At 72.0% G+C, this 57,602-nt stretch carries 45 protein-coding genes, 1 tRNA gene and 1 pseudogene; 9 read left to right on the forward strand and 38 right to left on the reverse strand.

What is annotated here, in order from left to right; translation table 11 throughout:
- Positions 1-265: 265 nt before the first annotated feature.
- The 30 genes and pseudogenes from ABD106_RS07065 to rpoB all read right to left on the reverse strand — a co-directional run bounded on the left by ABD106_RS07065 (position 266) and on the right by rpoB (position 44,047).
- Positions 266-691, reverse strand: a complete 426-nt coding sequence (locus ABD106_RS07065) for a DUF1801 domain-containing protein (RefSeq protein ID WP_343918813.1) — start codon at positions 689-691, stop codon at positions 266-268.
- Between the two features lie 42 nt (positions 692-733).
- The gene (locus tag ABD106_RS07070) at positions 734-1,501 is read right to left on the reverse strand and encodes a hypothetical protein (RefSeq protein WP_343918815.1); all 768 of its coding nucleotides are present in this window, start codon (positions 1,499-1,501) and stop codon (positions 734-736) included.
- A gap of 71 nt (positions 1,502-1,572) precedes the next feature.
- Positions 1,573-2,766 carry an elongation factor Tu gene (gene tuf, locus ABD106_RS07075; protein ID WP_343918817.1) on the reverse strand — a complete coding sequence of 398 codons (1,194 nt, stop codon included), beginning with the start codon at positions 2,764-2,766 and terminating at the stop codon, positions 1,573-1,575.
- Between the two features lie 149 nt (positions 2,767-2,915).
- Positions 2,916-5,030, reverse strand: a complete 2,115-nt coding sequence (gene fusA / locus ABD106_RS07080) for an elongation factor G (protein WP_343918819.1) — start codon at positions 5,028-5,030, stop codon at positions 2,916-2,918.
- A 91-nt stretch (positions 5,031-5,121) separates the two neighbouring features.
- Positions 5,122-5,592 carry a 30S ribosomal protein S7 gene (rpsG, locus tag ABD106_RS07085; protein ID WP_072315044.1) on the reverse strand — a complete coding sequence of 157 codons (471 nt, stop codon included), beginning with the start codon at positions 5,590-5,592 and terminating at the stop codon, positions 5,122-5,124.
- Positions 5,592-5,966: a 30S ribosomal protein S12 gene (rpsL, locus tag ABD106_RS07090; protein ID WP_021010916.1), complete on the reverse strand. Its 375-nt coding sequence runs from the start codon at positions 5,964-5,966 to the stop codon at positions 5,592-5,594. Before rpsL ends, rpsG begins: the two co-directional genes overlap by 1 nt.
- A gap of 234 nt (positions 5,967-6,200) precedes the next feature.
- Entirely contained in the window at positions 6,201-6,896 is a 696-nt protein-coding gene (locus tag ABD106_RS07095; protein ID WP_343918824.1) for a hypothetical protein, read from the reverse strand.
- Complete coding sequence (locus ABD106_RS07100) at positions 6,893-7,255, reverse strand: hypothetical protein (protein WP_343918826.1); 363 nt, start codon at positions 7,253-7,255, stop codon at positions 6,893-6,895. The genes ABD106_RS07095 and ABD106_RS07100 overlap by 4 nt, the downstream gene beginning before the upstream one ends.
- Positions 7,256-7,265: 10 nt before the next feature.
- Positions 7,266-8,975, reverse strand: a complete 1,710-nt coding sequence (locus tag ABD106_RS07105) for a hypothetical protein (RefSeq protein ID WP_343918828.1) — start codon at positions 8,973-8,975, stop codon at positions 7,266-7,268.
- The gene (locus ABD106_RS07110; protein ID WP_343918830.1) at positions 8,972-9,247 is read right to left on the reverse strand and encodes a hypothetical protein; all 276 of its coding nucleotides are present in this window, start codon (positions 9,245-9,247) and stop codon (positions 8,972-8,974) included. The genes ABD106_RS07105 and ABD106_RS07110 overlap by 4 nt, the downstream gene beginning before the upstream one ends.
- A gap of 102 nt (positions 9,248-9,349) precedes the next feature.
- Positions 9,350-9,985, reverse strand: coding sequence for a hypothetical protein (locus ABD106_RS07115; RefSeq protein WP_343918831.1), 636 nt, complete (start codon positions 9,983-9,985; stop codon positions 9,350-9,352).
- A complete protein-coding gene (locus ABD106_RS07120) occupies positions 9,982-10,608 on the reverse strand; it encodes a hypothetical protein (protein ID WP_343918832.1) in 627 nt (208 codons plus the stop codon). Before ABD106_RS07120 ends, ABD106_RS07115 begins: the two co-directional genes overlap by 4 nt.
- A 17-nt stretch (positions 10,609-10,625) precedes the next feature.
- The gene (locus ABD106_RS07125) at positions 10,626-11,861 is read right to left on the reverse strand and encodes a hypothetical protein (protein WP_343918834.1); all 1,236 of its coding nucleotides are present in this window, start codon (positions 11,859-11,861) and stop codon (positions 10,626-10,628) included.
- 35 nt (positions 11,862-11,896) lie between these two features.
- Positions 11,897-12,199 (reverse strand): hypothetical protein, encoded by a 303-nt coding sequence (locus ABD106_RS07130; protein WP_343918836.1) that lies wholly within the window; start codon positions 12,197-12,199, stop codon positions 11,897-11,899.
- A 146-nt stretch (positions 12,200-12,345) separates the two neighbouring features.
- On the reverse strand, positions 12,346-12,633 hold the full coding sequence (locus ABD106_RS07135) for a WXG100 family type VII secretion target (protein WP_343918838.1): 288 nt from the start codon (positions 12,631-12,633) through the stop codon (positions 12,346-12,348).
- 179 nt (positions 12,634-12,812) lie between these two features.
- Positions 12,813-13,100 carry a WXG100 family type VII secretion target gene (locus ABD106_RS07140; RefSeq protein WP_343918838.1) on the reverse strand — a complete coding sequence of 96 codons (288 nt, stop codon included), beginning with the start codon at positions 13,098-13,100 and terminating at the stop codon, positions 12,813-12,815.
- Positions 13,101-13,211: 111 nt separating this feature from the next.
- A complete protein-coding gene (locus ABD106_RS07145; protein WP_343918840.1) occupies positions 13,212-17,819 on the reverse strand; it encodes a type VII secretion EssC family protein in 4,608 nt (1,535 codons plus the stop codon).
- 12 nt (positions 17,820-17,831) lie between these two features.
- Positions 17,832-18,557 carry an FHA domain-containing protein gene (locus ABD106_RS07150; protein ID WP_425545731.1) on the reverse strand — a complete coding sequence of 242 codons (726 nt, stop codon included), beginning with the start codon at positions 18,555-18,557 and terminating at the stop codon, positions 17,832-17,834.
- A complete protein-coding gene (locus ABD106_RS07155) occupies positions 18,550-20,052 on the reverse strand; it encodes a serine/threonine-protein kinase (protein WP_343918842.1) in 1,503 nt (500 codons plus the stop codon). The genes ABD106_RS07150 and ABD106_RS07155 overlap by 8 nt, the downstream gene beginning before the upstream one ends.
- The gene (locus ABD106_RS07160; protein ID WP_343918844.1) at positions 20,049-21,494 is read right to left on the reverse strand and encodes an FHA domain-containing protein; all 1,446 of its coding nucleotides are present in this window, start codon (positions 21,492-21,494) and stop codon (positions 20,049-20,051) included. The genes ABD106_RS07155 and ABD106_RS07160 overlap by 4 nt, the downstream gene beginning before the upstream one ends.
- Entirely contained in the window at positions 21,491-22,318 is an 828-nt protein-coding gene (locus ABD106_RS07165) for a PP2C family protein-serine/threonine phosphatase (RefSeq protein ID WP_343918846.1), read from the reverse strand. The genes ABD106_RS07160 and ABD106_RS07165 overlap by 4 nt, the downstream gene beginning before the upstream one ends.
- Positions 22,315-22,743 carry an FHA domain-containing protein gene (locus ABD106_RS07170; protein ID WP_343918848.1) on the reverse strand — a complete coding sequence of 143 codons (429 nt, stop codon included), beginning with the start codon at positions 22,741-22,743 and terminating at the stop codon, positions 22,315-22,317. Before ABD106_RS07170 ends, ABD106_RS07165 begins: the two co-directional genes overlap by 4 nt.
- Positions 22,744-23,380: 637 nt before the next feature.
- A pseudogene (locus tag ABD106_RS14555) lies at positions 23,381-23,860 on the reverse strand (RDD family protein); the annotation flags it as partial.
- Positions 23,857-26,178: a transglutaminase TgpA family protein gene (locus tag ABD106_RS07180; RefSeq protein ID WP_343918852.1), complete on the reverse strand. Its 2,322-nt coding sequence runs from the start codon at positions 26,176-26,178 to the stop codon at positions 23,857-23,859. The pseudogene ABD106_RS14555 and the gene ABD106_RS07180, both read right to left, overlap by 4 nt.
- Before the next feature lie 11 nt (positions 26,179-26,189).
- Positions 26,190-27,584, reverse strand: coding sequence for a DUF58 domain-containing protein (locus tag ABD106_RS07185; RefSeq protein ID WP_343918854.1), 1,395 nt, complete (start codon positions 27,582-27,584; stop codon positions 26,190-26,192).
- Positions 27,581-28,561, reverse strand: coding sequence for an AAA family ATPase (locus ABD106_RS07190; RefSeq protein WP_343918856.1), 981 nt, complete (start codon positions 28,559-28,561; stop codon positions 27,581-27,583). Before ABD106_RS07190 ends, ABD106_RS07185 begins: the two co-directional genes overlap by 4 nt.
- Positions 28,562-28,577: 16 nt before the next feature.
- Entirely contained in the window at positions 28,578-34,724 is a 6,147-nt protein-coding gene (locus ABD106_RS07195) for an Ig-like domain-containing protein (protein WP_343918858.1), read from the reverse strand.
- A gap of 165 nt (positions 34,725-34,889) precedes the next feature.
- Positions 34,890-36,443 (reverse strand): hypothetical protein, encoded by a 1,554-nt coding sequence (locus ABD106_RS07200; protein WP_343918860.1) that lies wholly within the window; start codon positions 36,441-36,443, stop codon positions 34,890-34,892.
- A gap of 203 nt (positions 36,444-36,646) precedes the next feature.
- Positions 36,647-40,534 (reverse strand): DNA-directed RNA polymerase subunit beta', encoded by a 3,888-nt coding sequence (gene rpoC, locus ABD106_RS07205; RefSeq protein WP_343918862.1) that lies wholly within the window; start codon positions 40,532-40,534, stop codon positions 36,647-36,649.
- A gap of 42 nt (positions 40,535-40,576) precedes the next feature.
- Complete coding sequence (gene rpoB, locus ABD106_RS07210; protein WP_343918864.1) at positions 40,577-44,047, reverse strand: DNA-directed RNA polymerase subunit beta; 3,471 nt, start codon at positions 44,045-44,047, stop codon at positions 40,577-40,579.
- A gap of 266 nt (positions 44,048-44,313) precedes the next feature.
- On the opposite strand from rpoB, the gene ABD106_RS07215 reads away from it, so the two are divergent.
- The 4 genes from ABD106_RS07215 (at position 44,314) to ABD106_RS07230 (ending at position 47,227) form a co-directional block, all read left to right on the forward strand.
- On the forward strand, positions 44,314-45,150 hold the full coding sequence (locus tag ABD106_RS07215) for a spermidine synthase (RefSeq protein ID WP_425545732.1): 837 nt from the start codon (positions 44,314-44,316) through the stop codon (positions 45,148-45,150).
- Between the two features lie 56 nt (positions 45,151-45,206).
- Positions 45,207-45,779: a hypothetical protein gene (locus ABD106_RS07220; protein WP_343918868.1), complete on the forward strand. Its 573-nt coding sequence runs from the start codon at positions 45,207-45,209 to the stop codon at positions 45,777-45,779.
- 114 nt (positions 45,780-45,893) lie between these two features.
- The gene (locus ABD106_RS07225; protein ID WP_343918870.1) at positions 45,894-46,352 is read left to right on the forward strand and encodes a SprT-like domain-containing protein; all 459 of its coding nucleotides are present in this window, start codon (positions 45,894-45,896) and stop codon (positions 46,350-46,352) included.
- Complete coding sequence (locus ABD106_RS07230) at positions 46,349-47,227, forward strand: spermidine synthase (protein WP_343918871.1); 879 nt, start codon at positions 46,349-46,351, stop codon at positions 47,225-47,227. Before ABD106_RS07225 ends, ABD106_RS07230 begins: the two co-directional genes overlap by 4 nt.
- Here ABD106_RS07230 and ABD106_RS07235 read toward each other — a convergent pair.
- On the reverse strand, positions 47,173-48,666 hold the full coding sequence (locus tag ABD106_RS07235; protein WP_343918873.1) for an MFS transporter: 1,494 nt from the start codon (positions 48,664-48,666) through the stop codon (positions 47,173-47,175). The genes ABD106_RS07230 and ABD106_RS07235 overlap by 55 nt on opposite strands.
- 197 nt (positions 48,667-48,863) lie before the next feature.
- On the opposite strand from ABD106_RS07235, the gene ABD106_RS07240 reads away from it, so the two are divergent.
- Positions 48,864-49,784: an endonuclease domain-containing protein gene (locus tag ABD106_RS07240; RefSeq protein WP_343918875.1), complete on the forward strand. Its 921-nt coding sequence runs from the start codon at positions 48,864-48,866 to the stop codon at positions 49,782-49,784.
- Between the two features lie 204 nt (positions 49,785-49,988).
- On the opposite strand, the gene mgrA is transcribed toward ABD106_RS07240, so the two are convergent.
- The 4 genes from mgrA to ABD106_RS07260 form a co-directional block, all read right to left on the reverse strand.
- On the reverse strand, positions 49,989-51,032 hold the full coding sequence (gene mgrA, locus ABD106_RS07245; RefSeq protein WP_343918877.1) for an L-glyceraldehyde 3-phosphate reductase: 1,044 nt from the start codon (positions 51,030-51,032) through the stop codon (positions 49,989-49,991).
- The gene (locus ABD106_RS07250; protein WP_343918879.1) at positions 51,029-51,496 is read right to left on the reverse strand and encodes a hypothetical protein; all 468 of its coding nucleotides are present in this window, start codon (positions 51,494-51,496) and stop codon (positions 51,029-51,031) included. Before ABD106_RS07250 ends, mgrA begins: the two co-directional genes overlap by 4 nt.
- A gap of 74 nt (positions 51,497-51,570) precedes the next feature.
- On the reverse strand, positions 51,571-52,110 hold the full coding sequence (locus ABD106_RS07255) for an NUDIX hydrolase family protein (protein WP_343918881.1): 540 nt from the start codon (positions 52,108-52,110) through the stop codon (positions 51,571-51,573).
- A gap of 35 nt (positions 52,111-52,145) precedes the next feature.
- Positions 52,146-53,384, reverse strand: a complete 1,239-nt coding sequence (locus ABD106_RS07260; RefSeq protein WP_343918883.1) for a hypothetical protein — start codon at positions 53,382-53,384, stop codon at positions 52,146-52,148.
- Positions 53,385-53,463: 79 nt separating this feature from the next.
- Between ABD106_RS07260 and ABD106_RS07265 the strand changes: the two genes are divergently transcribed.
- Genes ABD106_RS07265 through ABD106_RS07275 form a run of 3 tightly spaced genes read left to right on the forward strand, consistent with a single transcriptional unit; the run spans position 53,464 to position 55,295 of the window.
- Positions 53,464-54,078 carry an alpha/beta hydrolase gene (locus tag ABD106_RS07265; protein WP_343918885.1) on the forward strand — a complete coding sequence of 205 codons (615 nt, stop codon included), beginning with the start codon at positions 53,464-53,466 and terminating at the stop codon, positions 54,076-54,078.
- A gap of 41 nt (positions 54,079-54,119) precedes the next feature.
- Positions 54,120-54,821 carry a LysR family transcriptional regulator substrate-binding protein gene (locus ABD106_RS07270; RefSeq protein WP_343918887.1) on the forward strand — a complete coding sequence of 234 codons (702 nt, stop codon included), beginning with the start codon at positions 54,120-54,122 and terminating at the stop codon, positions 54,819-54,821.
- 39 nt (positions 54,822-54,860) lie between these two features.
- On the forward strand, positions 54,861-55,295 hold the full coding sequence (locus ABD106_RS07275; protein WP_343918889.1) for a GNAT family N-acetyltransferase: 435 nt from the start codon (positions 54,861-54,863) through the stop codon (positions 55,293-55,295).
- Between the two features lie 41 nt (positions 55,296-55,336).
- On the opposite strand, the gene ABD106_RS07280 is transcribed toward ABD106_RS07275, so the two are convergent.
- The 3 genes from ABD106_RS07280 to ABD106_RS07290 form a co-directional block, all read right to left on the reverse strand.
- Positions 55,337-55,427 (reverse strand) — tRNA-Ser (locus ABD106_RS07280).
- An 11-nt stretch (positions 55,428-55,438) separates the two neighbouring features.
- The gene (locus ABD106_RS07285) at positions 55,439-55,978 is read right to left on the reverse strand and encodes a GNAT family N-acetyltransferase (RefSeq protein ID WP_343918891.1); all 540 of its coding nucleotides are present in this window, start codon (positions 55,976-55,978) and stop codon (positions 55,439-55,441) included.
- Complete coding sequence (locus ABD106_RS07290; RefSeq protein WP_343918893.1) at positions 55,975-56,343, reverse strand: VOC family protein; 369 nt, start codon at positions 56,341-56,343, stop codon at positions 55,975-55,977. The genes ABD106_RS07285 and ABD106_RS07290 overlap by 4 nt, the downstream gene beginning before the upstream one ends.
- 152 nt (positions 56,344-56,495) lie before the next feature.
- Here ABD106_RS07290 and radA point away from each other — a divergent pair.
- Positions 56,496-57,602: DNA repair protein RadA (gene radA / locus ABD106_RS07295; RefSeq protein WP_343918895.1), on the forward strand; the 1,107-nt coding region annotated here is incomplete at its 3' end.

Here is a 57,602-nt window from a genome sequence, read left to right on the forward strand (position 1 = left end):
GGCCCGAGCCGCTCGCCCCAGGCCCGCTCGGCGGCGTCGAGGCGCGCGTCGCGAGCCTCGGCGGTGATGTCGGTGACGGATGCGGTGGTCGTGCTCATGGGATCTCCTCGGGTTGGGAGCCCCCACGCTCCCAGCGCCGACGGGCGACCGCACCATGCGTGCGTCACGCTGCGTCGCACGGCGTCGCGGACCGTCACACGCTTGCGCGACCGTGCGCGCTGCGGCATGGGCGGCCTGTGCCCGCCCGGGCGCTCGTCGCTCCCCGTCAGCGCGCGGGATCGTCCTCGCGGCTCCACGCGATGCGGATCAGCCGTCGCAGCACGTCCTCGTCGACCTGCTCGAGCCGCTTGACGTAGACGCAGCCGGCACCCTCGGTGTAGCCGCCCAGCTCCGGCAGGAGCGCGGCGCCCTCCGGCTGGTCCTTGAGGCCGTACAGCGTCAGCGCGCGCTTCCTGGGCGAGAAGGCGACCTTCGGCCAGTCGCCCTCCGCCGTCGACGTGCGCGACGCGGAGACGTAGTGGAAGGAGCCGAAGCCGACCATCGACGGCCCCCACATCACCGGCTCCACGCCGGTCTCCTCGCGCATGATGGTCGCGAGCCGGTGCCCCTCCTCCACGCGTCGCGCCGGCTGCGCCGCATCGAGGAAGTCGGGCACGCTCGCGTCGGTCGGCTTGGTCTTCGGCTCTGCCATGGCTCCATCCTCCGCGCCATGACGACGCGCGTCCAGCCGCGGTCAGCCGCGCATGGCGCTCAGCCGGGCAGCGACCGCTGCGGCGAGCCCGGCGGGCCACCACGAGCGCGTCCCCGCGACGCGCTCCGCGAGCTGGGCGAGCTCGAGGGCGGCAGCGGCATCGCTGCGGGCGAGGATCCGGTCGAGCGCCGCGGCGAGCGAGGGGTCGCTCCGCTCGACGCGGCGCCACGGGTCCTGCGGATCGCCGAGCGGGCGCCCGGGCTCCGCGACCATCGACGCCAGTGCGAGCAGCGCCCCCGCGGCATCGACGAGGTGGCGCCGCGCGACCAGCCGCTCGCCGCGCGCCGCGCGCCCGCCGCCGACGAGCAGCGAGCGGTGCAGGCCCGTGGCGATCGTGCGCGGGTCGCGGTGCGGCGGCTCGAGCGTCGGTCGGATCCGCGCATCCAGGTCGCCGACGCGGTCGACCGCGATGCGATGGGCCCCGCTGCGGCTCGCCGAGAGCTCCTCGAGCGTGAAGACGGCGTACTCGAGCAGGTGGCCGTCGCCGTAGACGACCCACGCGCCGTGCGCGGTGTCGCGCTCGTGCAGCACCACCGTGGCCGAGCGCGCGGGCAGCCACGCGCTGCTCGCTCGCAGCGCTGCGGCGACCCGCGGCTCGACGATGACGAAGAAGTCGTGGTCGCTCCAGTCGTCGGGCGGATGCGTCGTCGCCGCCGTGCTGCCGAGCAGCAAGAGCCCGAGCACGCCGTCGGCCGCTGCCGCCCATCCGGCAAGCCTGTCGGAGAAGCCCTCGAACTCGTCGCGCAGCACGCTGCGACGATAGCGCGCACGACGAAGGGGGCCCGGCCGAAGCCGGACCCCCTCGTGCAGCAGTCAGATGACTACTTGATGATCTTCGTGACCGTGCCGGCGCCGACCGTGCGGCCACCCTCGCGGATGGCGAAGCCGAGGCCCTCCTCCATGGCGATCGGCTGGATCAGCTCGACCGTCATGTCGGTGGTGTCGCCGGGCATGACCATCTCGGTGCCCTCGGGCAGCGAGATGACGCCGGTGACGTCGGTGGTGCGGAAGTAGAACTGCGGGCGGTAGTTCGTGAAGAACGGGTTGTGACGGCCGCCCTCGTCCTTGGCGAGGATGTACGCCGTGCCCTCGAAGTTCGTGTGCGGCGTGACCGAGCCCGGCTTCACGACGACCTGGCCGCGCTCGACGTCCTCGCGCTTGGTGCCGCGGAGGAGCAGACCGCAGTTCTCGCCGGCCCATGCCTCGTCGAGCTGCTTGTGGAACATCTCGATGCCCGTGACCGTGGTCTTCTGCGTCGCGCGGATGCCGACGATCTCGACCTCGGAGTTGATCGCGAGCGTGCCGCGCTCGGCGCGACCCGTCACGACCGTGCCACGGCCGGTGATGGTGAAGACGTCCTCGATCGGCATGAGGAAGGGCTTGTCGCGGTCGCGGACCGGGTCCGGGATGTTGTCGTCAGCGGCCTGCATGAGCTCGACGATCGCGTCGACCCACTTCTCCTCGCCCTCGAGCGCCTTGAGCGCCGAGACGCGCACGACGGGAGCGTTGTCGCCGTCGAAGTCCTGGCTCGAGAGCAGCTCGCGGACCTCGAGCTCGACGAGCTCCAGGATCTCCTCGTCGTCCACCATGTCCGACTTGTTGAGCGCGACCATCAGGTACGGCACGCCGACCTGCTTGGCGAGCAGCACGTGCTCGCGCGTCTGCGCCATCGGGCCGTCGGTGGCGGCGACCACGAGGATCGCGCCGTCCATCTGCGCTGCACCCGTGATCATGTTCTTGATGTAGTCAGCGTGACCAGGAGCGTCGACGTGCGCGTAGTGGCGCTTCGGCGTCTCGTACTCGATGTGCGAGATGTTGATCGTGATGCCGCGCTGGCGCTCCTCGGGAGCGGAGTCGATCGACGCGAAGTCGCGCTGCACGTTGGTGGCCGACGGGTACTTGTCTGCCAGGACCTTCGAGATCGCAGCCGACAGCGTCGTCTTGCCGTGGTCGACGTGACCGATCGTTCCGATGTTGACGTGCGGCTTGGTCCGCTCGAACTTGGCCTTAGCCACTGTGTCCTCCTAGGACTGTTCTCATGATTGCACCGCCGCGTCGCGGCAGAGCGTTCGGGTGGTAGTGATCAATGGTACTTCCGTCGCGGGTCTCAGCGAAAACCGCGGGTGGGCGGTGCCCCGGGGCGGCCTCACAGCCGCCCCGAAGGTCACTCGCCCTTGCTCTTCTGGACGATCTCGTCCGAGACTGCGCGCGGCACCTCGGCGTAGGTCGAGAACTCCATGGAGTAGACGGCACGGCCCGAGGTCTTCGACCGCAGGTCGCCGACGTAGCCGAACATCTCGGACAGCGGCACGAGGGCCTTGATGACCTTCACGCCCTGCGCGTCGTCCATCGACTGGATCTGTCCGCGACGCGAGTTCAGGTCGCCGATGACGTCGCCCATGTACTCCTCGGGCGAGCGCACCTCGACGGCCATGATCGGCTCGAGCAGCACGGGCTGCGCCTTGCGGGCAGCCTCCTTGTAGGCCATGGAGCCGGCGATCTTGAACGCCATCTCCGACGAGTCGACGTCGTGCGCGGCGCCGTCGAGCAGCGTCGCCTTGATGCCGACCGTCGGGAAGCCTGCCAGCACGCCGACCTGCATGGCGTCCTGCATGCCCGCGTCGACCGAGGGGATGTACTCGCGAGGGATGCGACCGCCGGAGACCGCGTTCACGAACTCGTAGCTCTCCTCGCCCGACAGGTCGAGCGGCTCGAGCTTGATCTGGATCTTCGCGAACTGGCCGGAGCCACCCGTCTGCTTCTTGTGCGTGTAGTCGAACTTCGCGACGGTGCCCTTGATGGTCTCGCGGTACGCGACCTGGGGCTTGCCGACGTTCGCCTCGACCTTGAACTCGCGCTTCATGCGGTCCACGAGGATGTCGAGGTGGAGCTCGCCCATGCCCTTGATGACCGTCTGACCCGTCTCCGGGTTGTTCTCGGTCCGGAAGGTGGGGTCCTCCTCCGCGAGCTTCTGGATCGCGAGGGAGAGCTTCTCCTGGTCGGCCTTCGTCTTCGGCTCGATGGCCACCTCGATGACCGGTGCCGGGAACGTCATCGACTCGAGGACGACCTGGTTGGCCGGGTCGCTCAGCGTGTCGCCGGTCGTCGTGTCCTTGAGGCCGATCACCGCGTAGATGTGGCCCGCGGTCATCGACTCGACCGGGATCTCCTTGTTGGCGTGCATCTGGAAGATCTTGCCGATGCGCTCCTTCTTGCCCTTGGTCGAGTTCGCGACCGCGGCACCGGAGGGCACGTGGCCCGAGTAGACGCGCACGTACGTGAGGCGACCGAAGAACGGGTGCACGGCGACCTTGAACGCGAGCGCCGCGAACGGCTCCTCGCGGTCGGCGTGGCGCTCGATGATGACCTCCTCGTCGCGGACGTCGTGGCCGGGGATGGCCGGGACGTCGAGCGGCGTGGGCAGGTAGTCCACGACGGCGTCGAGCATCGGCTGCACGCCGCGGTTCTTGAACGCCGAGCCGCACAGGACGGGGTAGATCTCCGAGGCGACGGTCATCTTGCGGATGGCGGCCTTGATCTCGGCGACCGAGAGCTCCTCGCCCTCGAAGTACTTCTCCATGAGCGCGTCGTCCGTCTCGGCGACGGTCTCGAGCAGCGCCTTGCGGTACTCCTCGGCCTTCTCCTTGAGGTCGGCCGGGATCTCCTCGATCGCGTACTCGGCACCCATCTTGACGTCACCCTTGGAGTCGCCTCGCCAGGTCTTCGCCTTCATCTCGACCAGGTCGACGATGCCCTCGAACGCGCTCTCGGAGCCGATCGGCAGCTGGATGACCAGCGGCCGGGCGCCGAGGCGGTTGATGATCGTGTCGACCGTGAAGTAGAAGTCGGCACCCATCTTGTCCATCTTGTTGACGAAGCAGATGCGGGGCACGTCGTACTTGTCGGCCTGGCGCCAGACGGTCTCGGACTGGGGCTCGACGCCCTCCTTGCCGTCGAACACCGCGACCGCGCCGTCGAGCACGCGGAGGCTGCGCTCGACCTCGACCGTGAAGTCGACGTGGCCGGGCGTGTCGATGATGTTGATCTGGTTGTTGTCCCAGAAGCAGGTCACCGCAGCGGACGTGATCGTGATGCCGCGCTCCTGCTCCTGCTCCATCCAGTCGGTCGTCGAGGCGCCGTCGTGGGTCTCGCCGATCTTGTGGTTGACGCCCGTGTAGAACAGGATGCGCTCGGTCGTCGTGGTCTTGCCGGCATCGATGTGGGCCATGATGCCGATGTTGCGGACCTTGTTCAGGTCGGTGAGCACGTCCTGTGCCACAGGGTTCCTCCGATGAGTGGATGGAGCGGGGGTAGTTGCGGTTGTCGCACCGGTGCGCTCCCGGCCGTGGGCCGGGAGCGCACCAGGGCCATCACCAGCGGTAGTGCGCGAAGGCCTTGTTCGACTCGGCCATCTTGTGCGTGTCCTCGCGGCGCTTCACAGCGGCGCCGAGGCCGTTGGATGCGTCGAGAATCTCGTTCATGAGGCGCTCGGTCATGGTCTTCTCGCGACGAGCCTTGGCGTACGAGACGAGCCAGCGGAGCGCGAGCGTGTTCGCGCGGTGCGGCTTGACCTCGACGGGGACCTGGTAGGTCGAGCCGCCGACGCGGCGCGACTTCACCTCGAGGGTCGGACGGATGTTGTCGAGACCCTTCTTGAGCACGACGACCGCGTCCTGACCGGACTTGGTGCCGACGCCGGCGAGGGCGCCGTAGACGATGCGCTCGGCGAGACCCTTCTTGCCGTCGAGGAGGATCTTGTTGACGAGCTGCGAGACGATCGGTGCGCCGTAGACGGGGTCAGCAACGACCGGGCGCTTGGGGGCGGGACCCTTGCGAGGCATTACTTCTTCTCCATCTTCGCGCCGTAGCGGCTGCGAGCCTGCTTGCGGTTCTTCACGGCCTGGGTGTCGAGCGCGCCGCGCACGATCTTGTAGCGCACACCGGGGAGGTCCTTCACACGACCGCCGCGGACGAGCACCATCGAGTGCTCCTGGAGGTTGTGGCCCTCACCGGGGATGTAGGCGGTGACCTCGGTGCCGTTCGAGAGCTTCACGCGGGCGACCTTGCGGAGCGCCGAGTTCGGCTTCTTCGGGGTGGTGGTGTAGACGCGGGTGCAGACGCCGCGCTGCTGGGGGTTCGCCTTGAGCGCGGGCGCCTTGGTCTTCGAGACCTTCGGCGACCGACCCTTGCGGACCAGCTGCTGGATAGTGGGCACGTTGCTTCTTCCTGCTGCACGGTGACAGCGATTCGATGTGGTTCGCCGGCTTCGCCGGCTCCATCGGTGCATCCACCGCGCGCTCTCGCGCACTCCTCGCGGGTGGTGGATATGCCGTGGGGGATCGCGGACTCGAGTCCGCGGCCCAAGTGCTGCCCGCCCGAGCCCCGCGCATGACGCAGGGCGCGCGTGTGCGCACACCCGATCAAGGATAGGGCCACCGCGGCTGCACGGTCAAGCGTCGGCCCGCAGCTCCTCGGCGAGTCCGCCCGTGGGCTCGAATCGGGCGGCGAGCGCGATCGCGTCGCCGAGCGCGAGCAGCAGCGCGGCGGGGGCGAGCAGCGGGAGGTCGAGGTGCAGCAGCGCCGCCCGCCGCTCCCCCGGCACGGTCAGCCAGTAGTCGATCGTGAGCGAGGGCACGGTGTTGGCCGCAGACACGGTGCCGGCCGCAGGCGCGGTGCCGCTCGCAGGCGCGTTCCCCGTCGACGCATCCGCCTGCACGTCGCGCACGGCGGGTCGGCGCAGGATCCGCGAGCGACCGGCCGCGAACACGCGATCGTCGTCGCCCGGCGTCGCCGTGCCGCCCGCCGGCTCGTGCGCGGCGCGCAGCACGAGCGGCACGAGCGCGGCGAGCACGACGTCGGCGTCGGCGCTCTCGGCCGGCACCGGCAGGCCGGGGTAGACGGATGCCACGGCCGGCATGGGCACGTCGGGCTCGAGGGCGAGCCCCAGGTGCAGCTGCTCGGCCCCGCCCGCCCCGGCGCGCTCGAGCGCCGCCTCGAGCCGGCGGCGCAGCGCGATGCGCGTGCCGGCCCGGTCGTCTCGGCCGCCGACGAGCTCGGTAGCGAGCTCGCGGATGCGCTCCCCCGCGGCCGGATCGCCGAGCGGCATCCGGAACCAGCGCCCGGGCAGCGCGAGCACGAGCCTCACGCGCCTCCCGCCTGCCGCGTCTGCGCGCCGAGCAGCACCTCGTCGCCGGCTGCCGCGGCGCCGTCGAGCGCTGCCGCGGCGATCACCGCGCGCGCCTCGATCGGACGGCGCACGCCGTCGGCGCCGTCGACGACGATCGCGAGGCTCGTGCGGATCGCGGGGCCGTGCCCGGCGCGCAGGGCGTCGAGCGCCGCGCGCGCGACCGCGCCGACCGCATCCGCCCCGTCGCCGTCGGCGACGGTCACGTGCACGCGTGCGGACCGACGCCCTGGGAACCCGTCGACGACGACCGCCGCCTCGACCGCGAGCACGCCCGGCAGCGCCGCGACGGCCGCCTCGACAGCGGCGTCCCTCCCCACCGACGCCATCTCACCGGCCTCGCACGAAGATCGAGGCGTGCGCGCGCTCGACGCCCGTGAAGTAGCGGTCGAGGTCGTGGAGGGCCATCCACGTCGCGGCGGTCGAGCCCGCGAGATCGCCCTGCTGCTGCATCGTCAGCTGGTACGCGAGCCCGTCGTGCGACACCGCCCCCGTGCCGTCGGGGGCGACGGAGCGCACGACCGTGCGGTTCGGGTCGGTGTCGAAACGACGCTTCGCCGGGTCCTCGGTGAGGGGCACGGGGTCGGCGCCGAGCTGGAGGGCTGAGCCGTCGAACGCGCCACCGCCGCCGTGCTCGAAGGCGAGCACCGGGATGTGGGTCGGCACGGGCGCGTCGTCGATGCTCGCGCCGGCGACGATGACCGCGTCGATGTCGAAGTCGGCGGCGAAGCCTGGATCGGCGGCGAGGTTCGCGGCCGTGATGCCGCCGAGGCTCCAGCCCGACAGCAGCACGCTCGCGCCCTCCGGGACGCCGGCCCGGTCCATCGCCTCGCGCACCGCGAGCTCGAGGCCCGTCGGCTCGGTGCCGAGCTTCGCGGCGGCATCGCCGTGGATGTCGTTGAGCGACGGCGACCCGGGCATCCACGACTGCGTGCTGGGGATGCTGACGCGGTAGACCGTGCCGCTGCCGGTCGTCACGGCGGTGACGGTGATCATCGTCGACGCCGACGGGTCGAGCTCGCCCGGCCCGCCCGCGTGCGCGTCGGCGGCGCGGTTGGCCGCCTGCAGCCGCGCCAGCCGGTCGCCCGCGCTGCCGGCGGCGCTCGAGGTCGGCGGCAGCTCGCCGTGCCAGACGAGCACCGGCGTGCCGCGGTCGCCCTCGACGAGCCAGTCGACCATGCCGGGGAGGGTCGCGACGGCCCACGCGAGCACGCCGGCCACGAGCGCCGCCTCGAGCGAGCCGGTGCGCACGAGGGTGCGCACGAACGCGGCCGCCCCGCCGTTCGCGACCCAGGTCGCGAGCACGAGCAGCGCGAGCCCGCCGAGCAGCAGGCCGACGAGCCCCGTCGTCGCGAGCACGATCGCGAGCGCCGCGGCGACGAGCACGGCGATCGACAGCAGCACCCAGGCCGCGAGCGACTGCAGCAGCTCGAGGAGCGCGTCGGCGACCGCGTCGAAGCAATCGCTGATCGCGCCGCGCACGTCGTCCCAGAAGGAGTCGTCGAGCGCGGAGCCGACGAGCTCGTGGACGATGCGCGCCTCCGCTCGCTCGGCCGCATCCTCCTTGCGGTCGCGGGCGGCGCGCCATGCCGCCTCGGCATCGTCGCGCGCCGCGAGATGCGCCACCTCGACGGCGTGCTGCGCGGCGATGCGCGCGGCCCGCGCGTCCGCATCCCCGTCGTCGAGCGCGAGCGCCGCGAGCCGAGCCCGCTCGGTCGCCGCCGCATCCGCACCCGCGTCGGCCGCGTCCCACCGCTCGATCGCCTCGTCGGCGAGCGCTTGCGCGGCGCGCAGCTCCTCGGCGTAGTCGACGAGCGCGAGCCCGGTCATCTCGTAGCGCGACGACGCGAGCGCAATCTTCTCCGACACCTCCCCCGCCGTGTCGCGCACGCGCTCGAACGCCCTCGCGACCGTCTCGTCCTCGTCGCGGATCACCGCGAGGTGCTCGATCGCCTGCTCGATCGCGGCGGCCGTCCGCACGTACGCCTCCCCGTGGCCCTCGACGGCGGCCCAGTGCCCCGACAGCCCCTCGAGGCTCAACCGTCGGCCGCCAGTCGCGCGTCGGTCGCGCGGAACGCGGCGGCGATGTCCTCGACCGATCGGGCGAGCTGCTCCGCGGACTCGCGGATGCGCTCGCGGTTGTCGTCCCAGCTGTCGGCGAACGTGCGGATGCGTGCCGCGAGCCCGTCGTGGCCCACCGCTGCCGCAGCCGCCTCGCTCGTGGCGTCGGTGCCCGCGAGCTGCAGCGCGACGAGGTCGAGGCGGCTCACGGCGCCGTCGAGCACCGCGTAGGTGATCCTGATGTCGCTCATCGCGCCTCCCGGCGGCCGCCATCGGCCACTCGCGACGCTACGGCCGTCGGCACCGACGCAGAATGGGCAGGACTGCCCATCGCGGCGGCTCGACGCAGCGCGTCAGTCGGTCGAGGCGTGCCAGGAGAGCGTCGAGACGCACGCGTCGAACAGCGCCCGCAGCAGGCGCAGCTCCTCCGCGTCGTCGTCGCCCTCCGCCGGCCAGAAGAGCGTGAGCGTCAGCTGCAGGGCTCGACGTCGCGCCGTGCCGGGGATGGGCGTGAGGTAGACGACGCTGCCCGCGACGACGCGGCTCGTGCCCTCCGTGAGCGTCTGCCGCTGCTCGAAGCGCACGAAGCGCTTGTCGCCGTGCAGCGGCGTCGCGCCGCGCTCGCGGATGGCCGAGACGACGACCTCGTCCATCGACAGCCCGACGGGCGGCGTGAGCACGGATGCCGTGAGCGACGCGGGCAGGAACGCCGCGTCGGGAGCGTCCTCGGCGGGTGCGAAGTAGCCGACCGCGCCCGCCCGCGCCAGGTTGGCGAAGGCCTCGAGCAGCGACGCGCGGATCTGCCCGAACAGCTCGGGGCGGTGCTGCTCCATGAGGCGCTTGCGCGTGCCGGCGATGAGCCGGTCGCGCTCCTCGTCGGTGACGGGCCGCCGCTCCCAGCCGGGCGGCAGGTGCAGCGAGAACTCGGGGTCCGCGGGTGCGCCGAGCGCCTCCCGCAGGCTCACGCGCTCGATCGTGCCCTCGGTCATGCCGTCTCCTCCGTCGACCAGGTGGTGGCGGAGCCGACGCGAGCGCCGGCGGGCTCGAGCGACCGCAGCCGCGCGCCGTCGGGACCGGTCACCTCGATGGCGTCGGCGAGACCGAGCACCATGGGCGCGACCACCGCGAGCATGTCGACCATCGTCGGCTCGAGCCGGACGAGCAGGGCCGCGTCGAGCCCCGAGCACACGAGGTCGATGCCCACGAGCTGGCCCTCGCCGTCGGGCGCGGGCACCGCGAACGCGCGCTGCACGCCGGGTCCGACCCCCGAGAGCTCGATGGGCGCGAGCTCTCCCGCGATGCCGTCCCACTCGCCCTCCGCGATGGGCGCGATCAGGGCGACGTGCACGAGCGCCGCGAACGGCAGCCGCATCGGCCACAGCTGGAAGCACAGGACGTCCTCGGGCTCGCGGCGCTCGAGCGCGTGCTCGAGCGCCGCGCTGACGAGCACCTCGTGCTCGGGCGCCCAGCGGTCGCCCCAGTCGGCGCGCAGCTCGTCGCGGGCCGCGTCGACCCAGCGCGAGCGAGCGGCAGGGTCGGGCTCGTCAGGGACGGGCAGCCAACCGGCAGCCGTCGAGCTCGCCGTGACGTGCCATCCCGAAGCGTCGACCATGCGATCGAACCTATCGGTCAGAACCCGAGGAACGGCAGCACGGGGAACTTCTCGCTCAGCCCCTCGGTGCCGGCGAACTGGGTGCCGTAGTTCGCGAGCTTGAGCGCGTTGCCGAACAGGCCGTGCGTGAAGTCGAACGCGCCGGGGATCCAGGTGATCGCCTCGAAGCCCTCGCCGAACGACTTCGACAGCTCGGCGAAGTCGCCGGGGGTCTTGCCCGTCAGCAGCCGCGTCATGACCGTGCCGAAGCCCTCGGGGTTGTTGAGCTGCCAGAGCGCGCCCGCACCGGATCGGAGTCCGGAGAGGCCGCCGCCGCCGAAGCGCGAGGCCATGCTGATGGTGCGAAGCTGCTGCGCCGCGGCGGAGTACGTCGAGGGCTTGAACGCACCGCCGGCGACGTCGGCGACGAAGGGCATGACGCCCGCCTTGCCCTGCGCGAGCTTGCCGATGCTGCCGAAGGGGATGACGCCGACGATCGCGAGCGCGAGGTCGAGCTTCCCCGCGTCGTTGCGCACGTACTGGTAGATCGTGAGCACGAGCGTCAGCACCGCGACGACCGCCGCGATCGCGGCGACGATCGGGCCACCGATGATGAGCGCCGCGACCGCGAGGATCATGCCCGCCACCTGCAGCACCTTCACGAGCCCGGCGACGAAGCCGTCGAGGTTGTCCCAGAAGGAGTCCTTGATCTTGCCCGCGAGCGTCTCGTCGATGTTGCCCGCAGCGGTGTCGAACGCCGACTCCCAGTGGTCGTAGTCGTTGTCGAAGCGCTTGGCCTCGGCCTCCCACGCGTCGAACGCATCCTTCTTGGCCTTGTCCTCCGCGGCCTGCTGCTCGGCCTCGGGGCTGTCGGCGTCGGGCTGGAACCAGCCGCCCGTGCCGCGCGGCTCGACCGAGCCCGGGAGCGCGATGTACGTCTCCCACAGCGACTGGCACGTGTCGACGTGGCCCTGGATCTGCGGCTGCTCGCGCTCGAGCGCGACGCCGTAGGCGTGCACGATGGGGCCCGTGGGCTTGTAGAGCTCGCCCGCCTCCTTGAGCCGGCCGTGCACGTCGCCGACGCCCTCGCGCAGCTTGTCGACCGCCTTGCCCTTGAGCCCGTCGGAGCCGTCGGAGACGGCCTGCAGCTGCGAGGCGCTGTCGAGCATCATCTGCCCGAGCTCCTCGATCTCGGTGCCGCGCTCCTTGATCGTCGTGGGGTCGCCGAACACGTACGCGATCGGCCGGCCAGCGGGGGAAGGGGGCATGAACATCGACATTCGAGGTCTCCTGATCGGGGCGGCAGGGCTCAGCCCTGCGCCGGCTCCATGCTGGCGGCGGTCTCGACGTCCCAGTCGGTGAAGCCCTGGATCACGCCCTCGACGTGCTCCTGCACCTTCTTGATGCCGTCGCGGAGCTCGTCGCGCTTGTCGTCCCAGCGGTCCTCGAAGTCCTCGACCGCCTCGCGCAGGTCGTTGCGGCCGTAGGGGTCGCCGATCGCGCTCTCGAGCACGTCCGCGCGCTTCTCCGCGCTGTCGAACTCCTCGACGATCTTCTTGAGCGCGTCGTTGAGGGTGGTGAGGTCAGCGAACTTGACCAGGACGTCGTTCATGGCTCTCCTCCTCGGAAGGGTGCTGGGTCAAACCTACGGACATGGGTGGGGCGCCGCGATGGGGAGAGGTCCCCACTGCCGCGTGCCCCGGAGCCGAAGGAAGGGGCCGACGTCGCGGTCGGCCCCTTCCGTCGTGGTGGGTCAGCTCAGCTGCCGGCCATCTGCTCGTCGAGCGACTGGATCGCCTGCATCATGCCGCGCAGCGCCTCGCCCATGTCGGAGATGCCCTCGATGGCCTGCTCCAGGCCCGTCGTCAGCTCCTCGTAGCCCTCGCCGAACTTGCCCGACGCGTGCTGCGTCTTGAAGTCCTCACCCAGCAGGGTGTCGACCTGGCTCTTGAGGTCCTTCAGGACCCCCGAGATGTCCTCGCGGCCAGTGTCGAGCTTGCCCGCCACCGACTCCATCTCAGAATATGATGCGCCGAAATCGCTCATTGGCGTCTCCTCATCGAATCGATCTGTGCAGCCCGACCGGACCGCGTGCTCCACAACCTACGGACCGCACGCTGGGAGCGCGATGGGCAGAGGTGCCCATCGATGCGCCCGGCCATGCGCCGGTCATGACGCACGAAGAGCCCGGCATCGCTGCCGGGCCCCCGTCGTGCTGCGTCAGCTCAGCTGCCGGCCATCTGCTCGTCGAGCGACTGGATCGCCTGCATCATGCCGCGCAGCGCCTCGCCCATGTCGGAGATGCCCTCGATGGCCTGCTCCAGGCCCGTCGTCAGCTCCTCGTAGCCCTCGCCGAACTTGCCCGACGCGTGCTGCGTCTTGAAGTCCTCACCCAGCAGGGTGTCGACCTGGCTCTTGAGGTCCTTCAGGACCCCCGAGATGTCCTCGCGGCCAGTGTCGAGCTTGCCCGCCACCGACTCCATCTCAGAATATGATGCGCCGAAATCGCTCATCGGTCTGTTCCCCTCATCGTTGCCGAATCATGGCCCAGCCGGACCATCCGCCGACCACGCTATGCGCGGGCACCGGCGCGCTCAATGGGGAGGACTCCCCATGCGCGCCCGTCACTCCGAGGCCGAGGCGGGTTCCGCGGCTCCCACCGGGACCTCCTCCTGGACGGCCGTCGATGCCTGCTCGAGCACCGGCGCCGGCGGTCGCGCGGCGCTGTCGGGCACGAGCGGCACCTGCACCGTGACCGCGCGGCCCTGCTGCACGAAGATGCCGCGCCCCTCCGGGAAGTCCGAGCGCTTGACCTTGGGGAACGGCACCTTGAAGACCGAGTCGCCGTCGTACGCGTCGGGCTTGAGGATGATGCCCTTGCGCCCCGCCTTGAAGTCGCCGATGAAGCCGTAGCCGCCCGTGACCTGCGTCACGTCGGCGTCGCCGACGAGCAGGTGGTCGCTGCGGTTGATCGCCTGGAAGAGCTCCTTGAGCGCGCGCTCCGCGTCGGAGTCGGCGAACTGCGGCACGTTCTCGACCACGATCATGATGCGGCCGGGGACGCTCTCGTCGGCGACGATCTCGGCGAGCTCCTTCGCGAGCTCCTTCGCCGCATCCGGTCGCGTCACGCTGCGCACCCACGGGCGCCAGTCCTGCAGCACCGAGCGACGGCCCGCGAAGTGGAAGAGCTTCACCGTCGGGTCGAAGCGCTCCATCGCGATCACGAGCGCCTTCATGGCGTTCGTCTTGCCCGCGCCCGGGGGGCCCGCGACGATGAACGTGCCGATGGGGTCGAAGTCGCGCGGCGCGAGCGTGTCCTCGGCGACGCCGATGACCGGGAAGTCGTCGACGCTGTCGGGCAGCTGCTCGAGCGAGAGGCGGGTCGGCAGCGCGCCGATCTCCTCGATGTCCTTCGCGCCGTGCTCGCGCAGCGACTCGGCGAGCTGTGCCATGAGCTTCGACTGCTCGACGACGTTCGACGTGCCGCCGAGCACCGCGACCTGCGTCTCGAGGCCGTCCACGATCGCGCGGCCCGGCGCCGACCGGTCGTCGAGCACGTCCTTGGGTGCGCCGACGAGCATGTAGCCCGACTCGTCCGACAGGCGCAGCACGACGCGGCGCGAGACGTTCGAGCTCACCGCGCTCGGCACGGCGCCGGAGCGGTCGGCGGTCGCGATGGCGTGGATGCCGAGCGGCCGGCCCTCGCCCAGGATGCGCATGAACACCTGGTAGAAGGGCGAGCGCGCGCTCGTGACCTCCCAGTCGGCCTTGAACTGCGGGAAGTTGTCGAGCAGCAGGAAGATGCGGCTCGCCTCGGGGTCGACGATGTCGCGGTACTCGCTGAGGTTCGCCGCGTTCGCCGCCGCGAACGCCTTGCCGCGACGGTCGAGCTCTCGGCCGAGCGATCGCAGCAGCCGCTGCACGCGCTCCGCGTCGTCGCCCGCGATGATCGAGCCGACGTGCGGCAGCACCTCGAGCGACTTGAGCGCACCCGAGGCGAAGTCGAGCCCGTAGACCTCGGCGGTGCCGAGCTCCGGCCGCATGCCGGCAGCCGTGCCGATGGTCTTCAGGAGCGTCGACTTGCCCGATCCGGAGGTGCCGTAGACGAGCATCGAGCCGTCGCGGTCGGGGTGGAAGTACACGGCGTCCTGGCGCTGGCGCTCCGGGATGTCGGCCTTCCCGAGCACGATCCTCGCGTCGCCCTCGATCGGCAGGTCGCGCAGGTCGACAGTCGGCTCGAGGTCGTCGAGCCACGGTCGGCGCGGCGCCGGGATGCGAGCCTGCTGCGTCGCGGCGATGAGGGTGCGGACGATGCGCTTCTGGTCGTTCGGCCCGAGGTCCTCGTCGTGCGAGTCGGACTCGGGCGCGACGTCGGGCTCCCAGCGCTGCACCGAGCCGAAGCGCAGCTCCGCCACCTTGACGTCGGCGACCTGCACCTCGTCGGGCCGCGTCCATCCGCCCGCGTAGGCGGACTGGAAGGGCACGAGCCGCCCGGGGCCGGTCTTCGCGATGCCGCGACCGGGGAGCGAGGGAGGGAAGGATGCCGCGACGGGGTCGTCGACGACGTCCTTCGAGTCGGACTCGTCGGCCATGCGCAGCGCGACGCGCAGGTTGGTGTTCGCGCGCAGGTTGTCCTTGATGACGCCCGCGGGGCGCTGCGTCGCGAGGATGAGGTGGATGCCGAGCGAGCGGCCGCGCTGGGCGATGTCGACGACGCCGTCGACGAACTCGGGCACCTCGCCCGCGAGCGCCGCGAACTCGTCGACGACGAGCACGAGCGCGGGCGGCGTCTCGGGGTCCTGCCGCTTCTCGAGCTCGAGCAGGTCCTTCGCCTTCTTGCGGTTGAAGAGGTGCTCGCGGTGGTGCAGCTCGGCGCGCAGGCTCGTGAGGGCGCGGCGCACGAGGTGGGGGCTCAGGTCGGTGACGAGGCCGACGCAGTGCGGCAGCTCGACGCAGTCGGCGAAGGCCGAGCCGCCCTTGTAGTCGACGAAGAGGAACGTGACGCGGTCGGGGCTGTGCGCCGCCGCCATGCCCAGCACCCATGCCTGCAGGAACTCCGACTTGCCGGAGCCGGTCGTGCCGCCGACGAGCGCGTGCGGGCCCTGGGTGCGCAGGTCGAGCGTCATCGCGTCGGTCGCGCCCTGGCCCATGATGGCGCGCAGGCTGCCCGCCTTCTTGAGCCGCGGCTTCGCGCCGCCCGAGCGGTCGAGGATCGTGTTGCTCTGCCGCCAGCGGTCGATGACCGCGTTCGGGTCCTCGGCGAGCTCGGGGCCGACGAGCGACAGGAACGAGACCTGCTCGGGGATGTCGGAGGAGTCGTTGATCACGATGCTCGCGTCGACGACGGGGGCGAGCCGCTTCGCGAACATCTGCATGTACTCGCCCGAGACGCCCTCGACCCGCGCGCCCTCGTACTCGACGCCCGACCGCACCGTGCCGACGCGCGCGGCCTCGAGCCCGCCCGTGACGTCGACGAAGCTGCGGCACACCGCCGGGAGCGACTCGACGGTCGGGGCGACGAAGACGCCGTGCACGCCGACCTCGGCGCCGCGCTCCAGGATCTGCGTGAGCCGGGGCCGGTCGACCGGCGCGTCGTTCGTGACGACGAGCACGACCGACGTCTGGATCGCGCGCACGGTGTCCTTCGCCGCGCGCTCGACGTCGGAGCCGTACCGCATGGGATCCCAGTCCTCGTCGAACGGCGTCTTGCGGTCGGGCGAGGCCTGCTTCGACCGGCCCAGCACGAGCTCCTCGAGCGCGTTGAGCAGCGCCGTGCCGGCGGTCGCCGAGTCGGCGAGCGGCATCTCCTTGAACGGGCTCGTCTCGCTCGTCGTGTGCGGCAGCCACTTCATCCACTCGAGCTCGCTCGTCCACTCCGCGTCGCAGATCGCGACCGTGACGACCTCGTTGGGGGCGTGCAGGCCGTAGAGCTGCACGGCGAGGCCGCGCAGCGCATCCGCCGTCAGCGACTTGGGACCGGCGATGCCGATCGAGCCGACAGCCGGGAACGACTCGACGATCGGCACGTCGTCGACGAAGCGGTAGCGCTCGCGCAGCCGCTCGACGCGCTCGACGTACTCGGGCAGGCCGTCCTGGCCCTCCTCGTCCTTGATGCTGTTGCGCGACTCCGCGCGGCACGTGCCGAGCCGCACGGACAGGAAGTTCCAGTGCTCGGGCCTGCGGGTCCAGAGCATCGGGCCGAGCCGCATCGCGTGCTCGAAGACCTCGGCGACGGGCGGCACCTCCATGCCGCGGACCTGCTCCTCCTTGGGCTTCTCGCGGTAGAGGAGCTCCTCGAGCTCCTCGTACCGCGCCTCGAACATCTGCACCTCGAACTTGCGCTTCTGGCCGTTCTGCGTCTTCATGTTGATGAAGTTGCCGAGCAGCATGAGCGGCGTCATGAGGGCGATGATGATCGAGCGCGGGTTGTTCGTCATCGCGAACATCGCGCCGGCGAGCAGGATCGGCGTGACGAGCATCGGCCACGGGAAGAGCCGCTGGACGATCTCCTTCGGCATCCGCGGGCCCTTGAAGGCTGTGCCCGGGTAGCGCGCCTCGACGCGCGGGCTCCGGTTGAACATGAGCGCGCCGCCGCGCTCGAGCACGGGATCGGGGCCGGATGCGTCGAACGCGCCCGCGAGCGAGACGGCGAGCTCGGTGTCGCCGATCGTGAAGCGAGCGCCGGGGACGACGCGGAGGCGCGACACCGGTCCGCCGTCGACGAGCACGCCGTTCGCGGAGCCCCGGTCGACGACCTCGATGTGGGCGCCGACCTCGATGCGCGCGTGCCGCTTCGACACGAGCGGGTCGGCGAGCACGATGTCGTTCGACGCGTCGCGGCCGATGGTCGCGTGCCCGCGTCCGAGCTGGAACTCCTGGCCCGCGAGCGGGCCGCCGACGGCGCGCAGCACGGCCACGACCTCGAGCGCGGAGCCGGCCGGACCGCCGCGGCGCGCGCCGCCCGCGCCGAGGTTGACGACCTGCGTGTGGAAGCCGGAGCCGATCGGCGCCTCGCCGATGAGCGCGTCGGGCTGCAGCTGCACGAGCGACTGCTCGGTCGGCGGGGCGACGGCGAGCGTGAGCGTGTCGGCCTCGCCGAAGGGGATGGAGCGCGCCGGGTCGGCGAGCGCGATCTGCCGGGCGACGTCCTCGACGGTCGCGGTCGAGTCGGCGGTGATGACGACGTCGGTCGGATCGGCCACCGACCGGTGCAGGGTGAGCTTGACCTTCATCTGGGTGTCCGATCAGTCCTGGTCGTCCGCGCTGCGGAGCGCGGGGTCGTCGAGCAGCGAGAGGTCGCTGCGGGTGACGAGCTGGGAGGAGACGGCGTACTCGACGAGCCGCGCGCGGCGGTTGCTCGCGAGCTTGCCGACGCCGCCGCGCAGCCCCTGCACGCCCATCCGGTCGAGCTTGTCGCACACGTTGTCGAGCTTGCGGTTGAAGCGGCTCATGGTCCACCCGAGCCGCTCGGCGGCCGCGCCGCTCGAGGGCAGCTCGCTCACGCCCACGCCGTCGCGCCGCAGCATGGGCTCGGCGAGCGCCACGATGAGCAGCTTCTGCAGCTCCGTGAGCCCGACGGGCATCACGGTCGTCTCGCCGGAGGAGCGCCGGCGGTGCTCCGTCGACATCGCGAACGCGGCGTCGTCGGAGTGCACGCCGATCTCGTAGGTCGTGGGCCCCGCGGTGAAGACGATCGAGCACTCCGAGAAGACGATCGGCAGGCGTGCGCCGGGCGAGAGCCACGACTGCACCGCGCCGCCGCCGCTCGAGATCGTCGCGGAGAGCCGCGAGCCGACGTTCGACAGCCACCACAGGCCGTCGACGTGGCGCAGCTCGAGGAACGCGCGGTGCAGGTACTGGTTGTCGTCGACCGTCAGGTCGCCCTCGCGGCCGATGACGAACGGCCGCGAGGGGTCGAGCGTCATCCACTCCCCCGCGAACTCGAGCTGCAGCTGGGGCGCCTCAGCCATCGACGCATCCTCTCGTGTCGTTGGACGATCGGCCGTCGGCCCGGACGAGGCTCACGAGGATGCACGACTCGCCGTCGGGGTCGCGCTCGAGCGTCACCGAGGGCGACGGGACCGTCGACGTGATCGGGTCGGCGCCGCTGCGCTCGTAGCGGTACTGGAAGGCGTCGCCCTCCTGCGGCTGCGGGTTGGTCCACGAGAAGACGACCGTGTCGCCCTCGACCTCGCCCGTGAGGGCGATCGGGGCGGGCGGGCGCTGGGAGGTCTGCGGGCCCGCGACCGTCTGCGTGGGGCTCGCGGGCGGCTGCGTCTGCCCGCCCGCCGCGAGCGCCATCCACACGATGCCGCCGCCGACGAGCACGACGAGCGCGCTGCCGATGACGGTCGCGAGCGTGCGCCGCCGCGATGCCGGCGATGGCGGGGCCGGCTCGGGCGCGGGGGCGGCCATCGGCGCGCCGACCGCGGCACCGGGCATGGGCCTGCGGACGGTCGCATCGCCGAGGTCGACGCCGCGGCCGGCCACCGCCATGCTCGGCACGGGCTCGCTGGCGTGCGGGTCGATCGAGACGACGCCGCGGATGCGCGTCGCGCCGCCGTCCTCCTCGTCGACCGCGTCGGGCTCGAGGGAGTCGTCGAGCACGTCGAGCGGCGTCACGGGCAGCGCCATCTCGGCCTCGACCTGCTGCAGCGCTCGGCCGAAGGCGACCGCCGTCGCGTAGCGGCGCGAGGGGTCGGGGTCCATCGCCGACGCGAGCACCGCCTCGAGCTTCGGGGGCACGTCGTGGCGGGCGAGCGGTGAGATCTCGCCGCGCTGGGAGCGGTCGATGAGGTCGACGCTCGTGTTGCTGCCGCCAGGCAGCTCGAAGGGCGTGCGGCCCGCGAGCAGCGTCCACAGCGTCGCCGCGAGCGAGAAGACGTCGGATGCGGGGCTCGACCTCGGCGGGTCCTGGAACGCCTCGGGCGGCGACCACGGGATCGACATGCCGCTCGCGTCGTCCGACGCGCCGGCGCTCGTGGCGATGCCGAAGTCGGTGAGGGCCGGCCGGTTGTAGGCGGTCACGAGGATGTTCGCGGGCTTGATGTCGCGGTGCAGGATGCCCGCGCGGTGGGCGGTCTCGACCGCGCCGGCGATCTGCACGCCGAGCGAGAGCACCTCGGGCACCGCGAACCGGTCGCGCCGGTACCGCACGCCGAGGTTGGGCTTCGAGCAGTACTCCATCGCGAGGAACGGCCGGCCGTCGGGTGCGACGGCGGCGCCGTAGATCGTGACGATCGACGGATGCGTCGACAGCTGGGCCATCACGTTGGCCTCGTGCCGGAAGTTCTCGATCAGCTCGCGGTTGACGGCGTCGGGCAGCAGCACCTTGATCGCGACCTTCCGCGACGGCAGCAGCTGCTGATAGAGGAAGACGTCGGCGAAGCCGCCCGAGCCGAGCAGCGACACGTAGTCGTAGCCGGGGAGCGCCGGGGGTGCCGAGGGCGCGCGCTTCGGGCTCACAGCGCCGGCTCGCCGGTCGCGGGCTCGATCGTCGCGGGCTCGATCGTCACCACGACGCCGTCACCCATGTCGAGCCGGTCGCCCAGCTGCAGGATCGTCGACGCCTCGGGGCGGAGGCGCTGCGGCGCCGCGCCCTCGCGCAGCAGCAGCGTGCCGTTCGTCGAGCTGAGGTCGATCCCGACGAGGTTCCAGTCCTCGACGCGCAGCTCGAGGTGGCTCCGCGAGATGTCCTCCCCCGGGCTCTCCACCGTCACGAGCCGCGGCACGCGACCGTCCTCGGCTCGACGGGATCGCGGTCGACGGCCGAGCACGACGCCGCGGCCGAGCGGGATCCGCTCGCCGGTCGGGAGCACCGCGACGGCGACCTCCGGCCGGCGGCGCTGCGCCGCCGAGCCGTCGTCGACGGGCTCGCCGCACTGCATGCACTCGCGCGTGCCGGGCGCGTTGACGTGCCCGCTGGGGCAGAGCGTCGAGAGCACGAGCGGCCCCGTGGCCGGGGCGCTCGGCGAGCCGTCGTGCGCGGGCGCGCCCTGCGGATCGGCGCCCGGCTGCGCGCCGGCGCGAGCGCGCTCCTCCTGCAGCCTGCGTGCCTGCTCGGCGGTGATGGTCATGCCGTCGTGATCGCCCGCGTCGTCGCCGGCCGGCGCTGCCGGCGGAGCGGCCTCCGCCGCCGGCTCGGCGGCACGCAAGTCGACGGCCGGGCGAATGAATCCGGGCACGGAGTCGATGAGGCCGCCGATGGGATTCGGCGCCGGTCGTGGCTCAGCGGGCTGGAGCGGCGCCGCGACAGCGGCCGGCTGCGGCGGCTCTGCAGGCTGCGCCGGCTGCACCGGCTCCGCGGGCTGCGGCGGCTGCACAGGCTGCGCCGGCTCCGGCGCGATCGCCTCGACGCCGTCCTGCTCGACCGCGACGTGCTCCTCGCTCGCGCGCGGCGGCATCGTCTCGCCGAACGCGCCGGTGCGCGACTCGGGCGGGGCGGTGACGGGAGGCTCCTCGACGGCGGCTGCGGTCGCATCCGCTGACGCGTCCGGCGAGCGCGGCGCGACCCGCACGGCCGCGACGCGCACGACACCGCTGCCGAGCGGCAGCACGTCGGCGCTGAGCGCCGCGAGCGCGCCCGCGGCGAGGGTCGCGGTCGCGGCGGCCTCGTCGAGCTGCCACTCGGCGCCGTACCGGTCGGCGAGCGGCGCGTCGTCGGCGGTCGCGGGCACGCCGTGGCGGCGCAGCAGCATGCGTCCCTCGTCGAGGTCGACGGCGCCGAGCAGCGCGGCCGGCTCGAGCTCGAGCACGGTGCGGAGGGCGTCGACGGAGTCGACCACGGCTGCCGCGTCATGGAGCGCCCGCGCGCGCACGGCGGGCAGGTCCCGCTCGCAGACCAGCACGACTCGTCCGGCGGCGATGCACCAGGCCTCGCCCGGCGCGTACTCGATGCGTGCGCTCATGCTCGCGCTCCCCTCGGGATGGTGTCGTCGAGCTGATGCGCCTGCGTGTCGAACAGCTCCTCGTCGGCGAGCGCGACCGCGTCGACGTCGACCACGACGATCGAGACGTTGTCGGGCGCCCCGGCGTCGAGCGCCCTGCGCAGCAGCAGGGCCGCTGCCGCGGACGGTGCCGCAACGTCGCGGAGGATCTCCGCGATCTCGCCGTCGTCGACCTCGCCCGTGAGGCCGTCGGAGCAGACGAGCAGCCGCTGCCCGCGCTCGGCCGGCCGCAGCCACGCGTCGGCGGGCTGTCGCTCGCCCGCGCCGAGCGCTCGCGTGATGACGTTGCGGTGCGGATGCCTGCGGGCATCGGCGCGCAGGATGGCGCCGGTCTCGACGAGCTCCTGCACGATCGAGTGGTCGACGGTGATCTGCTCGAGGCGGCCGTGCTCGAACAGGTAGGTGCGGGAGTCGCCGATGTTGAGCACGAGCCAGTGAGCGACGCCCGCGACGTCGACGAGCACCGACCCCGAGAGCGTGGTGCCGCCGATCTCCTCGTCTGCCGCTCGCGCCCGCACCTGCTCGAACGCGCGCTCGACGGCCGCCTCGACGCACTCGACGTCGGCGAGCGCGCGGCCCTTCAGGCTGCGGAAGGCCTCCACCGCGAGGGTGCTCGCGACGTCGCCCGCGGCGTGGCCGCCCATCCCGTCGGCGACGACGAAGACGGGGAAGGACGCGAAGACCGAGTCCTCGTTCACGGTGCGGCGCATGCCCGCGTGCGTCGCGCCCGCCCAGCGCAGCGAGATCGACGGGTGGCTGAAGCGGAACTCTCCGATGGCGCTCATGCGGTGGCCTCGATCGTGAAGGTGCGGTCGCCGAAGCGGACGACGTCGCCGGGCTCGAGCGCGAACGGCCGCCCCGGCTCGAGCTGCTGCTCGACGCCTGCACGCACGACGGCCGAGCCGTTCGTGGATGCGCGGTCGACGACGGCGAGCGGCGCGACGGTCACGAGCACGTGCGTCTTCGACACCGTGCGCGTGTCGTCGGTGAGCGGCAGCAGGTGCTCGACGACCTCCCCGGCGCTCGGCGACGGGTTGCGCCCGATGAGCGCCGCCCCGGTGAGCGCGAAGCGGTCGCCGGTGTCGAACGCGAGCGTCGCGCCGGCGGGCCGGCGGCCGGGCCGCGCGCGCGTGACGTCGAGGTCGTCGTCGTCGACCTCGACGCGCCGCACGGTGCGGTCGTCGATGCCGTCGATGTCGGGCTCGACCACGGTCTCGTCGCGGATCGCGCTCGTGCTCGCGGGCGCGACGGGCGCCGGGGCGGGTGCGGCCGGCGACGGTCCCGGGGGCGCGCTCGCGATCGGCTGCGGCGCTGCGGGCTGCGGCGCGGAGTGCTGGGGGGCCGCGGGTTGCGGCGCTGACGGCTGCGGCGCTGCGGGCGCCGCCCAGGGCTGACGCTCGTCGTCGGGGCGGGGGGGGGCGCTCAGNNNCGGCGCGGGCGGCGCCGCTCAGCTCGCCCGGTCGGTAGCCCCCCGGTCGGTAGCCCCCGAGGCGCGCGCCGCCCGCGGGCATGCCGGGCACCGTGTGCGACGGCGCGTCCTGGACCGGCTGCGCGACGAGACCCACCTGCTCGGTGTGGAGCTGCTGGGGACGCGCGGCGCCGACGACGCCCGAGCTGATGCGGGCGCCGGGCCGGTACGCCTGCGCCAGGCTGCCGGCAGGGGTCGCGAGCGACGGGAGCTCCGACTTCGCGGCCTCGGGCTCCGCCGAGACCGTCTTCCGCGCGATGCGCATCTTCTTGTCGTGGTAGGGGTCGAGGCCGTCCCTGACGTCGACGAACCACGTGCCGCCGACCTTGTCGAGCCACCCGCGTCCCCGCTTCTCACGATCGAGCAGCGGCGAGACGAAGAACAGCACGGGACCGATGACGGGCACGAGGAAGATCGCCCAGAGCACGAGCGCTCGCACGAGCGCCCTGCCGATGCCCGGCCGCGCGAGCGTGGCGACGTTGATGCTGCGGATGCCCGTGAGCGCCTTGCCGAGGGTCACGCCCTTGCGGCCGTGGAGGACGATCTGCACGACGGTGAACGCGGTCGTCAGCACCGCGGAGGCCGCGGTCGCGACGATCATCCAGACCAGGTTCGGGTGGCTCGCGAGGCCGTACGGCTGCAGCGAGCCGGTCGCGACCTTGATGAGCGTCGGCAGCGCGACGAGCCAGTAGGGCAGCTGCAGCAGGCTGTAGAACGCGAACTCGATGATCGAGGCGAGCGCGCGACGGCCGAGCGGCGCGGGCCGCAGCCCGAGCGCCGCCGCGTACGCCGGGTCGGGTCGACCGTCGTCGTCGAGTCCCTCGACGACCTTCCGGCTCTCGTCGATCTCCCAGATCATCGGCGTCTCCGCTCTCTCCTCCGTCGGGCGAACGACCGCAGCGACAGCCTGCCGAGCAGCCTCGAGCGCGCCGATGCCTCCGAGCGCATCCCCTTGACGCTGCGCTCGACGTCGAGCCAGAACGCGTCGACGTCACGCGGATCCGGCTCACCGGGACCGAAGACGCCCTCGTCGACGAAGTCGCCGATCTCGGTCGCTCTCGATCGAGGGTAGCGATCCTCCACGACCGCGGCGACCTCGCGGCGGGTGACGCCGGCGGGCACGGGCAGGCCCAGGTCGACCGCCTCGTCGATCACCTCGTGCCAACCTCCGGCGAGGCGCTGGCTCTCGCGCTCGGCGCGGTAGCGGCGCTTGCGGCGGGCGGCCTTGAGCGCACCGACGACGAGGAACGGCAGCAGCAGCAGGAGCAGCACGAGCAGCGCCCCGCCCCCGATCCACAGCCACAGCATCCACGACGCGTCCTCGAGCTCCTCCTCGTCCTCCTCGCCCTCCTCGGCGACGGTGTCGGGCGACATCTCCGCCGGCTCCTCGGGCGGCTGCGGGGGCTGCAGCACCTGCGGCTTCGGCTCGGGCTGCGGCTCGGGCTCGGGCTGGATCTCGTCGTTGTCCTCCGGCGGCGTCGGGTCGAAGCGCACCCAGCCGAGTCCCTCGAACGGCACCTCGACCCACGCGTGCATGTCGCCGCCGGTCAGCTCGACCGACTGGTCGCCGCCCGGGAAGCCGTCGTCGGGGTAGAGGCCCATGACGACGCGCGACGGCACGTTGATGCGCGAGAGGGCGAGCGCGAACGCGACCGCGTACTGCTCGTCGTCGCCGACGAGCACCTCCTGCTCGAACATCGACTGCACGCGCGAGGCGCCGTGGCCCGCGAGCGACGGGATGGTGTCGTCCTCGAGCCCGTGGCTGAAGCTGCCCGCCTGCATCATCCGCTGCATCGCCTGGATGTTCTCGAGCTGGTTGCGGCCGTTGACGCCGTGCTGCACGACCCACGCCTGCAACAGGTCGGGGACGATCGCCGGATCCGGCACCTGCAGGTCGGTGACCGTCGCCCGCTCGAGCTCGTCGTTCGACGGCTGCGTCGGCACGATCGCCTCGAGCTCGTACGCGTCGCCCGCGCCGAGCCCGTCGAGCGCGATGGCCGTGCCCGTCTGCCCGTTGTAGTGCAGCGAGCCCTGCAGGTCGTCGGCTCGCGGCCCCTCGAACCGCAGCGACTGCAGGAAGCCGACGTCGGGCACCCAGATGCCCGAGTAGTCCTGCACCTCGACGCGCACGGTCGCCGGGGTGCCGGACTGCTGCACGAGCACCTCGTCGCCGATGCGCGCGAACGAGCCCGATCCGCTCGACTGCTGGGCTCCCGCGACTGCGTAGACCGTGCCGTCGTAGTAGTCGAAGGTCGCGAGGCGGAGGCGGCCGTCCTCCGGCATGCCGGCGACGGTGAGGAGCGTCTCGTCCTCGAAGTTCTTGAGCCAGTTGCGGTAGCCGGCGAGCGGGCTCGGATACTCGGCGAGCTCGACGGGCGGCTCGACGACGTCGCGCAGCACGGCTCGGTCGTGCGGCTGGATGGGGATGCTGACGAGGCCGGCCACGAGCAGCGCGCCCGCGATCATCGCGACGGCGCCGCGCGTGCGGTCGCGCCGTGCGCGCCCGCGCCGGCGGGAGTCGTTCGTGACCTCGACCTCGTCGTTGAGTCCCGTGCGCCAGCCGGCGCGGCGCCACGCGCACCACGCCACGATGACGCCGGCGACGACGACGCCGAGCGCCGCCGGCCAGAAGGCGATCTTCGTGCCGAACGTGATGCCGACGACGAGCGCGACGACGCCCGGGAGCATCGCGAACGGCGCTCCCCGACGCAGGCGCAGCGCGAGCACCGTCGCGATCGACGAGCACAGCAGCATCGTGAGGAACGGCACGACGAGCAGGCTCGGGAACCCCTCGGCCGGCGGCTCCGCGGTGAGCAGGCCCTTCCACGAGTAGACGACGCCGAGCAGCAGCTCGCGCCACGCGTCGAGCGTCGGGATGACGCCCGCGATCGTCGAGCGCGGCACCGCGAGCGCGGGCCCGAACACCACGAGCACGAGCACGATCCCGGCAGCGGTCATGAGCCAGCCGCGGAGCGGTCGCAGCGAGGTCGCGACGCCCACGCCGATGCCGAGCACGGTCGCGCCGAGACCGGCGACGAGGTAGGCGGTGCCGCCGAAGACGGGCCCGAACGACAGCGTCGCCGCGAGCATGACGAGGAGGATCGCGCCGCAGTCGATCGCGGCCTGCGTGGTCGTGCGCGGCAGCAGCCGGTCGGAGCGCGCTGCGGGGTCATGCACCGGGAGGTCGCTCACTGCAGCGCCACCCCTCGCATGATGCGCGGCAGGTCGCTCACCGAGCCGAGCGTCGCGAGCGCGACGTCGCCGATCGGCTGCAGCCTCGGCTTCGCGCCCTTCACGACGGTGAAGACGATGACGCGGGCCTGCGTCGGCAGCAGCGTCCGCGCGCGCCGCACGAGCGCGGGGTCGATGGTCGCGCCGGCGTGCAGCATGATCACGGAGGCGCCGGCGTGCTGCCGCGCGATCGTCGCCGCGAGGTCGAGGAAGCGGTCGTGCCGCGGCGACCAGTCGACGCCGGAGAGCGCGTCGAGCAGGCGCTTGCCGGTCGTCGCGGGCAGCGTGCCGCGGGAGGTCTGCACGACGAGGTCCATCTCGTCGCGCACCGCCTGGATGCCGAGCGAGCCCAGGATCGAGATGGCGGTCTCGAACTCGAGCGGGTCGGCGTAGTCGTCGATCGACGTCGACAGGCCGAGCGCGAGCACGCTGCGGCGCGTCTGCTCGAACTGCCGCACCATGAGCTGCCCGGTGCGCGCGGACGACTTCCAGTGGATGTAGCGGCGGTCGTCGCCCGCGACGTAGTCGCGCAGCGCGTGGAACGCGATGTCGCTGTTCGTCAGGTCGCGGGTCGTGATGCCCTCGAGGTCGCGGATGAGCCCGGGCGCCGTCTCGTCGAGCTGCACCGTCTTCGGATGCACGAAGAGCTCGACCGGGTCGGTCCACTTCACCTGACGGCGCAGCAGCCCCACGGGGTCGCCGCGCACCGACCGCACGGGACCGACCTGCAGGATCGTGCGACGGCTGGTCGGGATGGCGAAGACGTCCTCGTGCACGTCGCCCGGCTGCATCCTGGGCAGGTGGAACGAGGCGAGCGCGCGGCCGACGGGCACCTCGATCGTGGCGGGCAGCAGCGGCTTCTGCGACGCGGAGTGGATCTCGATGCGGCCGAGCGCCCGCTCCCCCACGACGACGCGCGTGTAGGCGAGGTCGAGCTCGATGCGGTACCGGTTTCGGCCGATGATGAACGCGATCGCGGCGAGCAGCAGCAGCGCACCCGCGATGCCGATGACGATGAGCTCCTTCCACCCGAGCATGAGCCCCGCGACAAGCGACGCGACCGTGCCGACGAGCACGGCCCAGCCGAAGCCGGTGATGGGCTCGATCGCGGGCCAGACGACGCGGCGCAGCCAGGCGGAGGCGCGAGCGGCGCCCTCGGCGACCACCGACTCCTCGCCGACGATCCGATCGCGCACGCGCTGCATCGGCGTGCGCTCGCGCTCGACGGCTCGCCGGAGCCGCGTCGTGTCGGAGGCCGAGCCGGTCGCGGTGCGGGTCGACGAGCCGGTGGACGTGCCGGTGTCAGGATCAGGTGCGGGAGTGGAGGTCGCCCGCGCGGGCGCCTGCGTCATGCAGCGTGCTGCCGGTCCTGCGGCGCCGAGACGTCGGCGATCGCGCGGTCGATGATGCGGTCGCCCGTGACGCCCGAGAACTCGGCCTCGGGATCGATGACGATCCGGTGCGCCCACACCGCCTGCGCGAGCTCCTTGACGTCGTCGGGCAGCACGAACGCGCGGCCCTTGCTCGCCGCCGAGACCTTGACCGCCCGGATGAGCGCCATGGCGCCGCGCACCGAGACGCCCAGTCGGGTGTCCTTCGAGTCGCGCGTGTGCTCGGCGAGCTGCGCGACGTAGTCGAGCACCGCGTCGTCGACGTGCACGGTCGCGGCGAGGTCGATCATCTCGGCGATCGCGCCGGTCGTGATGACGGGCTGCACGGTCGACGAGGCGTTGCGGTTCGCCGAGCCCGCGAGGATGCGGACGGTCTGCTCGCGGCCGGGGTAGCCGATCGACGTCTTCATGAGGAACCGGTCGAGCTGCGCCTCGGGCAGCCGGTAGGTGCCGGCCTGCTCGATGGGGTTCTGGGTGGCGATGACCATGAACGGGCGGCCGACGCTGTAGGGCGTGCCGTCGACCGTCACGCGCCCCTCCTCCATGACCTCGAGCAGCGCCGACTGCGTCTTCGGGCTCGCGCGGTTGATCTCGTCGGCGAGCACGATCGAGGCGAAGATCGGCCCCTTGTGGAACTCGAACTCGCCCGTCTTCTGGTCGTACACGGTGACGCCGGTGACGTCGGAGGGCAGCAGGTCGGGCGTGAACTGGATGCGGTGGTTCGTGCCCTGCACCGTGGCGCCCATCGACTTCGCCAACTGCGTCTTGCCGGTGCCGGGCGCGTCCTCGAGCAGCAGGTGGCCCTCGGCGAGCATCGCCGTGAAGGCGAGGCGGATGACCGCGTCCTTGCCGAGCACGACGGTGCCGACGTTGTCGACGAGGCGCGTGAACGTCTCGGCGAACCAGGCGGCCTGCTCGCGGGTCATGGTGCTGCTCATCGTGTTCCTATCGTGATCATGGCCAGTTCACTCTCGGGGTGTTGAGGTCGATCCCGTTGCCCCAGACGCGCATCCACGCCTGGCCCGCGAAGCCCGAGAAGCACGTGTTGGTGTCGCCCGGCTCGCCCTGGTACTCGGCGGTGGTGCTGCCGTTGCGAGTGGTGATGTTCACTCGGCCGGTCTCGAACGGGTTGTTCGCGTTGTTGGCCGAGCCGGTGTTGTGGCACGTGAAGTTGTAGATGCCGGGCTCGAAGTCGCGCCAGTTGAGCTCGTACCACCGGCACTGCTCGCCGTTGGCGCCCTGGCACGAGCCCGCGTAGGCGACCCCACCCCTGCTAAGCGAGACGCTCGGGTTGAGCCGCTCCTGCGCGGTCGCCTGGGCCGTCGTGGTCGTCGTCTGCGCCCCGTGCCCGGCCTCGGCGGCACCGGTCGTCGACTCGACCGTGATCGTCACGGTCTGGCCGCCGTTCGCCGACGCCGACTGGGTGCCGGTGTTGCCGACGCTCTGCCAGTTGCCGTTGCCGATGCGGATGCGCGTCGAGATGTTGCGACCGTTGCGCGCCGGCGCCGACCAGGTGAACGTCACCTGCTCGACCTGACCGGTCCCGCTCGCCGTGGGCGCGCCGATGGCGCCGTAGGGCCGAACGGCGTTCGATGCTCCCGACGAGGCTCCGGCGTACTGCTGGCCGTCGATCGTCGTGACCGCGCGCACCACGAACGAGTACGGGCCGCCGTTGTTCGCGAGTCCGCCGACCACGCCGCCGCCGGCGGCGATCGCCTGCCAGCCGCCGCCGTTGACGCTCACCTGGTACTGCACCTCGTTGGCACGCGCGCCGTTGGTGCTGCCCGGGGTGAACGACACCGTCGAGTTGGTGTCCCCCTCGGTCGCCGCGACCCCCGAGGGCGCCGCGGGCGCGGTGAACACCCGCACCGGCGCCGATGGCGCCGACGGCACGCTCGTGCCGGCATCGTTCGTCGCGGTCACCGTGAAGGTGACGTTCTCGCCCGTCGCGGCGAAGCTGAAGCTCGCGGTGGTGCCGGTCGCCTGCGCGGGCGTCGCGCCATTCGAGGGCGTCACGGTGTAGCCCGTGATCGCCGCGCCGTTCTCGTTGGGCGCCGTCCACGTCACCTGCATCTGGACCTCGCCCGGGATGCTCCGGTTGGGAGTCGCGCTCACGCCCTGCACCTGCGTGGGCGGACCGGCGGGCGTGACGGCCTGCGAGTAGGCCGAGAAGTCGCTCGGCTCGTCGGCGAGGTTCACCGCCTGGATGCGGAACGTGTAGGCGACGCCGTTCGTGAGCCCGGTCCAGGTGTGGCTCGTGCCCGCCGCCTGCTGCTGCACGACGCCACCGGGCGCGGGCGGCGAGATCTCGACGACGTAGCTCTGGATCGGCGAGCCGCGGTTCACCGGCGGCTGCCACGAGAGCATGAGCTGCGTGTCGCCGCGCACGACGCTCGGGGGCCCAGGCTGCTCCGGCCGCACGTCGGGGCGGGCGTCGTTCGACGCGGTCGACGGGTCGGAGAGGCCGACCTCGTTCTCCGCGACGACCTGGAAGCGGTACGTCGTGTTGTTCACGAGACCGGTCACGGTGCACGTCGTCGACGAGCACGGGAAGCTGATCGCCCCGTCGGTCGACTGCACGATGTACCGGATGATCGGCGCGCCGTTCGCCGACGGCGGCGCCCACGTGAGCGTCACCTGCGAGTCGCCCACCGCGTCGACGTTCGGGCGCGGCGGCGCATCCGGCCGGGCCTTGACGTTGAGGGTCAGCGTGCCGGTCACCTGGCGGTCGACCCGCTCGGTCGCGTCCTGCACGGTGTAGCGCACCGTCAGCACGCCCGAGAAGTCCGCGGCCGGCGTGACCGTCACCTCGCGGTCGTTGTGCGAGATGCCGCTCGCCTCACCGGCCACGACCTCGGCCGAGATCATCCGGAGGGGACGCCCATCGTTCTGGTACGGGTTGAAGTCGTCGCTGACCACGTCGAGCGTGAAGGGCACGCTCGCCGTCGCCTCGCCCGTGTTGGGCAGTGCCTGCGCGAGCGGGCGGTTCGTCGCGACGACCTCGACGATGACGGTGCCCTGCGCCTCGTTGCCGAAGGGATCGATCGCCGCGATCTGGAAGGAGCCGGTCGTGCCGGCAGCGGTGTCGACCGCTGCCGTCGCCGAGAAGACGCCGTCGTCGGAGAGCGAGGTCGCGACGCCCGTCATCGAGCCGCCCCGCAGCTCGAAGCGCATCTCCTCGAGGTCGCCCGGATCCGGATCGGATGTGGCGTCGTGCAGGTCGAACGTCGCGGGTCCCTCGCCCTGCTCGGGACGGAGCACGGCGCCGGCGAAGGTCGGCGGCACCGCGCTCGACGGGACGACGTCGATCGGGATGGTGAGCGTCGCGATGTTGCCGTTGTCGGGACCGGTGCCGTCGGTCACCTCGAAGGTGATCGACGCGGGCCCGACGTAGCCGAGCACCGATCGGAACTGCAGCGTGTCGTTGTCGACGATCAGCCCGCTGGAGTCGTCGTTGACGGCGGTGACCGACTCGCCCGTCGTGATCCGGGGCGGGTTGGCGGTCGAGACGGTGACGTAGTCGCGGAGCTCGATCGGTCGGAGCTCACCCGAGGGGACCTGGAAGGGCTCGGTCCGGTGCAGGAACGGCGCGCGGTCGCGCACGGGCGGCACCGAGACGAACGCCTCGGCGGTGAGCCCGTCGAGGTCGGTCACCCGGTACGTGATGACCTGGAACGACTCGCTCGGCGTCACCTGGATCGTGTCGGCGACGACCCGCCCGGGACCCGTGACGACCGAGAGCTGCAGGTCGCTCGGGTCGCCGTCGGCGTCGAGGTCGTTCTCGAGCACCGGCACGTCGAGCGGCACCTCGAGCTCGAGCTCGTCGCGCGGCAGCGGATCGTCGCGAGCGACGGGCGCCTGCAGCTCCGCGTCCTCCGCCACCGTGAGCATGACCGTGCCGATGGCCCCCGCGCCCCGCGCGTCGACGACGCCGTAGGTGAACTGGTACGCGCCGGGCTCCGATGGCGAGCGGAGGTCGACGGTGTTGCGCTCGGCGTTTACGACGGCGCCCTCGAGATCGCCGGGCAGCTCGAGCCCGTCGGACTGGAGCGTCAGCTGATCCTGGTCTGGATCGGTGTCGTTCTCGAGCACGGCGATCGCGACGGCGCGGTCGGGCCGCACCGTGACGAAGTCGGTCTGCGCGAAGGGCGTCTGGTTGACGTCCGCTGCCTGGGCGATGCCGATGATCACGGTGGCGGTGCCGTCGGCGCCCCAGCGGTCGCGCACGCGGTAGGTGAACTCGACGGTGCCCCTGCTGTCGGGGAAGGCCTCGAAGTCGAAGTAGTCGGGACCGACCGTGGAGAGCACGCGTCCGCCGTCGGGCGCCGTGTCGTAGCCGACGAGCTCGACGCCGTCGCCGTCGGGGTCGATGCCGTCGAGCGGGATGGGGATGCGCACCGTGGAGCCCGCGAGCACGCGCGACGTCACCGTCTCGGGTGCGGGCGGCGCGTTCTGCTCGGCCTCGCGGGGCACGATCGTGACCGCGACGGTCGCGGAGTCGCGGTTGCCGAAGTCGTCGGCCACCTCGTAGGTGACCGTCGCGCGCGTGGGCGCGGCCTCGAGCGCGTGCACGCGCAGGCGCCCCTCCGAGAGGAACGCGACGCCCTCCTCCTCGGAGGCGAAGCTCGTCTCGACGATCCGGTCGAGCCGGAAGGGCGAGCCGTCGGGCGAGAAGTCGTTGCCGAGCACGTCGACGGTCACGTAGTCGCCGGCGCGCACCGTCGCCCGGTCGTCGACCGCCTTCGGGGCGCGCGGCTGGGTGGGAGGCGCGACCGGGATGACCTCGACGGTTCCCGTCTCGGAGAACCGCCCGTTCGACACCGTGTAGGTGAAGCGGAACGGCGTCTCGAGGCTGACGTCGACGATGCTGACGATGCGGCGATCGCGCAGCTCGATCGTGACGGGCGCCGACCCCTCGATCGTCACCTGCTGCACGACGAGCACGCCGCCGGCGGGATCGACGTCGTTCGCGAGCAGGTCGACGAGCGCCGTGCCGCGCTGCGGCAGCAGCGCCGTGTCGCGCACCGCGACGGGCCGCGCCTCGTCGTCGGGGGTGCGGATGTCGACGCGGATGCGGCCCGTGCTCGAGAGCGCGCCGTCGGCGACGAGGTAGGTGAGGTAGTGGCTGCCGACCGGCCCGCCCGTGACTCGAACGGTGCCCGAGTCGAGGTCGACGGTCGTCTGGACTGCGGGGTTGGGCTCGACGGAGGCGAGCCGCAGGACGCGGCCCGACGGCGAGAAGTCGTTGAGCAGCGGACGGACCGTCGCCTCTCTGCCCTCGACCGTCGAGACGAAGTCGGCGTTCGCGAGCGGGGGCGCGTCGCCCCGCTCCCGCACGTCCACGAGGATCTCCGCAGTCGTCTCGGCACGGCCGTCCGACACGGTCACGACGACCGTCTGGATGCCGACGTCGCCGGTGGCGGTGTAGACGAGGCGACCGGACGGATCGGTCTGGATCGTGTCGCCCGACTCGGTCGTCGCATCCACGAGGTACATGTCGTCGCCGTCGGGATCGACCCACTCGCTGAGCACCTGGTACTCGTACTCGCCGCCCTGCTCGACCGCGAAGGCCTGCTCGCGCATCGGCTCGGGCACCGAGTTCTCGCCCTCGCCGCGCACGCGCACGGTGACGCGGGCGTCGGCCTCGCCGCCGCGGCCGTCGGCGACGCGGTAGTCGACCGTGAACGAGCCCTGGGCGAAGTCGGCGGGCAGCTCGACCTGCAGCTGCGAGTCGTTCGCGACCGGGGCGACCTGCACGCCCGTGGGCACGTCGCCGAGCACGCGCGCGGTGAGCACGTCGCCGTCCGGGTCGGAGTCGTTCCACAGCACGGGCAGCAGCGTCGAGCGGCCGGAGCGCGCGCCGAAGTCGTCGTTGTTCGCGATCGGCGGGGTGTTCTCCTCGTTGATGGGCGGCGGCTGGTTGGTGAGCAGATCCTCGGTCGACTCGCTGTCGTCCTCCTCGCTCTGCTCCTCCGACGGCGGCGGCACGAGGTCGGACCAGTTGTCGACGAGCACGAGCGTGTCGGCGAGCAGCCACGAGGAGCCCTGCACGTACTGGTTGAGCACCACCTCGTCGCGGTTGATGCGGAAGACGATCTCGGAGCCGTCGATGCCGTCGACCGGCTGATCGAGGTCGCGCGCGTCGTCGGCGCAGTCGCGCAGGAACTGCGTGCTGCCGGGCCAGACGGCGTAGACGCAGCCGTTCAGCTGCACGGGCCGCACGGCCTTCCCGCCACCCTGGCGCTGCTCGACCTCAGCCGCACCGCCGCTGAGCGGCTGGCGGAGGAGCGACGTCGGCGTCGCGAGGATCACGCGGTCGGCCGCGTCGCCGACGTGCTGCACCTCGGCATCGGCCGGCACCTCGACGGCGCCGCCCGGCACGAGCAGCGTCGACGTCGCCGCGTCGAGCACGACCGGCTGATCCCCGACCGCGGTCACGACGGGATCGCTCATGCCGGCGAGCTCGCCGCGATCGCGCACGGCCGGCTCGTCGAAGCCCTCATCGCCGATGGCGATCGAGAGCTGCTGGCCGTCGCGCGTCGAGACGGCGTGCACCGTGCCGTCGCGGTCGACGGTGGCCGCGGCACCCTCGCCGAGCTCGAGCAACGGCTCGGTGTTCTCGGCGGAGTAGCCGCCGACGTCGGTGAAGGGCATCGCCCACACGTCGCCGTCCGCGGTGTCGACGATGACGACCGTGCCGCCGGCCAGCTCGATCTCGGCCTGCGGCGGCAGCTGCACGACCGCGCCGGTGACGACCTGCAGCGGATCCACGATCATCACCGAGGACGCCTCGCGGTTGTGCAGCAGCACCGCGTCGTCGTCCTGCAGCACGTCGAAGCTCGCGGTGGGCGAGATCAAGCCGGCGTCGAGCTCCTCGGCCTGCACGTTGATGCGCCCGAGCTGCTGGGAGTCCTGCTTCGTGACCCACACGCCGCCGTCGTTGAGATCGACGTCGGTCGTGGTGAAGCCGTCGTACGTGAAGGCGATGATGCCGAGCGCGACGGAGACCGCGGTGACGAGCGCACCGGCAGCGGTCGACTTGCGATGGCGCGTGACCCACCGAAGCACTCTGGCCTCCCCCTTGTCGCGACCCGGATCCATAGCCGTCGCCAAGGAGCGCGCTGGGTCGACCACATTGTGCCAGACCTGAGCGAACAGAAACCCTGCGATGAGGTCGGATCGCTCCGGCCATCACCGAGGTGCGCGGGTCGCGCTGCTGCGGAGGCTCGCGCTCGACGCGGTGTCACCGCGTCGAGCGCGAGGGCATCAGCCCCTGGCGCTCTCGTACGCCGCGAGCCGCTCCGCGTGCTCCGCGTTGAACTCGTCCATCGACTGGCGGTTCCACTCGCGCGCCTTGCGGCCCCGGCGGGCGACGATGCCGCCGACCCAGACGGGCACCTCGCGAGCGATGACGAACGCGAGCACCGAGAGCGGCGCGAGCAGCAGCTGACCGAGCGCCTGCGCGTCGATGCCCGGCAGCGCCGTGTAGCCGGCCCAGCCGCCCTGCGCCTCCATGTAGGCGCCGCCGATGTGCGCGACGTAGACGAGCAGCGCCACGATGAACGCGCCGAGCACGTGCGCCCACCAGCCGGCGCGGTTGACGATCAGCGTCACGATCCAGTACGCGAGGAAGAAGACGATCACCGGCAGCAGGTAAGACGGGCGCAGCCAGACGCTCTGGAGCGTCTCCGTCGCGTCGAACGCGCGGTCGAAGAGGTAGCCGACCGCGAAGAACGCGGCCGCGAAGAGTGCGGCGAAGATGAGCGTCGCGAGCAGCGCCACGGCGAAGCCGACGCCGCGCGCGCCCTTGCGGCGCGGCGGCTCGGGCTCCTCGACGAGCACGATCGGCGTGCCGCCGGCGGCGGTGGCGGATGCGGTCTCGTCGTCCACCGGGATCGACGGCGACCGCTGGGCGTCGTCGCGGACGATGCCGAAGCGCTGCGCCTTCGTCTCGGCGGTGGCCGCGGCCGGCGGCTCCTGCGCGTCCATCGCGCGCGTGTCGCCTGCGCCCGTGCCGGTCCCGGTGCCGGTGTCGGTGTCGTCGTCGGTGTACGCGCCGTAGTCGATGACCTGCGTCGAGTCATCGCTGCGCTGCTGGTCGATCGCCTGCGTCGGCTCGGGCTCGACGAACTCGCGCTGCTCCGGGGCGTCGCGGCGCGTGGACGCTGCCGCGCCCATCGCGCCCGCAGCGGCGAGGCCGCCGAGGGCGAGCCCGGAGCCCTCGGATGCCGGGGCATCCGCATCCTGCGCGTCGCGCACGGCGTCGCCCTGGCGGCGCAGGCCGAACGACGGGCGGCGGGGCTCGACCAGGGGCGGCGGCTCGGTGGGCATGGCCTGCGTGGGCGCGTCGTCGGCACGCGAGCCGGCGTCGTCGTCCGTCGAGTCGGCGCGCTCGAGCGAGCTCGTCGCGGCGTCGTCCTGCTGCACGGGGCGCACGTCGCTGCGGACGGTGTCGTCCGGGTGCGCGGCGGAGTGCGAGGGGCCGCGCAGCGTCGAGGGCGCGATCACGGTCGGCTCGATCGGGCTGTCGGCCGCGCGGTCGGCGTCGTGCTCGACGCGCGGCTCGTCGGCGTCGTGCTCGACGCGCGTCTCATCGGTGTCGTGCTCGACGAGCGGCTGGTGCGCGTCGTGCTCGTCGACCGAGGTCGCGGCGACCTCGGCCTCGTCGGGCGCGAGCTCCGCGGAGTGCTGCGAGCCGTCCTCGGCCGCGCTCCCGGAGGGGGTCGGCGGGGCGGTCTCGGGCGCCTCGGGCGTCGGCTGCTGGGCCGGTCCGCTGCCGAAGAAGCGATCGCGCCAGGACGTGGGCTGCTCGTCGCTCATGGTCGTACCTCCTGCGGCGGCACGGTGCCGCGTCGTCGGCCGATTGTAGGGGCGCGGGCGGGCGGGCTCCTGGCGGCGCACCGCCCCGCGGGCGTTTTGCCGCGGCCGCGGAACGGCGAAGGGCCGCACCCTCTCGGGTGCGGCCCTTCGCGTGTGGCTCTCGAAGTGCGCGACCTGCGGCCGCGCACTCCGCGATCCGGGGGTCAGACGTACTGGCCGGGCTCCTGCTCGCCGAGCTCGCCGCCGGTGAAGGCGTCGAAGTCGAGGTAGGAGAGGTCGGCCTCGTCGACGGTGCCCGCGTCGGCGAACAGGCGGTTCGGGTACCGCTCCGCCTTCGCCTCCTCGGTCGCCTCGACGCTGACGTCGCGGTAGCGCGCCAGGCCGGTGCCGGCCGGGATGAGCTTGCCGATGATGACGTTCTCCTTGAGGCCGAGCAGCGGGTCGCGCTTGCCTGCCAGAGCGGCCTCGGTGAGCACCTTGGTCGTCTCCTGGAAGGAGGCGGCCGACAGCCACGACTCCGTCGCGAGCGACGCCTTGGTGATGCCCATGACCTCCTGGCGAGCCGAGGCGGTCTTCTTGCCCTCCGTCAGCGTCGCTCGGTTGATGTCGTTGTACTTCGAGCGGTCGACGAGCTCGCCGGGGAGCAGCGTCGTCTCGCCGTGGTCGACGACCGTGACCTTGCGGAGCATCTGCCGGACGATGACCTCGATGTGCTTGTCGTGGATCGGCACACCCTGCGAGCGGTACACGTCCTGGACGCCCGAGACCAGGTGCTTCTGCACCTCGCGGACGCCGCGCACGCGCAGCACCTCCTTGGGGTCCACCGAGCCGACCTGCAGCTGCTGGCCCTGCTCGACGCGGTCACCATCGGCGACCTCGAGCACGGCGCGACGCAGCACGGGGTAGGAGAACTCCTCCTCGCCGTCATCGGGCGTGAGCACGATGCGCTTCGACTTCTCGTCCTCCTCGATGCGCACGCGGCCGGCGGCCTCGGCGATCGGCGACGAGTTCTTCGGGGTGCGTGCCTCGAAGAGCTCGGTCACACGGGGCAGACCCTGCGTGATGTCGCTCGCGCCCACGGATCCACCGGTGTGGAACGTGCGCATGGTGAGCTGCGTGCCGGGCTCGCCGATCGACTGGGCGGCGATGATGCCGACCGCCTCGCCGATGTCGACGAGCTTGCCGGTGGCCAGCGAGCGGCCGTAGCAGTGGGCGCAGACGCCGACCGCCGACTCGCACGTGAGCACCGAGCGCACCTTGACCGACTCGACACCGGCAGCGATGAACGCGCGGATCTCGCGGTCGCCGATGTCGGAGCCGCCCGTCGCGAGCACCGTGCCGTCCTTGGCCACGACATCCGTCGCCAGGTTGCGTGCGTAGACCGCCGACTCGACGTTCTCGTGCAGCATCAGCTGACCGTCGATCGTCTCGGCGATCGGAGCGTCGAGGCCCCGCTCGGTACCGCAGTCGTCCTCACGGATGATGACGTCCTGCGACACGTCGACGAGTCGACGCGTCAGGTAGCCCGAGTCGGCCGTGCGGAGCGCCGTGTCGGCCGAGCCCTTGCGAGCACCGTGGGTGGCGATGAAGTACTCCGCCACCGTCAGGCCCTCGCGGTACGAGGAGATGATCGGACGCGGGATGACCTCGCCCTTCGGGTTGGTCACGAGACCGCGCATGCCGGTGATGTTGCGCACCTGGATCCAGTTGCCGTTCGCGCCGGCGGTGACCATGCGGTAGATGGAGTTGTTCTCGTCGAACGCCTCCTGCGTGGCCTTCTGCACCTCGTTGGTGGCCTTGGTCCACAGCTCGGTGAGGTCGGTGCGACGCTCCGAGTCGGTGATGAGGCCCTTCTCGAACTTGCCCTGCACCTTGCTCGCGGACTCCTCGGCGGCAGCCACGATCTCGCCCTTGCGGGCAGGCGTGATGACGTCGGAGAGCGCGACCGTGATGCCCGAGCGCGTGGCCCAGTAGAAGCCGGCGTCCTTGATCTTGTCGAGCGTCGCGGCCACCACGGTCTTCGGGTAGCGCTCTGCGAGCGCGTTCACGATGAGCGAGATGAGCGGCTTCGCGGCGACCTCGGCCACGAACGGGAAGTCGTCGGGCAGCAGCTCGTTGAAGAGCGCGCGACCCAGCGTCGTCTCGTGCAGGAACGGCTCGCCGTCGACGAAGCCCTCGGGGCGGTCCTGGTCGCGGAAGACCAGGCCCTCGAGGCGGATCCGCACGGGAGCGCCCAGGTCGAGCGTCCCCTGGTCCATCGCCATGATCGCCTCGGCGACCGACGAGAACGCACGGCCCTTGCCGAGGCCCTCCGGCTTCAGGGTCGTCAGGTGGTGCAGGCCCGAGACGATCTCGTGGGTCGGCAGGGTCACCGGACGGCCGTCGGACGGCTTCAGGATGTTGTTCGACGCGAGCATGAGCACGCGGGCCTCGGCCTGCGCCTCGACCGACAGCGGCAGGTGGACAGCCATCTGGTCGCCGTCGAAGTCGGCGTTGAACGCCGAGCAGACGAGCGGGTGCAGCTGGATGGCCTTGCCCTCGACGAGCAGCGGCTCGAAGGCCTGGATGCCGAGCCGGTGCAGCGTGGGCGCGCGGTTCAGCAGCACGGGGCGCTCGCGGATGATCTCCTCGAGCACGTCCCAGACCTGCGGCTTCGAGCGCTCGACCATGCGCTTCGCGTGCTTGATGTTCTGCGAGTGGCCCAGGTCGATGAGGCGCTTGATGACGAACGGCTTGAACAGCTCGAGCGCCATCTGCTTGGGCAGGCCGCACTGGTGCAGCTGCAGCTGCGGGCCGACCACGATGACCGAGCGGCCCGAGTAGTCGACGCGCTTGCCGAGCAGGTTCTGGCGGAACCGGCCCTGCTTGCCCTTGAGCATGTCGGAGAGCGACTTCAGCGCGCGGTTGCCCGTGCCCGTGACGGGACGGCCACGACGACCGTTGTCGAACAGGGCGTCGACCGCCTCCTGCAGCATGCGCTTCTCGTTGTTCACGATGATCTCGGGAGCACCGAGGTCGAGCAGGCGGCGGAGTCGGTTGTTGCGGTTGATGACGCGGCGGTAGAGGTCGTTCAGGTCGCTCGTCGCGAAGCGGCCACCGTCGAGCTGCACCATCGGGCGCAGCTCCGGCGGGATGACCGGGACGACGTCGAGCACCATCGCAGCCGGGCTGTTGCCCGTCTGCAGGAACGAGTTGACGACCTTGAGGCGCTTGATCGCACGGATCTTGCGCTGGCCCTTGCCCTCGGCGATCTGCTTGTGCAGGTCCTCGGACTCGGCGGCCAGGTCGAACGCCAGGAGGCGGAGCTTGATGGCCTCCGCGCCCATGTGGCCCTCGAAGAACTCGCCGTAGAGGTCGACGAGGTCGTGGTAGACCGCGTCCTCCGCCTTGAGCTCGCCGACCTTCAGCGTGCGGAAGTCGTCGAAGACACGCTCGAGGTGAGCGATCTGGTCGTCGGCGATCTTGCGCAGCTGTGCCATCTCGCGCTCGCCCGCGTCGCGGACCTTGCGCTTCTGGTCGGCCTTGGCGCCCTCCTCCTCGAGCTGGGCCACGTCGGCCTCCAGCTGCGCGAGGCGCTCGGCGATGTCGGCGTCGCGGCGCTTCTCGACCTCATTGGTCTTGAGGCGCAGCTCCTGCTCCAGCTGGGGCAGGCGCTCGTGACGAGCATCCGTGTCGACACGGATGATCATGTACGCGGCGAAGTAGATGACCTTCTCGAGGTCCTTCGGCGCCATGTCGAGCAGGTAGCCGAGACGGCTCGGCACGCCCTTGAAGTACCAGATGTGCGTGACGGGAGCGGCGAGCTCGATGTGGCCCATGCGCTCGCGGCGCACCGACGACTTCGTGACCTCGACGCCGCAGCGCTCGCACACGATGCCCTTGAAGCGCACGCGCTTGTACTTGCCGCAGGCGCACTCCCAGTCGCGCGACGGGCCGAAGATCTGCTCGCCGAACAGGCCGTCCTTCTCCGGCTTGAGCGTGCGGTAGTTGATGGTCTCCGGCTTCTTGACCTCGCCGTAGGACCAGGCACGGATGTGGTCGGCCGTGGCCAGGCCGATCCGCAGTTCATCGAACGTGGTTGCGTCGATCAATGCATTTCCCTCTTGTCTGAAGATCTGTTCGCGGCTGCCGGATCAGATGTCGTCAATGGACGACATCTCGGGCCTGGAGATGTTGATGCCGAGCTCCTCGGCCGTGCGCAGCGCCTCATCCTCGTCATCGCGGAGCGTGACGAGGTCGCCGGCTGCGTTGAGCACCTCGACGTTCAGGCAGAGCGACTGCATCTCCTTCATGAGCACCTTGAAGGACTCGGGGATGCCGGGCTCCTGGATGTTCTCGCCCTTGACGATCGCCTCGTACACCTTCACGCGGCCGACGATGTCGTCCGACTTGATGGTGAGGAGCTCCTGGAGCGTGTACGCGGCGCCGTACGCCTCGAGCGCCCAGACCTCCATCTCGCCGAACCGCTGGCCGCCGAACTGGGCCTTTCCGCCCAGGGGCTGCTGCGTGATCATCGAGTACGGGCCCGTCGAGCGAGCGTGGATCTTGTCGTCGACGAGGTGGTGGAGCTTGAGGATGTACATGTAGCCGACCGAGATCGGGTACGGGTACGGCTCTCCGGAGCGGCCGTCGAAGAGGTTCGCCTTGCCGGAGCCGTCGACGAGTCGCTGACCGTCGCGCGTGGGCAGCGTCGCGTCGAGCAGGCCGATGATGGCTTCCTCGGTCGCGCCGTCGAACACCGGCGTGGCGACCTTCGTGTCGGCGGGCGCCTCGAGCGTGCGCGGGTCGAGACCCTCTGCCCACTCGGGAGTGCCCTCGACCTTCCAGCCCGTCTTCGCGATCCAGCCGAGGTGCGTCTCGAGCACCTGGCCGAAGTTCATGCGCTTCGGGATGCCCAGGGGGTTCAGGACGATGTCGACGGGGGTGCCGTCCGCGAGGAACGGCATGTCCTCCTCGGGCAGGATCTTCGCGATGACGCCCTTGTTGCCGTGACGGCCGGCGAGCTTGTCGCCCTCGGTGATCTTGCGCTTCTGCGCGATGTACACGACGACCTTCTCGTGCACGCCCGAGCCGAGCTCGTCGTCGCCGTCCTCAGCGCGGAACTGCTTGACCGCGATGACCGTGCCCTGCTCGCCGTGAGGCACCTTGAGCGACGTGTCGCGCACCTCGCGGCTCTTCTCGTTGAAGATCGCGCGGAGCAGGCGCTCCTCGGCGCTCAGCTCGGTCTCGCCCTTCGGCGTGACCTTGCCGACCAGGATGTCGCCGGGGACGACCTCGGCACCGATGCGGATGATGCCGCGCTCGTCGAGGTCGGCCAGCAGGTCGGGGCCGACGTTGGGGAGGTCACGGGTGACCTCCTCCTTGCCGAGCTTCGTGTCGCGGGCGTCGACCTCGTACTCCTCGATGTGGATCGACGAGAGCACGTCGTCCTTCACGAGGTTCTGGCTGAGGATGATCGCGTCCTCGTAGTTGTGGCCCTCCCACGGCATGAACGCCACGAGGAGGTTGCGGCCGAGCGCGAGCTCGCCCTGGTCCGTCGCGGGGCCGTCGGCGATGACCTCGCCCTGCTCGACCCGGTCGCCGGCGGAGACGATGACGCGGTGGTTGTACGACGTGCCCTGGTTGGAGCGGTCGAACTTGCGCAGGAAGTACTGCTGCGTGCCGCCCTCGTCGAGCTGGATCGAGACCATGTCGGCCGAGACCTCGGCGACCACGCCGGCCGCATCGGCCGTGATGACGTCACCGGAGTCGATGGCCGCGAAGCCCTCCATGCCGGTGCCGACGAACGGCGACTCGCTGCGGACGAGCGGCACCGCCTGGCGCTGCATGTTCGCACCCATGAGGGCGCGGTTCGCGTCGTCGTGCTCGAGGAACGGGATGAGGCTCGTCGCGACCGACACCATCTGGCGCGGCGAGACATCCATGTAGTCGACCTCGGTCGGGACGACGAGCTCGACCTCCTCGCCCTTGCGACGGGCGACGACGCGCGGCTCGATGAACTGCTGCTTCGCGTTGAGGCGGTTGTTCGCGTGGGCGACGACGAACTCGTCCTCCTCCGACGCGGTCAGGTAGTCGATGTGCTCGGAGACCACGCCGTCGACGACCCGGCGGTACGGCGTCTCGATGAAGCCGAACGAGTTGATGCGCGCGAAGGTCGCGAGCGAGCCGATGAGGCCGATGTTCGGGCCTTCCGGCGTCTCGATCGGGCACATGCGGCCGTAGTGCGAGGGGTGGACGTCACGGACCTCGACGCCGGCGCGCTCTCGCGAGAGGCCGCCGGGGCCGAGCGCCGACAGGCGGCGCTTGTGGGTCAGACCCGCGAGCGGGTTGTTCTGGTCCATGAACTGCGACAGCTGCGAGGTGCCGAAGAACTCCTTGATCGCAGCCGAGACCGGACGCACGTTGATGAGCGTCTGGGGCGTGATCGCCTCGATGTCCTGCGTCGACATGCGCTCGCGGACGACGCGCTCCATGCGTGCCAGGCCCGTGCGGACCTGGTTCTGGATGAGCTCGCCGACGGCGCGGATGCGACGGTTGCCGAAGTGGTCGATGTCGTCGATGTCGAGGCGGATGTCGACGGGCTCGCCCTTGCGGACGCCCGGGAGGGTCGACTGCTCGGCGTGCAGCGCGACGAGGTACTTGATCGTCGCGACGATGTCCTCGACCGAGAGCACCGAGTCGCTCATGGGCACGTCGATGCCGAGCTTGCGGTTGATCTTGTAGCGGCCGACCTTCGCGAGGTCGTAGCGCTTCGGGTTGAAGTAGAAGTTGTCGAGCAGCGCGCGGGCGGCCTCGGCGGCGACCTGCTCGCCCGGACGCAGCTTGCGGTAGATGTCGCGGAGGGCGTCCTCCTTCGACATCGGCGCATCCTTCTCGAGCGTCGCGATGATCGACTCGTAGCCGGCGAACTCCTTGGCGATGTCCTCGGCGGTCATGCCGAGCGCCTTGAGGAAGACCGTGACCGACTGCTTCCGCTTGCGGTCGATGCGCACGCCGACGGCGTCGCGCTTGTCGATCTCGAACTCGAGCCAGGCGCCGCGGCTCGGGATGACGCGAGCCGAGTAGACGTCCTTGTCGGAGTTCTTCTCGGGGGTGCGGTCGAAGTAGACACCGGGGCTGCGCACGAGCTGCGAGACGACGACGCGCTCGGTGCCGTTCACGATGAACGTGCCCTTCTCGGTCATGAGCGGGAAGTCGCCCATGAAGACGGTCTGCGACTTGATCTCGCCCGTCTCGTGGTTCATGAACTCGGCCGACACGTACAGCGGCGCGGCGTACGTCTTGCCGCGCTCCTTGCACTCGTCGATCGTGTACTTGGGCACATCGAGCACCGGCTCCGAGAAGGAGAGCTGCATCTTCTCGCTCAGGTCCTCGATGGGCGAGATCTCCTCGAAGATCTCCTCGAGCCCCGAGTGCGCGGGGACGTCCTCACGACCCTCCGCGTTCGCGAGGTCGAGCCGCGCCTTCCAGGCGTCGTCGCCGATGAGCCATTCGAAGCTCTCGGTCTGGAGCGCCAGAAGGTCGGGGACGGTCAGTGTTTCCGAGATGTGCGCGAAGCTCAGTCGGCTTGCGCGCCGACCGGTCTTGGGGCTCAGTTCAGCCAAGGCAGATACCTCCGGGCCGGGAAGGGTTGCGGGTCTTCCCGGGATCGTGTCGTCGGTGAGAGACTCGTCAACACCCTGAAGCGCCCTGTTCGGGCGCGTGCCGACCGCAATATGAAGGCAGAGGGGATGTCAGTGAGCGCAAAGAATCACCTTACGCCCCGCGCGCCCCGGTGTCCAGCCGCCACGGCGTGTCGCCGGGCGTGCTCCCGGGGCACGATGGTAGCGCGTGCCCGATCGCGGGTCGGTGCGCGGCGGATGCCGCGACAATGGTGCACGTGAGCACCCCCAGCCGCCGACTCTCCAGCGGCCTGCACGCCGAGATGCGCTTCGCCTCGACGGGCTGGCAGCTCGTGGTCGACGGCACGCCGCAGTCGCACGTCGACCCCGATCGCCCCGAGCTGCTCGTCTACGAGTACGTGCAGCAGATCGGCCACGTGATCGACGAGCTGCCCGCGGGGCCTCTCACCGCCGTCCACCTCGGCGCCGGCGCGCTCACGCTCCCCCGCTACGTCGATGCGACGAGGCCCGGCTCCCGCCAGCAGGTCATCGAGCTCGAGCCGCTGCTCGTCGAGCTCGTTCGCGAGGTGGCGCCCCTGCCTCGGGGCGCGAGCGTTCGGGTGCGGTACGGCGACGCGCGCGAGCAGCTGTCGCGACTGCCGGGAGGACTGCGCGGCGCGGTCGACCTCGTGGTGGTGGATGTGTTCTCGGGCTCCCAGACGCCGGCGCACGTGACGACGGTCGAGTTCCACGCGCTCGTGCGCGACCTGCTCGCGCCGACAGGCGTCGTGGTCGTCAACATCGCCGACGACCGCACCCTCGCGTTCGCGAAGCGGCAGCTCGCCGCCCTGCTCGAGGTGCACGACCACGCCGCGGCGCTCGCCGACCCGGGCATGCTCAAGGGCAGGCGATTCGGCAACGTGGTCGCGATCGCGGGCCGCGAGCTGCCCGACCTCGACGCGCTCGGCCGGGCCCTGCGCCGCGACCCGCTGCCCGGCAAGGTCGTCGCGGGCGCCGAGCTGCGGCGCTTCCTCGGCGGCGCCTCGCCTGCGCGCGATGCCGACGCCACGCCGAGCCCCGCGCCGAGCCGGGGCATCTTCGGCTGACGGGACGCACGGCGCGTGCTCCCGGGGAATCGTCGCGCATGCGCGACGATGTGGGGATGAGCGAGTCGATCGGCTACGACCAGACCGCGCTGCGGAACGCCGTCGATGTCGCGGCCGCGGGCCGCAGGCTGCGCCAGCTCGGCCGCGAGCGCTCGCTCGCCGCGGTGTCGGAGCGCGCGTGGCTGCTCGAGAGCATCGGCCGGCTCGACGAGGCGCTCGCCGCCGCGACCGAGGCGGTCACGATGGCCCGCGCATCCGGCTCGCGCGACCGCGTCGCCGAGGCTCGGCTGCTGCGCGCATCCGTCGTGCAGACGCGCGGTGACCTGCGCACCGCGCTGCGCGAGTGCACGGCGCTCATCGCCGAGTCGCGCTCGAACGACTGGGTCGAGCTGTGGGCGCACGCGCTGCAGCAGCGCGGCACCGTGCACTTCGCCCTGCACCAGTGGCACGAGGCGTGCATCGACTTCACCGTGGCGGTCGAGCTGTGCCGCGAGGCCGAGCTGCCGGCCGAGCAGCTGCAGGCCGCCGAGGTGGCCCTGCTCGTCGCGACAGACCGCGCCCAGACCGAGGCGCTCCGCGCGGAGCAGGACGTGCCGCGCGCGACGCACCCGATCTGGGGCGGGCGCTGACGCCCATCCACAGGCGACGGCCGCCGGTTCGCGTCGAGCGAGCGGCGGCTGGCATGCTCGCCAGGTCGGAGTGAGGCCCGGATCGTCGGGCTGGCAGGCGGAGGGAGCGGTGCGGTGGCAGATCTCGAGCGCGTGCGCGTCTGGGCCGAGGCGCTCATCCGCCTGCACCTCGACGACAGCTGGTCGTTCGGCTTCGACCGCGCCGCGAAGCGCGCGGGGCTGACGAACTACACGCAGCGTCGCATCACCGTCTCGAAGCACCTCGCCGCGCGCTGGGACGACGACGAGGTGCACCAGACGCTGCTGCACGAGGTCGCCCACGCGATGGCCGGGCCGACGGCCGGCCACGGACCGCGCTGGCAGCGCACCGCGCGCGAGCTCGGCTACGTCGGGGGCCGCACCCACCAGGGCGAGATCGCCGCGGAGCGGGCCGGCTGGGTCGGCTCGTGCCCGGGCGGGCACGAGCACGTGCGCTTCCGTGCGCCGCGCGGTCGCTACGCGTGCCGGGCGTGCTCGCGCTCCGCGCGCCGGGTGGTCGAGATCCGCTGGCAGCGCCGGGTCGCCGCCGCATGAGCGACCGGGGCGGAGCGTCGCGACGGTCGCTGTCGAACGGGCTCGAGGCGATCCTGCGGCCCGACGAGCACGGGCTCGTGCTCGTCATCGACGGCATCGAGCAGTCGCACCTCGGCGCGCCGGGCGCCCCGCCCCGCCACGTCTCGCACCGCTGGATGCTCGCGGCCTCGCTCGCCGCGCTCGCACCGTTCCCGGCGGGCGCGGAGGCACTCCACCTCGGCGGTGGCGCCGCCGCGCTGCCCCGCGCTCTGCAGCACGCCCTGCCGCACCTGCGGCAGCGCGTCGTCGAGCTCGAGCCCCGGCTCGTCGAGCTCGTCGCCGAGGGCGCGCCGCTGCCGCCGGGCATCGAGGTCGTCGTCGGCGACGGGCGCGCGGTGCTCGAGAGCGTGGCCTCGCCGGTCGCGCTCGTCACGATCGACGTCTTCGGCGCCGGTCGGGTGCCGGCGCCGTTCACGACCGTCGAGTGCTTCGCAGCTGCTCGCGCCGCGCTCGTCCCCGGCGGCGCGCTCGTCGTGAACTCCGCCGACGGGCCGCCGCTGCGCTTCGTGCGCAGCCAGATCGCCACGCTGCAGGCGGTGTTCGCGCACGTCGCGCTCATCTCCACCGGATCCACGCTCGCGGGCGCCCGGCACAGCAACCTCGTGCTCGTCGCGAGCGATGCGCCGCTGCCGACCGAGCGCATCCGAGACGGCGTGCGCGTCGGACGGCCGCCTGCCGCGGTCGTCGACGGCCGGCGGCTCGCGCGCTTCGTCGCCGACACCGCGCCCGCGCCGGTGCGCGATGCGACCGCGACGGACTCCCCGCCGCCGGTGCGGTCGGCCTACCTCGGGTCGGCCGCGCTGCCGTCGTCGCTCACCGAGCGCATCGACGACTGACCGCCAGACCGCGGCGTGGCATCCGACCGCTCGGGCGCAGCACCGACCGCGCCCGCCGCCGCGCCGGCTGCGGCAGCGGTCGCCTCAGGCCCGTCGCCCTCGGCGGCGGTCGGCGCCGACGCGTCGTAGGACGCGCTGATGCGCCGGTACGACTTCGTCAGCAGCGCGAGCGCCGCCGCGATGACCATGATGATGCCGGCCGCGAGGAAGACGAGCGCGATGCCGCGAGCCACACCGGTGCCGAGCAGCGGCTCGAGCGCCGCGGACCCCGACTCGGAGCGCGCCCACGGGATGATCCAGAACTCCGCGATCGGCGCGATGAGGAACGCGGTGATGGGTGCGGCCGCCGATTCGAAGGCCATCGCGAACCCGAAGACGCGACCCTGGCGCGACATCGGCACGACCCGCTGGATGATGGTCTGCTCCGCCGCCTCGGCAGCGGGGATGAGGCACATGTAGAGCCAGATGCCGGCCGCGTAGAGCCACCACCACTCGCGGATCGTGAAGAGCGCGCCGAGCACGCCCATCGCCATGACGACGAGGAGCAGGGTGCGGATGGGGCGCTTGCCGAGCCCGAACTTCGCGATCGCGAGGCCGCCGACGATGAAGCCGGTCGACGCGACGCCGAAGACGACGCCCCACATCTCGACGGTGAACAGCTCGAGGCCGTACGGGTCCATGAGCGCCATGTAGACGCCGCCGATGAGGTTGTTGAACGTCGAGAAGACGATGAGCGCGAAGAGGCCCCCGATCGCGAGCACCGCGCGGATCGAGCCGCGCATGTCGATGCCGCGCACCGTGTCGTCGTCGTCGAGCGCGACCACGTCCTCGGGCACCCGCAGCGTCATCAGGTGGGCGAGGCTGACGGCGGTCAGCGCGATGGCGATCGCGATCGTCCACCCCATGCCGAGCCTGCCGATCGCGAGGCCCGAGAACACGCTCGTGACGATGAAGGCGATGCCCTGCACCGTGCCGACCATGCCGTTGGCGTTCGCGTGCCGCTCGTCGGGGACGAGCATCGTCACGGTCGTCGAGAGCGCGATGTTGCGCATGTGCTCGACGACCGCGCCAGCGAGGATGATCGCGGTGAAGAGCCAGAACCACGGCGCCCCGAGGTCGAGGAGCGACGGCTCGGGCAGCAGCAGGTACATGGCGCCCGCGAGCGAGAACGCGAGCAGCGTGACCGAGCCCGAGAGCAGCATGACGCGCAGCTTGCGGTGGTGGTCGACGATCGTGCCGAAGAGCATGCTGCCGAAGGCGACGAACAGCATGTAGGCGCCGCCGATGATGCCGGTCGCGAGCACCGAGCGCGTCTCGAGGTAGACCCAGAACGTGAGGCCGAACCACAGGAAGCTCGTGGTGAGGTTCGCGAGCGCGGTGTTGACCAGCACGTGCATGAACGTGCGCTCTCCGGATGTGCGTGGCTCCGTCGCCGTCATGGCCGACACGCTAGCCGCGGCCACGGACACGCGACACCCGCGAGTCGCGCTGCGTGCGGCACGGTGGGCGGGCGGCGGGCGCGCGTGGCGCGGCCGGTAGCTCGGCTCTCCACAGACAGCGCGGCCGGCCGCTCGGCTCTCCACAGGCGGCGCGGCCGACACAGCGGCGGTCGACCGTCCCGGGGCACAGTGCCGCCGTGCCAGCACCCTCACCGCTGCCCGACCCGTTCGCGGGCGGCCCCTTCCTCGTCGACGACGCCGTGCGCGCCGGTGTGACCCGTGCGCGCGTCCGCAGCGGCGACCTCGTCGCACCCTTCCGCGGCGTGCGGACGGCGAGCGCTGAGCGACTCGTCGACGTCGCCGCCGCCTACGGGGCGTGCATGCCTGCCCATCACGGCTTCGCCGGCATCACCGCTGCGCGCCTCTGGGGCATCCCCCTCCCGACCGAGTGGTCATCGGAGGAGCCGCTCGTCATCGCCAGGTCGCACGGCTCGACGCGCGGCCGGGCGAGCGGCACCCGGCACATCTCGGTCGACGGCTCGAAGCTCGACTTCACCGAGCACCGCGGGCTGCGTCTGCTCGCCCCGGCAGCCACGGCCCTCATCCTGGCGGGAGATCTCGACCACGAGCACCTCGTCCACGTCGTCGACGCGCTGCTCACCGACTCCCAGCGCTACCCCGATCTCGAGCTGCCGCGGCGGCCGCACGCGACGCCGGCACGGCTCGCCGAGTTCATCGAGCGGTGCGTCGGCCTGCGAGGGGCCGCTGCGCTGCGGGCCGCGGCCGCCGATGCTCGAGTCGGCGTGGACTCCCGCTTCGAGACGATCACGCGCCGCTGCATCGCGCTCGCCGGCCTGCCCGAGCCCGTCGTGCATCCGCTCGTCATCGTCGACGGCATCGAGCTGCACCCCGATCTCGGCTACCCGGAGCTGAAGGTCGCGGTGGAGTACGAGGGCGAGGGGCACCTCGACCCCCAGCGCTGGGCGCAGGACATCCTGCGCTACGAGATGCTCGAGGCAGCCGGATGGATCGTCGTGCGCATCACGAAGGCCGACCTCGCCCGCGGCGGCGAGCGATGCGCGAGGCGAGTGCGGGGAGCGCTCGCCCGCCGCTCATGAGGGTCGCCCGCCTCGTGTGCACGCTCCCGCGGTCCGATCTCGGTTCAGGCCGCGCGGGGTCGTGTGCACGCTCTTGCGGTCTACTCCCGGTCGAGGCAGCAACAGCGTGCACACCGCACGATCGAGCCCGCGGGCATGTGCACGCTCTTGCGGCCTACCCGCGGTCGAGGCAGCAACAGCGTGCACCTCTCGCGGCCGACGGCGTCAGCCGCGAGAGTCTCGCGCCTGCGCCCAGAGGTCGATGCCCGGCTCGTCCTGCGCGAGCTCGTCGATCGCCGCGAGCTCGTCCGCCGTGAAGTCGAGGCGGTCGAGGGCGCCCAGGTTCTGCTCGAGCTGCTCGACGCGCGAGGCGCCGATCGTGAGCGACGTCACGCGCGGGTCGCGCAGCGCCCACGCGAGCGCGAGCTGCGCGAGCGACTGCCCTCGCTCCTCGGCGATGCGGGCAAGGCCGCGGATGCGCTCGATCGCGTCGGGCGAGACGGTCGGGTCGAGCGGCTTGCGGGCGCTCCCCTTCGCGGCGCGCGAGTCGGCGGGCACGCCGTCGAGGTACTTGCCCGTCAGCAGGCCCTGCGCGAGCGCCGTGAACCCGATGACGCCGACGCCGAGCTCGCCCGCGGCGTCGAGCAGGCCATCCCGCTCGATCCAGCGGTTCAGCATCGAGTACGACGGCTGGTGGATGGTCAGCGGGGTGCCGAGCGAGTCGAGGATCGCATGTGCCTGGCGCGTCTCGTCCGCCGAGTAGCTCGAGACGCCCACGTAGAGCGCGCGACCTGTGCGCACGATGTGGTCGAGCGCCGCCATCGTCTCCTCGAGCGGTGTCTCGGGGTCGGGACGGTGGTGGTAGAAGATGTCGACGTGGTCGAGTCCCATGCGCTCGAGCGACTGGTCGAGGCTCGCGATGAGGTACTTGCGGCTGCCGCCCATGCCGTAGGGGCCTGGCCACATGTCCCAGCCGGCCTTCGTCGTCACGAGGATCTCGTCGCGGTGCGGTTTCAGCTCGCTCGCCATCACGCGGCCGAAGTTCAGCTCGGAGGCACCGAACGGCGGGCCGTAGTTGTTCGCGAGGTCGAAGTGGGTGATGCCGCGGTCGAAGGCGGTCGTGAGCAGGTCGCGCTGCCGCTCGAGCGGCACGTCGTCGCCGAAGTTGTGCCACATGCCGAGGGTCAGGAGCGGCAGCTTCAGGCCGGATGCGCCGGCGCGGCGGTACTGCATGCGGTCGTAGCGTGCGGGGTCGGCCTGCCAGCTCATCGTGCGGCACCTGCTCTGTGATCGGTCGGCTGCCGCGAGGCGGCTTCGGCGGCGACGAGCGCCTCCGTCGCGCCGCGCAGGCCGACGGCTGCCGCGCACGCGACGGCGCACGCGGGGCTGTGGAAGTCGATGCCGAGGTCGGCGAGCTCGTCGACGACCCGGCCGGCGACGAGCAGGTCGGCGGCGCTCGGCCGCAGCGAACCATCGTCCCAGCGATCGCCCGCGGCGACGATGCCGATCGAGACGCGGTCGCCGCGCCGCTCCTGCTCGTCGAGCGCGGCACGAGCGACGGCGGATGCGCTCGCGAGCGTCGCATCGAGCACGAGCGACGTGCGCGGCGCGAGGTCGTGCAGCTCCTCGGTCGCCGCGCCGCGATCGGCGTCGGCGATCACGACCACGTCGGCGGCGGTGGCCCGCATCGCCGCGGCGCCCCACTCGAGGGTCACCTGGTACTGAGCGCTCATAGCGACAAGCCTACGGATGCCGGCCGAGCGCATCCCGAACGCGAGCGCCCTCGCGCGCGCCTCGCGAGCGCTCGTTACCGGAGCGCCCCGCAGTGGGCGAGCGCGGCGCGCACGAGGCTGCCGCGTCCGCCCTCCATCTCGGTGGCGATGAGCTCGGAGGCGGCCGCCTCCGGAGTGAGCCACGTGAGCTCGAGGGCGTCCTGCCGCGGGTCGCACGTGCCGGTGACCGGCACGATGTAGCAGAGCGAGACCGCGTGCTGCCGATCGTCGGAGTAGAGCCCGTCGCCGTGGATCGGGAAGTACTCGGCGATGTGGAACGGGACGGGGCTCGCGGGCAGCTGCGGGAACGCCATGGGCCCGAGGTCCTTCTCGAGGTGGCGGTACAGCGCGTCGCGCACGCGCTCGCCGCGCATGACACGGCCCGACACGATCGTGCGGGTCATCTGGCTGTGGTCGTTCATGCGCAGCAGCAGCCCGACCTCCTTCACCTGCCCGATGCCGTCGAGGCGCACCGGGATGGCTTCGACGTAGAGGATGGGCAGTCGCTCGCGCGCCTGCTGCAGCTCCTCGTCGCTCAGCCAGCCTGGATTGGGGTCGGGGGTGCGGACGGCCATGGCCCCATTGTGCCTGCCGGAGCGGATGCGCGGGTTCAGGGACGCAAGCGGTGCCCGCCGCGGTCGGCCCAGAGCGCCACACCGATCCACAGCGCCGCGACGAGCAGCCCCAGCACGATCGACGGGATGTCGCCGAGCGCCGCGAACCAGCCGACCGGGTCGGGGTCGGGCATCGCCTCGAGCAGCGTGCGCACCGCGAGCGTCGCGCCGACCGCGAGCAGGCTGATGCGCCCGACGGCGGCGAACGGCTCGGCGAAGGCGCCGAGCGCCGACGTGCCGCCGCGCAGGTCGGTGTCGATCGACGGATGCACGACGCACGCGAGCACTGCGGCGAGGCTCGCGACGGCGAGGGTGAGCGGCGGCGTCCAGAGCGCGGTCGCCGGCTCGAGCGGCTGCTGCCCCCACACGGTCGGCGTGAAGTACGCGAGGATGCCGAGCACGCCGAACAGCACGGCGGCGAGCAGCCCGTAGCCGACGACGCGGGCGCGCTGGCGGGCCTTGACGCTGCGGGCGCGCAGCAGCGCGTGCACGAGCGCCGCGCCGGCCGCGCCCGGCAGCGCGAGGCCGAGGCCGGCGATCACCGTCGCGACCGCCTGCGTGATCTGCGGATCGGCGGGCGCGCCGGCCGCATCCGCGATGCCGCCGACGAGCAGTGCGGCGGGGCCGCACGCGTCGCTCAGCCCACCGCCTGTCATGCCGCAGAGACCGGCGCTCAGCCACAGCACGCCCGAGCCGATCGCGGTCGCGATGACGGTCGCCCACACCCAGCCGACCCAGGTGGTCGCGAGCAGCCCGAACAGGCCGAGGACCGCGGTCGCGATGCCGAGCTGCAGCAGCGGACCGGCGACGCGGAGCCGTTCGAGGCCGCCGAGCGTGCCCGCCGCGGCATCGAAGGGGATCCCGGCGGCAGCGCCGGAGATGAGCGCGGCCGCGGCCGCGAGCGCGAGTCCGATGAGCAGGAGCAGGCCCGACCGGACGAGCACGCGCCCGCCGCTCGTCCACTGCCGGTGCTGCGCCATCGCGAACGCGCAGCCGGCGATCACCGCGAAGGCGGGCAGCGCGAACGCGTCGAGGCCGACGGCGCCCCACGGCTCGGACGCCGCGAACGGCCGTCGCGGCGCGCCGAGCCAGACGACGGTCGCGAGCACGAGCAGTCCGCGCGCGGCGTCGAGCGAGACGACACGGCCGATGCGCTTGCCGCGCGTGGGCCGGCGGCTGCCGCCGCGAGCGGGCACCGACGGCATGATCCTCGTGGTCGCCGAGGTGCTCGTCATGCGTCGCCCTTCATGCTTCGAGGCTACGGTGTCATCGATGGCGCGAGCAGCCGGGCTCGGCCCGTCGGAGGGGGCTCCCATGCAGCAGATCGACGCGGATGCGGTGCAGTGGCGCGAGGGCGCGGGCGACGACCTGCTCGTCGTCATGCACGGCCTCGGCTCGCACGAGGGCGACCTGTTCGGGCTTGCCCCGCACCTGCCGGAGCGCTTCACGATCGCCTCGCTGCGCGCCCCGCTCCCCTATGGCGGCGGCTTCGCCTGGTTCGACTTCTCGCCCGTCGACAGCGACGACCACGAGGCGATCGACGCATCCGCCGACGCCGTGCTGCGCTGGCTCGACAGCCTCGAGCGCCGCTTCGAGCGCGTGCACCTGCTCGGCTTCTCGCAGGGCGGCGCGATGGCGGTGCAGCTCGCGAGGCTCGCCCCCGAGCGCTTCGCGTCGGTCGTGCACCTCGCCTCGTTCGTGCACGACGGCGCGCTGCCCGGCGATGCCGCGCTCGCCGCCCGCGACCCGCGCATCCCCCTCCTCACCACGATCGGCGAGCTCGACGACGTCATCCACCGCGACAAGATCGAGCGCTCCTCCCCGTGGCTCGACGCGCACTTCGACGTCGACCGGCGCACCTACCCGCGCGCCCACTCGATCGTCGCCGAGGAGCTCGCCGACGTCGTCGCCTTCCTCGAGCGCGTCTGAGCCCCGTCACGGGCGGCGCCGCGAACCGTCAGACTGAGCGCATGGATCGGTTCCGACTCGGCGGTGTGCCCGGCGTCACGCCCGCGAAGTGGATGCGCGTGTGGCGCGAGCGGATGCCCGACGTGCCGATCGACCTGGTGACCGTCGACGAGGCGGATGCGCTGGGCGCGCTGCGCGAGGCGCGCGTCGACGCGCTGCTCGCGCGAATGCCGCTCGCGCCGGCGGCCGAGGCCGAGGAGCTGCACGTCGTGGCGCTCTACGACGAGCTGCCGGTCGTGGTCTCCCCGAAGGGGCACCCGATCGTCGCGTTCGAGTCGGTCACGCTCGCCGACCTCGAGGGCGAGACGATGCTCGAGCCGGGCGGCATGACGCAGGCACAGCTGCTCGAGGTCGTGGCCTCGGGCGCGGGGCTCGCGATCGTGCCGATGTCGGTCGCGCGCGCGCTCGGCGGCGACCAGACGCGGCATCGCGTCGTCACCGACGTCGAGCCCACGACGATCGCGCTCGCGTGGCTGCAGAGCGCCGACTCCCCGCTGCACCAGGAGCTCATCGGCATCGCCCGGGGGCGGAAGCCCGGCTCGTCGCGCGGCGCCGACCGCGAGCACAGCGTCGAGCCGGGGCAGTCGGCGACCGGCGGGAAGCCGCCGTCGTCGAAGCCGAGGCAGCCGCCGCGCCCGAACCGGCCGCGACGACCCGGCGGGCCGGGCAGGTCGGGCCGCCCTGGGCCCGGCAGGCGCCGCTAGGCGTCCGGCGTGAGGGTGCGCGGTCCGTAGAGTCGTCGCGTGACCACTGCGCACCGCTTCTCCGTCGACACCGACCTCGGCAGGATCGACCTCGACACCGTCCACCGCTGGCTCTCGACCGACAGCTACTGGGCGATCGGGCGCTCGCGCGAGACGGTGCAGCGAGCCGCCGAGGGCTCGCTGAACTTCGGCGCCTTCGACGCCGACGGGGCGCTGTGCGGCTACGCGCGCGTCGTGACCGATCGCGCCACGTTCGCGTGGCTGTGCGACGTCTACGTCGACCGCGCCCGTCGCGGCGAGGGCGTCGGACACATGCTGGCGCGTTCCGTCGTCGACACGATCGCGCCGATGCAGCTGCTGCGCGTCATGCTCGCGACCCACGACGCGCACGAGCTGTACGAGCACGTCGGCTTCATGCCGGTGCCGCATCCCGAGCACCTCATGCTGCTCGATCGCGGATCGCAGCGCGCATGACGAAGGCCCCGCTCCCTCTCGGGATGCGGGGCCTTCGTCGTTGGCGGTGACGGTGGGATTTGAACCCACGGTGGAGGGTTACTCCACACCACTTTTCGAGAGTGGCACCTTCGGCCGCTCGGACACGTCACCAAGGGACGATCCTACACGAACGTCGGCGCTGAGCCCAACCGCTCGGTGAACGAGCGCACGCGGCGCACCTCGTGCATCCCCTCCTCGACCTTCCGGCCGCTGTCGGCGTGCCAGCCGTGCGTCTCGTAGAAGGCGGCGGCTCGAGCGTTCCCGTCGAGCACCCAGAGGTAGGCGCCCTCGTGCCCGTCGGCGATGAGGCGCCGCTCGACCTCCGTCAGCAGCGCATGGCCGACGCCGCGCGACCAGCGCTCCGCGATCGCGTAGATGGCGTAGAGCTCGCCGGTGGCTGGCGGATCGGGATCGCGCGCGGGCCCGGCGAAGGCCCAACCGACCACCTCGCCGTCGGCGACGGCGACGAGGTCGTGCGCCCCCGCGTGCGCGTGGTGCTCCTCCCACCGCTCGATGCGCAGGATGGTCTCGCGCTCGACGTTCAGCCGGTCGAGCACCTCCTGCGGGACGAGGCCGCGGTAGGCGGCGCGCCACGTCTCGATCCGGACCCTCGCGATGCCGGCGGAGTCGGCGACCGTCGCCTCGCGCACGTGCGCGCTCATGCCGCCTCCCCTGGCGAGGCGTCGACGACGCAGAAGCGGTTGCCCTCGGGGTCCTCCATGATCAGGAAGTCGGCGTCGGCCGGGCGCTTCGGCCAGTGCACGAGCTGCGCGCCGAGCGCCTCGAGCCGCTCGACCTCGAGGGCCTGGTCGTCGGCGTAGAGGTCGAGATGGATGCGCGGCGGCAGCACACGCTCGGACGGCACGGCGTCGAGCGAGACGTTGGTGCCGGCGCCGGAGCGCGGGCGCAGCAGCGCGAAGTCGTCGTCGAGCGGGAGGCGCGGCTCGTAGTCGAGCGCAGCGGTCCAGAACAGCAGCTGGCGCTCGAGGTCGGAGCAGCGGATCACGATGGAGCCGACGGTGAGCATGGGGTCACGGTAGCCGCTCGACGCCCACTCCGAACGGAAATTTGCGCCAATGCTTGCGATGCCGGTGCGCCCGCCGCCGTCCGCCGCCGCTCGAGCGGGCCCCTGGGGAGCGTCGCCCGGCCGCGTGGGTGGTCGCCGATAGCCTCGCTCATATGGCCAAGGCATCCGCATACCGCTGCTCCGAGTGCGGATGGACGACCCTCAAGTGGGTGGGGCGCTGCGGCGAGTGCCAGCAGTGGGGCACCGTCGGCGAGGCGGGCGTGCAGGCGAAGCGCGTGGCGCCGGCCGCGGTGCCGTCCGACCGCGCGGCGCGCCCCATCACCGAGCTGCAGACGGCCGAGGCGCCGCGCTGGCCGTCGGGCATCGCCGAGTTCGACCGCGTGCTCGGCGGCGGCATCGTGCCCGGCGCCGTCGTGCTGTGCTCTGGCGAGCCCGGCGTCGGCAAGTCGACGCTGCTGCTCGCGGTCGCGGCGAAGGCCGCGCACTCAGGGCGGCGCGTGCTCTACGTCTCGGGCGAGGAGTCGCTCGCACAGGTGCGGCTGCGCGCCGAGCGCACGGGCGCGCTCGAGCCGCAGCTCTACCTCGCGAGCGAGACCGACCTCGCGACGATCCTCGGCCAGATCCGCGACACCGCGCCCGAGCTCGTCATCATCGACTCGGTGCAGACGGTCGCGAACGCCGAGAACGAGGCGCTCGCGGGGGGGCCGAGCCAGGTGCGCGACGTCGCGGCCGCCCTCACGCGCGCCGCGAAGGACGCGGGCATCCCGCTGCTGCTCGTCGGCCACGTCACGAAGGACGGCTCGGTCGCCGGCCCGCGGCTGCTCGAGCACCTCGTCGACGTCGTCGCGCACTTCGACGGCGACCGGCAGACGGCGCTGCGCTTCGTGCGCGCCTCGAAGAACCGCTTCGGACCGACCGATGAGGTGGGCTGCTTCGAGATGACCGGCGACGGCATCGTCGAGGTGCCCGATCCCTCCGGGCTCTTCCTCTCGCGCTCGACGACGCCGCTCGCGGGCACGTGCGTCACGGTGACGCTCGAGGGACGCAGGGCGATCCCGGTCGAGGTGCAGGCCCTCGTCGTGAAGTCGTCGACCGCGCAGCCGCGCCGGGTCGTGAACGGCGTCGACGCATCCCGCGTCGCGATGGTGCTCGCGGTGCTCGAGCGGCACGCGAACCTGCACCTCGGCGGCGCCGACGTCTACGTCTCGACCGTCGGCGGCATCCGCTTGACCGAGCCGGGCGCCGACCTCGCGATCGTG

This window comes from Agrococcus citreus (assembly GCF_039527715.1).
GTDB classification, from domain to species: Bacteria; Actinomycetota; Actinomycetes; order Actinomycetales; family Microbacteriaceae; genus Agrococcus; species Agrococcus citreus.

Coding starts and splice junctions, on each gene's coding strand:
- ABD106_RS07125 (WP_343918834.1), bottom strand. CDS start 11,861: ATGTTCATGCCCCCTTCCCCCGCTGGCCGGCCGATCGCGTACGTGTTC.
- ABD106_RS07150 (WP_425545731.1), bottom strand. CDS start 18,557: ATGGCTGAGGCGCCCCAGCTGCAGCTCGAGTTCGCGGGGGAGTGGATG.
- ABD106_RS07130 (WP_343918836.1), bottom strand. CDS start 12,199: ATGAACGACGTCCTGGTCAAGTTCGCTGACCTCACCACCCTCAACGAC.
- ABD106_RS07160 (WP_343918844.1), bottom strand. CDS start 21,494: ATGAGCGCACGCATCGAGTACGCGCCGGGCGAGGCCTGGTGCATCGCC.
- ABD106_RS07265 (WP_343918885.1), top strand. CDS start 53,464: ATGCAGCAGATCGACGCGGATGCGGTGCAGTGGCGCGAGGGCGCGGGC.
- rpsG (WP_072315044.1), bottom strand. CDS start 5,592: ATGCCTCGCAAGGGTCCCGCCCCCAAGCGCCCGGTCGTTGCTGACCCC.
- ABD106_RS07250 (WP_343918879.1), bottom strand. CDS start 51,496: ATGAGCGCTCAGTACCAGGTGACCCTCGAGTGGGGCGCCGCGGCGATG.
- ABD106_RS07235 (WP_343918873.1), bottom strand. CDS start 48,666: ATGACGGCGACGGAGCCACGCACATCCGGAGAGCGCACGTTCATGCAC.
- ABD106_RS07270 (WP_343918887.1), top strand. CDS start 54,120: ATGGATCGGTTCCGACTCGGCGGTGTGCCCGGCGTCACGCCCGCGAAG.
- ABD106_RS07065 (WP_343918813.1), bottom strand. CDS start 691: ATGGCAGAGCCGAAGACCAAGCCGACCGACGCGAGCGTGCCCGACTTC.
- ABD106_RS07185 (WP_343918854.1), bottom strand. CDS start 27,584: ATGACGCAGGCGCCCGCGCGGGCGACCTCCACTCCCGCACCTGATCCT.
- ABD106_RS07220 (WP_343918868.1), top strand. CDS start 45,207: ATGAGCGAGTCGATCGGCTACGACCAGACCGCGCTGCGGAACGCCGTC.
- ABD106_RS07115 (WP_343918831.1), bottom strand. CDS start 9,985: ATGACCGAGGGCACGATCGAGCGCGTGAGCCTGCGGGAGGCGCTCGGC.
- ABD106_RS07215 (WP_425545732.1), top strand. CDS start 44,314: ATGGTGCACGTGAGCACCCCCAGCCGCCGACTCTCCAGCGGCCTGCAC.
- ABD106_RS07285 (WP_343918891.1), bottom strand. CDS start 55,978: ATGAGCGCGCACGTGCGCGAGGCGACGGTCGCCGACTCCGCCGGCATC.
- mgrA (WP_343918877.1), bottom strand. CDS start 51,032: ATGAGCTGGCAGGCCGACCCCGCACGCTACGACCGCATGCAGTACCGC.
- ABD106_RS07230 (WP_343918871.1), top strand. CDS start 46,349: ATGAGCGACCGGGGCGGAGCGTCGCGACGGTCGCTGTCGAACGGGCTC.
- ABD106_RS07110 (WP_343918830.1), bottom strand. CDS start 9,247: ATGAGCGACATCAGGATCACCTACGCGGTGCTCGACGGCGCCGTGAGC.
- ABD106_RS07260 (WP_343918883.1), bottom strand. CDS start 53,384: ATGACGAGCACCTCGGCGACCACGAGGATCATGCCGTCGGTGCCCGCT.
- ABD106_RS07135 (WP_343918838.1), bottom strand. CDS start 12,633: ATGAGCGATTTCGGCGCATCATATTCTGAGATGGAGTCGGTGGCGGGC.
- ABD106_RS07190 (WP_343918856.1), bottom strand. CDS start 28,561: ATGAGCAGCACCATGACCCGCGAGCAGGCCGCCTGGTTCGCCGAGACG.
- ABD106_RS07120 (WP_343918832.1), bottom strand. CDS start 10,608: ATGGTCGACGCTTCGGGATGGCACGTCACGGCGAGCTCGACGGCTGCC.
- ABD106_RS07140 (WP_343918838.1), bottom strand. CDS start 13,100: ATGAGCGATTTCGGCGCATCATATTCTGAGATGGAGTCGGTGGCGGGC.
- ABD106_RS07195 (WP_343918858.1), bottom strand. CDS start 34,724: ATGGATCCGGGTCGCGACAAGGGGGAGGCCAGAGTGCTTCGGTGGGTC.
- ABD106_RS07145 (WP_343918840.1), bottom strand. CDS start 17,819: ATGAAGGTCAAGCTCACCCTGCACCGGTCGGTGGCCGATCCGACCGAC.
- ABD106_RS07165 (WP_343918846.1), bottom strand. CDS start 22,318: ATGAGCGCCATCGGAGAGTTCCGCTTCAGCCACCCGTCGATCTCGCTG.
- ABD106_RS07200 (WP_343918860.1), bottom strand. CDS start 36,443: ATGAGCGACGAGCAGCCCACGTCCTGGCGCGATCGCTTCTTCGGCAGC.
- ABD106_RS07290 (WP_343918893.1), bottom strand. CDS start 56,343: ATGCTCACCGTCGGCTCCATCGTGATCCGCTGCTCCGACCTCGAGCGC.
- ABD106_RS07255 (WP_343918881.1), bottom strand. CDS start 52,110: ATGGCCGTCCGCACCCCCGACCCCAATCCAGGCTGGCTGAGCGACGAG.